Annotated in this window: 47 protein-coding genes and 1 pseudogene (1 of these 48 running past the window's edge); 24 read left to right on the top strand and 24 right to left on the bottom strand. The window is 72.9% G+C overall.

The annotated features are described in order from the left end of the window. Window positions 1-249, bottom strand: the 5' portion of a protein-coding gene (locus IF37_RS0108475) for a maleylpyruvate isomerase family mycothiol-dependent enzyme (RefSeq protein WP_030738651.1). 576 nt of this gene lie to the left of the window's left edge; the window shows 249 of its 825 coding nt (coding positions 1-249); the start codon lies at window positions 247-249; its stop codon lies beyond the left edge, outside the window. Between the two features lie 184 nt (window positions 250-433). Here IF37_RS0108475 and IF37_RS0108470 point away from each other — a divergent pair, with 184 nt between their 5' ends. After that, window positions 434-1,258, top strand: a complete 825-nt coding sequence (locus IF37_RS0108470) for a carbon-nitrogen family hydrolase (protein WP_030738648.1) — start codon at window positions 434-436, stop codon at window positions 1,256-1,258. A 40-nt stretch (window positions 1,259-1,298) separates the two neighbouring features. Here the strand turns inward: IF37_RS0108470 and IF37_RS0108465 are convergent, their stop codons facing one another. Continuing rightward, window positions 1,299-1,793, bottom strand: coding sequence for an LURP-one-related/scramblase family protein (locus IF37_RS0108465; RefSeq protein WP_030738645.1), 495 nt, complete (start codon window positions 1,791-1,793; stop codon window positions 1,299-1,301). 204 nt (window positions 1,794-1,997) lie between these two features. Here IF37_RS0108465 and IF37_RS0108460 point away from each other — a divergent pair, with 204 nt between their 5' ends. Together IF37_RS0108460 and IF37_RS0108455 are read left to right on the top strand one after the other, a co-directional pair. After that, window positions 1,998-2,858 carry a calcium-binding protein gene (locus IF37_RS0108460; RefSeq protein ID WP_030738643.1) on the top strand — a complete coding sequence of 287 codons (861 nt, stop codon included), beginning with the start codon at window positions 1,998-2,000 and terminating at the stop codon, window positions 2,856-2,858. A 169-nt stretch (window positions 2,859-3,027) separates the two neighbouring features. Continuing rightward, window positions 3,028-4,899 (top strand): NHL domain-containing thioredoxin family protein, encoded by a 1,872-nt coding sequence (locus IF37_RS0108455; RefSeq protein ID WP_030738640.1) that lies wholly within the window; start codon window positions 3,028-3,030, stop codon window positions 4,897-4,899. On the opposite strand, the gene IF37_RS0108450 is transcribed toward IF37_RS0108455, so the two are convergent. The 3 genes from IF37_RS0108450 to IF37_RS0108440 all read right to left on the bottom strand — a co-directional run bounded on the left by IF37_RS0108450 (window position 4,887) and on the right by IF37_RS0108440 (window position 8,443). After that, the gene (locus IF37_RS0108450; RefSeq protein ID WP_030738638.1) at window positions 4,887-5,141 is read right to left on the bottom strand and encodes a DUF6458 family protein; all 255 of its coding nucleotides are present in this window, start codon (window positions 5,139-5,141) and stop codon (window positions 4,887-4,889) included. The genes IF37_RS0108455 and IF37_RS0108450 overlap by 13 nt on opposite strands. Before the next feature lie 66 nt (window positions 5,142-5,207). Then, window positions 5,208-6,506 (bottom strand): M18 family aminopeptidase, encoded by a 1,299-nt coding sequence (locus tag IF37_RS0108445; RefSeq protein ID WP_030738635.1) that lies wholly within the window; start codon window positions 6,504-6,506, stop codon window positions 5,208-5,210. A 110-nt stretch (window positions 6,507-6,616) separates the two neighbouring features. Beyond that, entirely contained in the window at window positions 6,617-8,443 is a 1,827-nt protein-coding gene (locus IF37_RS0108440) for an acyl-CoA dehydrogenase (protein WP_030738632.1), read from the bottom strand. Window positions 8,444-8,685: 242 nt separating this feature from the next. Here IF37_RS0108440 and IF37_RS0108435 point away from each other — a divergent pair, with 242 nt between their 5' ends. Continuing rightward, a complete protein-coding gene (locus tag IF37_RS0108435) occupies window positions 8,686-9,162 on the top strand; it encodes an SseB family protein (RefSeq protein ID WP_030738629.1) in 477 nt (158 codons plus the stop codon). 111 nt (window positions 9,163-9,273) lie between these two features. Then, window positions 9,274-10,245: a pirin family protein gene (locus tag IF37_RS0108430; RefSeq protein ID WP_030738626.1), complete on the top strand. Its 972-nt coding sequence runs from the start codon at window positions 9,274-9,276 to the stop codon at window positions 10,243-10,245. A 19-nt stretch (window positions 10,246-10,264) separates the two neighbouring features. On the opposite strand, the gene IF37_RS0108425 is transcribed toward IF37_RS0108430, so the two are convergent. Continuing rightward, complete coding sequence (locus IF37_RS0108425) at window positions 10,265-10,846, bottom strand: GNAT family N-acetyltransferase (RefSeq protein WP_052845043.1); 582 nt, start codon at window positions 10,844-10,846, stop codon at window positions 10,265-10,267. 107 nt (window positions 10,847-10,953) lie between these two features. Between IF37_RS0108425 and IF37_RS0108420 the strand changes: the two genes are divergently transcribed. Next, the gene (locus IF37_RS0108420; RefSeq protein ID WP_030738620.1) at window positions 10,954-12,030 is read left to right on the top strand and encodes an AI-2E family transporter; all 1,077 of its coding nucleotides are present in this window, start codon (window positions 10,954-10,956) and stop codon (window positions 12,028-12,030) included. Between the two features lie 58 nt (window positions 12,031-12,088). Here the strand turns inward: IF37_RS0108420 and IF37_RS0108415 are convergent, their stop codons facing one another. Next, window positions 12,089-14,251: a SpoIIE family protein phosphatase gene (locus IF37_RS0108415; protein ID WP_030738618.1), complete on the bottom strand. Its 2,163-nt coding sequence runs from the start codon at window positions 14,249-14,251 to the stop codon at window positions 12,089-12,091. A 173-nt stretch (window positions 14,252-14,424) separates the two neighbouring features. Here IF37_RS0108415 and aspS point away from each other — a divergent pair, with 173 nt between their 5' ends. Next, window positions 14,425-16,188, top strand: coding sequence for an aspartate--tRNA ligase (gene aspS, locus IF37_RS0108410; RefSeq protein WP_030738615.1), 1,764 nt, complete (start codon window positions 14,425-14,427; stop codon window positions 16,186-16,188). A gap of 81 nt (window positions 16,189-16,269) precedes the next feature. On the opposite strand, the gene IF37_RS0108405 is transcribed toward aspS, so the two are convergent. The 5 genes from IF37_RS0108405 to IF37_RS0108385 all read right to left on the bottom strand — a co-directional run bounded on the left by IF37_RS0108405 (window position 16,270) and on the right by IF37_RS0108385 (window position 23,571). Further along, a complete protein-coding gene (locus IF37_RS0108405; RefSeq protein ID WP_030738612.1) occupies window positions 16,270-16,962 on the bottom strand; it encodes a hypothetical protein in 693 nt (230 codons plus the stop codon). 18 nt (window positions 16,963-16,980) lie between these two features. Next, entirely contained in the window at window positions 16,981-18,705 is a 1,725-nt protein-coding gene (metG, locus tag IF37_RS0108400) for a methionine--tRNA ligase (RefSeq protein WP_030738609.1), read from the bottom strand. Window positions 18,706-18,826: 121 nt separating this feature from the next. After that, window positions 18,827-20,647 carry a VWA domain-containing protein gene (locus IF37_RS0108395; protein WP_030738606.1) on the bottom strand — a complete coding sequence of 607 codons (1,821 nt, stop codon included), beginning with the start codon at window positions 20,645-20,647 and terminating at the stop codon, window positions 18,827-18,829. A gap of 89 nt (window positions 20,648-20,736) precedes the next feature. Next, complete coding sequence (locus tag IF37_RS0108390; RefSeq protein WP_030738604.1) at window positions 20,737-22,680, bottom strand: FUSC family protein; 1,944 nt, start codon at window positions 22,678-22,680, stop codon at window positions 20,737-20,739. A 33-nt stretch (window positions 22,681-22,713) separates the two neighbouring features. After that, window positions 22,714-23,571, bottom strand: coding sequence for an alpha/beta fold hydrolase (locus tag IF37_RS0108385; protein WP_079165620.1), 858 nt, complete (start codon window positions 23,569-23,571; stop codon window positions 22,714-22,716). Window positions 23,572-23,659: 88 nt separating this feature from the next. Between IF37_RS0108385 and IF37_RS0108380 the strand changes: the two genes are divergently transcribed. After that, on the top strand, window positions 23,660-25,006 hold the full coding sequence (locus IF37_RS0108380) for a PLP-dependent aminotransferase family protein (RefSeq protein ID WP_030738599.1): 1,347 nt from the start codon (window positions 23,660-23,662) through the stop codon (window positions 25,004-25,006). Here the strand turns inward: IF37_RS0108380 and IF37_RS0108375 are convergent. Then, window positions 24,906-25,832 carry a hypothetical protein gene (locus IF37_RS0108375; protein WP_030738596.1) on the bottom strand — a complete coding sequence of 309 codons (927 nt, stop codon included), beginning with the start codon at window positions 25,830-25,832 and terminating at the stop codon, window positions 24,906-24,908. The two genes, IF37_RS0108380 and IF37_RS0108375, sit on opposite strands and share 101 nt — an antisense overlap. 278 nt (window positions 25,833-26,110) lie before the next feature. Next, complete coding sequence (locus tag IF37_RS0108370; protein WP_030738594.1) at window positions 26,111-26,593, bottom strand: hypothetical protein; 483 nt, start codon at window positions 26,591-26,593, stop codon at window positions 26,111-26,113. A gap of 164 nt (window positions 26,594-26,757) precedes the next feature. On the opposite strand from IF37_RS0108370, the gene IF37_RS0108365 reads away from it, so the two are divergent. After that, complete coding sequence (locus IF37_RS0108365) at window positions 26,758-27,930, top strand: PP2C family protein-serine/threonine phosphatase (protein ID WP_037856010.1); 1,173 nt, start codon at window positions 26,758-26,760, stop codon at window positions 27,928-27,930. 108 nt (window positions 27,931-28,038) lie between these two features. Continuing rightward, window positions 28,039-29,334 (top strand): hypothetical protein, encoded by a 1,296-nt coding sequence (locus IF37_RS0108360; protein ID WP_030738588.1) that lies wholly within the window; start codon window positions 28,039-28,041, stop codon window positions 29,332-29,334. 3 nt (window positions 29,335-29,337) lie between these two features. Here the strand turns inward: IF37_RS0108360 and IF37_RS0108355 are convergent, their stop codons facing one another. Further along, window positions 29,338-31,299: a YncE family protein gene (locus IF37_RS0108355; RefSeq protein WP_030738585.1), complete on the bottom strand. Its 1,962-nt coding sequence runs from the start codon at window positions 31,297-31,299 to the stop codon at window positions 29,338-29,340. Between the two features lie 136 nt (window positions 31,300-31,435). Continuing rightward, window positions 31,436-31,630, bottom strand: a pseudogene (locus IF37_RS41745) (amidohydrolase); the annotation flags it as partial. A gap of 556 nt (window positions 31,631-32,186) precedes the next feature. Between IF37_RS41745 and IF37_RS0108340 the strand changes: the two are divergent. Beyond that, a complete protein-coding gene (locus tag IF37_RS0108340) occupies window positions 32,187-33,530 on the top strand; it encodes a helix-turn-helix domain-containing protein (RefSeq protein WP_030738581.1) in 1,344 nt (447 codons plus the stop codon). 3 nt (window positions 33,531-33,533) lie between these two features. Here IF37_RS0108340 and IF37_RS0108335 read toward each other — a convergent pair whose 3' ends face one another. Continuing rightward, window positions 33,534-34,334, bottom strand: coding sequence for a hypothetical protein (locus IF37_RS0108335; protein WP_030738578.1), 801 nt, complete (start codon window positions 34,332-34,334; stop codon window positions 33,534-33,536). A 182-nt stretch (window positions 34,335-34,516) separates the two neighbouring features. Here IF37_RS0108335 and IF37_RS0108330 point away from each other — a divergent pair, with 182 nt between their 5' ends. Together IF37_RS0108330 and IF37_RS0108325 are read left to right on the top strand one after the other, a co-directional pair. Beyond that, a complete protein-coding gene (locus tag IF37_RS0108330; RefSeq protein WP_030738575.1) occupies window positions 34,517-35,482 on the top strand; it encodes a nucleoside hydrolase in 966 nt (321 codons plus the stop codon). A 123-nt stretch (window positions 35,483-35,605) separates the two neighbouring features. Next, window positions 35,606-37,276: an alpha-amylase family glycosyl hydrolase gene (locus IF37_RS0108325; protein WP_030738572.1), complete on the top strand. Its 1,671-nt coding sequence runs from the start codon at window positions 35,606-35,608 to the stop codon at window positions 37,274-37,276. 242 nt (window positions 37,277-37,518) lie between these two features. On the opposite strand, the gene IF37_RS41740 is transcribed toward IF37_RS0108325, so the two are convergent. Continuing rightward, window positions 37,519-38,247 (bottom strand): 5-formyltetrahydrofolate cyclo-ligase, encoded by a 729-nt coding sequence (locus IF37_RS41740; RefSeq protein ID WP_079165619.1) that lies wholly within the window; start codon window positions 38,245-38,247, stop codon window positions 37,519-37,521. Window positions 38,248-38,266: 19 nt separating this feature from the next. Continuing rightward, window positions 38,267-39,583 carry a transcriptional regulator gene (locus IF37_RS41735; protein ID WP_253915695.1) on the bottom strand — a complete coding sequence of 439 codons (1,317 nt, stop codon included), beginning with the start codon at window positions 39,581-39,583 and terminating at the stop codon, window positions 38,267-38,269. A 503-nt stretch (window positions 39,584-40,086) separates the two neighbouring features. On the opposite strand from IF37_RS41735, the gene IF37_RS45210 reads away from it, so the two are divergent. Then, window positions 40,087-40,806: an ATP-binding protein gene (locus IF37_RS45210; RefSeq protein WP_216725833.1), complete on the top strand. Its 720-nt coding sequence runs from the start codon at window positions 40,087-40,089 to the stop codon at window positions 40,804-40,806. On the opposite strand, the gene IF37_RS0108315 is transcribed toward IF37_RS45210, so the two are convergent. Further along, a complete protein-coding gene (locus tag IF37_RS0108315) occupies window positions 40,803-41,573 on the bottom strand; it encodes a DUF4142 domain-containing protein (RefSeq protein WP_253915694.1) in 771 nt (256 codons plus the stop codon). The genes IF37_RS45210 and IF37_RS0108315 overlap by 4 nt on opposite strands. A gap of 147 nt (window positions 41,574-41,720) precedes the next feature. On the opposite strand from IF37_RS0108315, the gene IF37_RS0108310 reads away from it, so the two are divergent. From IF37_RS0108310 to IF37_RS44395, 4 genes are all read left to right on the top strand, one after another. Beyond that, entirely contained in the window at window positions 41,721-42,386 is a 666-nt protein-coding gene (locus tag IF37_RS0108310) for an SDR family NAD(P)-dependent oxidoreductase (RefSeq protein ID WP_030738562.1), read from the top strand. A gap of 113 nt (window positions 42,387-42,499) precedes the next feature. After that, the gene (locus IF37_RS0108305; protein ID WP_030738559.1) at window positions 42,500-43,447 is read left to right on the top strand and encodes an MIP/aquaporin family protein; all 948 of its coding nucleotides are present in this window, start codon (window positions 42,500-42,502) and stop codon (window positions 43,445-43,447) included. 90 nt (window positions 43,448-43,537) lie between these two features. Further along, entirely contained in the window at window positions 43,538-43,888 is a 351-nt protein-coding gene (locus tag IF37_RS39135; protein ID WP_158727311.1) for a hypothetical protein, read from the top strand. 12 nt (window positions 43,889-43,900) lie between these two features. After that, window positions 43,901-44,680, top strand: a complete 780-nt coding sequence (locus IF37_RS44395; RefSeq protein ID WP_030738556.1) for a hypothetical protein — start codon at window positions 43,901-43,903, stop codon at window positions 44,678-44,680. Between the two features lie 54 nt (window positions 44,681-44,734). On the opposite strand, the gene IF37_RS0108290 is transcribed toward IF37_RS44395, so the two are convergent. Next, window positions 44,735-45,085, bottom strand: a complete 351-nt coding sequence (locus IF37_RS0108290) for a hypothetical protein (protein ID WP_030738553.1) — start codon at window positions 45,083-45,085, stop codon at window positions 44,735-44,737. Then, the gene (gene ctaD / locus IF37_RS0108285) at window positions 45,082-46,806 is read right to left on the bottom strand and encodes a cytochrome c oxidase subunit I (RefSeq protein WP_030738550.1); all 1,725 of its coding nucleotides are present in this window, start codon (window positions 46,804-46,806) and stop codon (window positions 45,082-45,084) included. The genes IF37_RS0108290 and ctaD overlap by 4 nt, the downstream gene beginning before the upstream one ends. 243 nt (window positions 46,807-47,049) lie before the next feature. Between ctaD and IF37_RS0108280 the strand changes: the two genes are divergently transcribed. Next, window positions 47,050-47,547 (top strand): SigE family RNA polymerase sigma factor, encoded by a 498-nt coding sequence (locus IF37_RS0108280; protein ID WP_037855999.1) that lies wholly within the window; start codon window positions 47,050-47,052, stop codon window positions 47,545-47,547. A gap of 56 nt (window positions 47,548-47,603) precedes the next feature. Continuing rightward, window positions 47,604-48,875, top strand: a complete 1,272-nt coding sequence (locus tag IF37_RS0108275) for a hypothetical protein (protein ID WP_030738544.1) — start codon at window positions 47,604-47,606, stop codon at window positions 48,873-48,875. A 65-nt stretch (window positions 48,876-48,940) separates the two neighbouring features. Here the strand turns inward: IF37_RS0108275 and IF37_RS0108270 are convergent, their stop codons facing one another. Then, window positions 48,941-49,960, bottom strand: coding sequence for an RNA polymerase sigma factor RpoD/SigA (locus IF37_RS0108270; RefSeq protein WP_030738542.1), 1,020 nt, complete (start codon window positions 49,958-49,960; stop codon window positions 48,941-48,943). 326 nt (window positions 49,961-50,286) lie between these two features. On the opposite strand from IF37_RS0108270, the gene IF37_RS0108260 reads away from it, so the two are divergent. Beyond that, window positions 50,287-50,514 carry a DUF5133 domain-containing protein gene (locus IF37_RS0108260; protein WP_030738538.1) on the top strand — a complete coding sequence of 76 codons (228 nt, stop codon included), beginning with the start codon at window positions 50,287-50,289 and terminating at the stop codon, window positions 50,512-50,514. A 310-nt stretch (window positions 50,515-50,824) separates the two neighbouring features. Beyond that, on the top strand, window positions 50,825-52,579 hold the full coding sequence (locus IF37_RS0108250; protein ID WP_030738536.1) for a SpoIIE family protein phosphatase: 1,755 nt from the start codon (window positions 50,825-50,827) through the stop codon (window positions 52,577-52,579). A gap of 160 nt (window positions 52,580-52,739) precedes the next feature. Here IF37_RS0108250 and IF37_RS0108245 read toward each other — a convergent pair whose 3' ends face one another. Then, window positions 52,740-54,065 carry a hypothetical protein gene (locus tag IF37_RS0108245; protein ID WP_030738533.1) on the bottom strand — a complete coding sequence of 442 codons (1,326 nt, stop codon included), beginning with the start codon at window positions 54,063-54,065 and terminating at the stop codon, window positions 52,740-52,742. Window positions 54,066-54,323: 258 nt separating this feature from the next. On the opposite strand from IF37_RS0108245, the gene IF37_RS0108240 reads away from it, so the two are divergent. Together IF37_RS0108240 and IF37_RS0108235 are read left to right on the top strand one after the other, a co-directional pair. Next, window positions 54,324-55,064, top strand: a complete 741-nt coding sequence (locus tag IF37_RS0108240; RefSeq protein WP_079165618.1) for a LuxR C-terminal-related transcriptional regulator — start codon at window positions 54,324-54,326, stop codon at window positions 55,062-55,064. A gap of 157 nt (window positions 55,065-55,221) precedes the next feature. Next, the coding region (locus IF37_RS0108235; protein WP_216725832.1) for a DUF11 domain-containing protein at window positions 55,222-57,671 on the top strand (2,450 nt) is incomplete at its 3' end.

Raw genomic sequence — 57,671 nt, 5'->3', positions numbered from 1 at the left:
CATGTAGCGCTGGTGCTCGGTGGTGACGTGGAAGAGGTCGCGCGGCAGGGCGTGGATGGGGCGCGGGTCGCCGAGCATCTCGCTGTCCATGCCGATGACATGGGACACGACGTCCCGCACCGACCAGCCGGGGCACGGGGTCCGCCGGTTCCACTCGCCCTCGACGAGCGACTGCACCATCTCGGATATCGCTTCGATGGAGTGCGTCCAGGCGTCGGCGTAGGGCTGGAGGGTGGGATGCAGACTCACGGAACGGGACCCCTCGGCGGTCGGTACACGGGCAGGTGGTGGCGGCGTTGCCTGGCGGACGGCGGCTGCACTGCGGCGGGTGTCTTGAGAGGCTAAGTTACGCTGCTGAAAGGCACCCCGGCAGTGCTTTCGTGTGACGATCGTAGGCCCGTGTGGACGACTTCAATGCCAGGACGGTGGTAGTGTGCGCGCCTCGCTGATCCAGATCGCCGTGGACGAGGACGAACCGGTCGGCTCCCGGCGGCGCCGCGTGGCCGCGCTGGTGCGGGAGCAGCGCGGGGCCGACCTCGTCGTCCTGCCCGAGCTGTGGACCACCGGTGCCTTCGCCTACGAGCGGTTCGGTCCCGAGGCCGAGCCGCTCCGCGGACCGACGTACGAGGCGATGGCCGAGGCGGCGAGCGACGCGGGCGTGTGGCTGCACGCAGGCTCCATCCCCGAGAGGGCGCCCTCCGGCAACGGCTCCGCCACGCAGGACGGCCCGCTCTACAACACGTCTCTCATCTTCTCCCCCTCCGGTGAACTGGCCGCTGCCTACCGCAAGATCCACCGCTTCGGCTTCGACAAGGGCGAGGCCGTGCTGATGGGCGCCGGCCGGGACCTGGTGACGGTCCGGCTGCCCGGTACCACGCTCGGCGTGGCCACCTGCTACGACCTCCGTTTCCCCGAACTCTTCCGCGCGCTGGTCGACGCCGGCGCCGAGACGCTGGTGATCCCGGCGGGCTGGCCCGAGCGGCGACGGGCGCACTGGACGCTGCTGGCCCAGGCACGGGCGGTGGAGAACCAGGCGTTCGTGCTCGCCTGTGGAACGGCCGGGACCCACGCCGGAGTTCCGCAGGCGGGTCACTCGATCGTGGTGGATCCGTGGGGCGAGGTGCTCGGGCAGGCCGGCGCCGGCGAGGAAGTCCTCACGGTCGACCTCGACCCGGCGAAGACGGCCGCGACCCGCGAACAGTTCCCGGCGCTGAAGGACCGGGTCCTGGGCCTGGGGACGCCCCGGCGCCGCGGCTGAGACCTCCGCGCGGCCGGCCCGGCGGGTCCTTCCGGCCCGGTCAGTCCTCCTCGCCCTCCTTCTCGGCGAGGTGGATCACGCACACCGCCACGGCGATCAGCAGCGCCGGGTCGGCGTCCTCCCGTACGACGTCCACGCCGTAGGTGTCGCGCAGGGTCAGCCAGCGCCGGGAGATCACCGCGAGGAGTTCGCCGTCGTACTCAACGGCGAACTCGCGGTCCAGAATCCTGCCGCTGACGTCGAGTCCGGTCCCGTCCACCAGCGAGACCCGGTAGTGGTTGCGCAGCAGGGACAGCCGCTTGCGCTTGATCCTGGCCAGGGCCTCGCCGTCCCGTTCGATCACCATGGTGTCGCGCAGGGCGAACATCTTCTGGTGGATGTCGATCAGCACCCGCCCCTGGGCGTCCTTCAGCTCGAAGGTGTCCCGCAGGCGCATCGCCTTGCCGTCGACGAGGAAGACCTTCCGGCCGTGCTCGTCCTCGATCCACCAGTCGTCACCGATACCGAGGATCCGGTCGCGTACGAGGAATCTCATACGGACCATGCTTCCCCGGCGCCGGCCGAACGTCACGGAGCGGCGGCCGGGACCTGACCGGACACCGCAGTCCACGGGACGCCGGGGTGTCGCGCGGGTGAACTTCGCGCGGGGGCGGGCGAATCGCCCAACCAAACGGGCGGGCGCCGGGTCGGACGTGACGCAAGACGTACGACTTCGCACGTCCTCCCGGAGGTTTCGTCCATGCTTCCTCGTCCCGTCCGCCGCCGCACGACCCGCGCCGTCTCGGCCGCGACGCTGGTCCTCGGCACGGTCCTGGCCGCACCGCTCACCCTGGCCGGTACGGCCGGCGCCGCCACCGCGCCGGCCACCGCCGAGGTCAACGGCTACGACTGGCAGCTCACCTACCAGGCCGCTCCCGGCCAGACCAACAAGGCCGCCGTCACCGCGTCGCTGACCGCGGACCGCGCGGGCATCACCTATGTGATCGACGACGTCGTGCCGGTCAGGGCGGGGCACGACTGCGGCCACCCCGTCGCCGCCGACCACACGAAGGTCTCCTGCACGGTGACCCGCGTGGACAGCCAGGACCCCTACGCCGCCCTGGTCGTGAACCTCGGCGACCGCGACGACACGGTCACCTACAAGAACGCCACCGACCAGGTGTACTCCTACGCACAAATGTCGCTCGGCGCCGGCAACGACAAGGCGACCGACTCCGGCCGCCTCGACGGCGCCTACGTGTCGGGTGACGCGGGCAACGACACCATCACCGTCGGCAGGCTGGGCCTGGCCTGGGGCGGCGACGGCGACGACACGATCAACGCGAGCGGCGGCGACAACATCGTGCGGGGCGGCAAGGGCGACGACACGCTGCACGGCGGTGCCGGCTCCCAGGACCTGTCCGGCGACGACGGCAAGGACACGATCACCGGCGGCGCCGGCGCCGACGTCCTGTACGGCGGCAAGGGCAACGACGTCCTGTACGGCAACAGCGGCGACGACACGCTGTACGGCAACAGCGGCGACGACCGGCTCTACGGCGGTCCGGGCCGCGACACCCTCTCCGGCGGCCCCGGCCGGAACGTGGTCCACCAGGACTGACGCCTCCACCACAGGGGCCACCGGTGCCGGCCGCCGCGGAGCCCCGGCCCGGGCTGTCCACGGCCCGGAGGCGTGCACGGCCCGGGTCGCCGACGGCCCGGGTTGTCCACAGGTCCGGGGTTGTCCACAGGCCCCTCCGGCCGCCGGCACCCGGTGGCACCCTTGAGCCATGACCGACTCCGCACCCCGACGACGTGTTCGCGTACGCGCCCCCGAGCTGACCGGCAAGGGCGGCTGGCTGAACACGGGAGATGAGCAGTACACCCTCGCCGACCTGCGCGGACGCATCGTGCTGCTGGATTTCTGGACCTTCTGCTGTATCAACTGCCTGCACGTCCTGGACGAGCTGCGTGAGCTGGAGGAGAGACACCGGGACACGCTCGTGGTGATCGGGGTGCACTCGCCGAAGTTCGCGCACGAGGCCGAGCACCGGGCGGTCGTGGACGCCGTCGAGCGCTACGGCGTCGCGCACCCGGTGCTGGACGACCCGGAGCTGGCCACCTGGAAGCAGTACGCGGTGCGGGCCTGGCCGACGGTCGTGGTGATCGACCCCGAGGGGTATGTGGTCGCGCAGCACTCGGGCGAGGGGCACGCGCACACCCTCGAGCGGCTGGTGACGGAGCTGGAGGCGGAGCACGAGACGAAGGGGACCCTGCGCCGCGGCGACGGCCCGTACGTGCCGCCGGAGCCCGAGCCGACCAGCTTGCGCTTCCCCGGCAAGGTGCTGCCGCTGCCGTCGGGGAACCTCCTGGTCAGCGACACCACCCGGCACCAGCTGGTGGAGCTGGAGGGGGACGGGGAGACGGTCGTGCGGCGGATCGGCTCGGGTGCGCGGGGGTTCGCCGACGGCGGCCGGCGGGAGGCGTCCTTCAACGAGCCGCAGGGTCTGGCGCTCCTCGACGACGGCTCGGTGGTGGTCGCCGACACGGTGAACCACGCGCTGCGCCGCCTGGACCCGGCCACCGGCGAGGTGACGACCCTGGCCGGCACCGGCAGACAGTGGTGGCGGGGTGCGGCGACCTCCGGTCCGGCCCGGGCGGTGGACCTTTCCTCGCCGTGGGACGTGGCGGTCTTCGGCGGCAAGGTGTGGATCGCCATGGCCGGCGTCCACCAGCTGTGGACGTACGACCCGGTGGCGCGGACCGTGGCCGTGGCGGCCGGCACCGCCGACGAGGGTCTGGTGGACGGGCCCGCCGCCGAGGCGTGGTTCGCCCAGCCGTCAGGGCTGGCGGCCACCGCCGACCGGTTGTGGCTCGCCGACTCCGAGACGAGCGCCCTGCGCTGGGTGGACCCGGACGGCTACGTGCACACCGCCGTCGGGACCGGGCTGTTCGACTTCGGGCACCGGGACGGCGCCGCGGGCCAGGCGCTCCTCCAGCACCCGCTGGGCGTCACCGCGCTGCCGGACGGCTCGGTCGCCGTCGCCGACACCTACAACCACGCCTTGCGCCGCTACGATCCGGCCACCGGCGAGGTCACCACGCTCGCCACCGATCTGCGCGAGCCCAGTGACGCCGTCCTGGTCGGCGGGGACCTCGTGGTCGTGGAGTCGGCCCGGCACCGGCTGACCCGGCTGCGGCTGCCCGAGGAGGCGCTGCGGGTGGAGCCGGTCGCCCACCGCACCGGACGCGCCGCGACGGAGGTCGCCCCCGGCCGTCTCCGCCTGGACGTGGTCTTCCGGGCGCCCGCGGGTCGGATACCGGACACGCGGTACGGTCCCTCGACCCGTCTGCTGGTCTCCTCCACCCCGCCGGAACTGCTGCTCAAGGGGGAGGGCGCGGACACGGAGCTGTCGCGCGAGCTGGAACTGAACCCGGACGTCACCGAGGGTGTCCTGCACGTCTCGGCGATGGCGGCGAGCTGTGACGACGGCCGGGCTGGGGGCACCTCCCGGCCGGAGACCGGGGAAGGCCACCCGGCCTGCCATGTGCACCGGCAGGACTGGGGTGTCCCGCTCCGCCTGGCGGAGGGCGGGACGGACCGCCTGCCGCTCGTCCTCGCGGGCATGGACGAGCAGGAGGCGGTGGCTCAGACGCCGTAGCCGTCCGAGTAGCCGTCGACGCGGTGGTGGTGGCGCGGTTCCTCCTCGACGACCTGGGTCGTCGGGGGGACCACCACGCGGCGGCGGCGGGCGATCCCGCTGAACGTCGCGACGCCGATCAGGCCGACGGCCATCAGGATCAGGCCGACGACGGTGAGGTTGACGCCGTGCATGTGCCAGTCGGTCGCGAACGTGAGGATGGCCCCCACGGCGATGAGGATGATGCATCCGCCGAGCCCCATGAGAACTCGCCTCCCCTTCCGGTTCCGGAGTTTCCGGTGCCGTTCGGGTACCCGGCGGTGGCCCGACTAGCCCTCCAGGAAGGCCGCCAGGGCATTGGCGAGGAGGAACGGGTCGTCGGCGCCGCAGAGTTCGCGGACGCTGTGCATGGAGAGGATCGCCACGCCGATGTCGACCGTGCGGATGCCGTGCCGGGCCGCGGTGATCGGGCCGATGGTGGTGCCGCACGGCATGGAGTTGTTCGACACGAAGGTCTGGAAGGGGACGCCGGCCTTCTCGCAGGCGGCGGCGAACACCGCGCGGCCCGCGCCGTCCGTGGCGTAGCGGTTGTTGACGTTGACCTTGAGGATCGGGCCGCCGTTGACCCGCGGGTGGTGCGTCGGGTCGTGCCGCTCGGCGTAGTTGGGGTGCACGGCGTGGCCGGTGTCGGAGGAGAGGCAGACCGTGCCGGCGAGGGCGCGGGCCCGGTCCTCGAGCGTCCCGCCCCGTGCGAGGACCGAGCGTTCCAGCACGGTGCCGAGCAGGGGGCCGTCGGCTCCGGTGTCCGACTGGGAGCCGTTCTCCTCGTGGTCGAAGGCGGCCAGCACCGGGATGTGGGTGAGGGGGGCGCCGGAGGTCGCGACGGCGGCGAGGGCTGCGACGCCGGCGTGCACGGACAGCAGGTTGTCCATGCGCGGTCCGACGACCAGTTCGCGGTCCCGGCCCAGGTAGGCCGGCGGCTCCACCGGGTGCGTCATCAGGTCCCAGCCGGTGACCGAGCCGGCCGGCAGGGCGGCCTCCTGCTCCAGGAAGGCGATGAGGTCGCCCTCCGTCACATCGTCGCCGAGGCCCCACACCGGCTGGAGGTGCCGCTGCTTGTCGAGCTTGAGCCCCTCGGTGCCGACCGACCGGTCCAGGTGGATGGCGAGCTGGGGCACCCGCAGCAGCGGCCGGTCCACGTTTACCAGGACCGAGGAGCCGTCGCGCAGGGTCAGCCGGCCGGCCAGGCCCAGGTCCCGGTCGAGCCAGGAGTTGAGCAGCGGGCCGCCGTAGATCTCCACGGCGACCTGGCGCCAGCCGTGCGCCCCGCTGTCCGGGCGCGGCTTGACCCGCAGGTTCGGAGAGTCGGTGTGCGCGCCGATGATGTGGAACGGCGTGTGCGGCTCGGCGCCCTCGGGGACGTACCAGGCCACGATGGCGCCGCCGCGCAGCACGTACCGGCCGCCGTACGTCCCGTCCCAGGCGTCCGTCTCGGCCACCTGCCGGAAGCCCGCCTTCTCCAGCCGCTCGGCGGTGTTCGCCACGGCGTGGTACGGCGACGCTCCGGCCGCCAGGAAGGACATCAGGTCGTCGGTGTGGCCGCGGTCGAAGCGGGCTGGTGCGCTCATGGATTCACCTTAACGACGTGCACGGGCCCGCTCTCCGGAAAGAGAGCGGGCCCGTGCGAGGAATCGACGGAGACGTCCGGGATGTCCGGAGCGTCCAGGGCGGGGGCGTTCTAGAACGCGGCCTCGTCCAGCTCCATCAGGTCGAGCTCGACGTTGCCCGCGACCTTGCGGGCGAGGGTGACGCCCGGCAGGACGTTCGCCGCGAAGAACTTCGCCGCGGCTATCTTGCCGGTGTAGAAGGCCTTGTCCTTGGCCGAGGCCGTGGCGAGCTTCTCGGCGGCGACGGCGGCGCCCTTGAGGAGCAGGTAGCCGACGACCACGTCACCGGAGGCCAGGAGCAGGCGGGTGGTGTTGAGACCGACCTTGTAGATGTTCTTGGTGTCCTGCTCGGTGGCGGCGAGGTCGGTGAGCATCACGCCGACGATCGCCTCCAGCTCCACGGCGGCCTTGGCCAGGTGCTCGCGGGCGGCGGCCAGCTCCTCGCCGCCGGTGCCGAGGGCGAGGAACTTCTTGATGTCCTCGGCGAGGGAGTTCAGCGCGGCGCCCTGGTTGCGGACGATCTTCCGGAAGAAGAAGTCCTGGCCCTGGATCGCGGTGGTGCCCTCGTACAGGGTGTCGATCTTGGAGTCCCGGATGTACTGCTCGATCGGGTACTCCTGGAGGAAGCCGGAGCCGCCGAAGGTCTGGAGCGACTGGGCGAGCTGCTCGTAGCCCTTCTCGGAGCCGTAGCCCTTGACGATCGGCAGCAGCAGGTCGTTCAGGGCGTGCTCGGCGGAGGCGTCCTCGCCGTTCGTCTCCTTGATCTGGATGGCGTCCTGCACCGAGGCGGTGTAGAGCACCAGGGCGCGCATGCCCTCCGCGTACGCCTTCTGCGTGATCAGCGAGCGGCGCACGTCGGGGTGGTGGGTGATGGTGACCTTGGGCGCGGACTTGTCCATGAAGTTGGCCAGGTCCGGGCCCTGGACGCGCTCCTTGGCGTACTCCAGCGCGTTCAGGTAGCCGGTGGAGAGCGTGGAGATCGCCTTCGTGCCGACCATCATGCGGGCGAACTCGATGATGCGGAACATCTGGCGGATGCCGTCGTGCTTGTCGCCGATCAGCCAGCCCTTGGCGGGGTGCTTGTCGCCGAAGGTCATCTCGCACGTGTTGGAGGCCTTCAGGCCCATCTTGTGCTCGACGTTGGTGGCGTAGGCGCCGTTGCGCTCGCCCAGCTCGCCGGTCTCGAAGTCGAAGAGGTACTTCGGGACGAGGAAGAGGGACAGGCCCTTGGTGCCGGGGCCGGCGCCCTCGGGGCGCGCGAGCACGTAGTGGAGGATGTTCTCGGACATGTCGTGCTCACCGGAGGTGATGAAGCGCTTCACGCCCTCGATGTGCCAGGAGCCGTCCTCCTGCCGGACCGCCTTCGTGCGGCCGGCGCCCACGTCCGAGCCCGCGTCGGGCTCGGTGAGGACCATGGTGGAGCCCCACTGCTTCTCGGTGGCGATCTTGGCGATGTGCTTCTGGACCTCGTTGCCCTCCTCGAAGAGGATGCCGGCGAACGCGGGGCCGGAGGAGTACATCCACACGGCCGGGTTGGCGCCCAGGATCAGCTCGGCGTAGGCCCAGATCAGGGAGCGGGGCGAGGTGGTGCCGCCGATCTCCTCGGGCAGGCCGAGCCGCCAGTACTCGGAGTCCATGAAGGCCTGGTAGCTCTTCTTGAAGGACGCCGGGACCGGCGCGGTGTTGGTCGCGGGGTCGAAGACGGGCGGGTTGCGGTCGGCGTCGGCGAAGGACTCGGCCAGCTCGTTCTCGGAGAGGCGGGTCAGCTCCTCCAGGACGCTCTTGGCGGTGTCGACGTCCATCTCCTCGAACGGGCCGGTGCCGTACACCTTGTCGCGCCCGAGTACTTCGAAGAGGTTGAACTCGATGTCGCGCAGATTCGACTTGTAGTGCCCCATGGCGACGGCTCCGTTGAGGGATCGGCGAGGCACTGGCTCCTCGCAACTGCTTCACGTACCAACAAGTGGCTACGATGATGCTACCCGTCGGTAATAAGAAGCAACCCCCGTCGGTCCAAGTGTGAGAAGGGTCTACTCCGCCGCGCCCACCGGCCGGCCCGCCTTCCGGAACACCGGGCGGACACCGCGCGAATGTCTCCGGCCCCCCGCCCGGGCCCCCCGCGCTCGGTACGCTTGCGCCCATGTACGGCTACGACCAGAACGTGGGCGCCCAGCAGCAGTACGCCTCGTCGCAGCAGCAGATGCCGGGCGGTGCCGGGTACGGCCAGCAGGCGCCGCTCTATCCGGAGCCGTCCCCGCCGTCCCTCGCGGACGCGGTGCGCGCCTTCACCACCGGCCAGATGGCCGCCGAGGACTTCCAGCAGATCTTCGCCACCTCGAAGGTGTACTGCCCGCGCGGCGACACGCCCGGCTTCCTCGCCCTGCACAACACCCAGCAGCCGGTGATCCCGATGTTCACCTCGCTCAAGGAGCTGCGCCGGTACGCGGGCAAGGAGTCCAAGTACTTCGTCATCACCGGTGCGGAGGTGATCGACCTGCTGCCGACCGGCTACGGCTTCGTCCTGGACATGGAGGGCGAGCACCGGATGGTGTTCGACGCGAAGGCGGTCGAGCAGATGGTCGACTTCGCGATGCGCCGGATGTACGGCGGCGGCTGAGTCGTGCGCGCACCGTACGGGCCCGGGGGAATTTCCTCCGGGCCCGCTCCGTTAGGGGTGGCAGAAAGTTCAACGCTCAACTAAAGTGGGCGTACCAAGGAGGTACCCACCATGCCCGCAGTGACCGTCGAGAACCCGTTGACGCTGCCCCGTGTGACCGCTCCCGCCGACGCCGTGGCCCGCCCCGTGCTCACCGTCACGACCGCTCCCAGCGGTTTCGAGGGCGAGGGCTTCCCGGTGCGCCGGGCGTTCGCGGGGATCAACTACCGCCACCTCGACCCGTTCATCATGATGGACCAGATGGGTGAGGTGGAGTACGCGCCGGGCGAGCCCAAGGGCACCCCCTGGCACCCGCACCGCGGCTTCGAGACCGTCACCTACATCATCGACGGGATCTTCGACCACCAGGACTCCCAGGGTGGCGGCGGCACCATCACCAACGGCGACACCCAGTGGATGACGGCCGGTTCGGGCCTGCTGCACATCGAGGCCCCGCCGGAGTCCCTCGTCATGTCCGGCGGTCTCTTCCACGGCCTCCAGCTGTGGGTGAACCTCCCCGCCAAGGACAAGATGATGGCACCGCGCTACCAGGACATCCGCGGCGGCAACGTCCAGCTGCTCACCTCCCCCGACGGCGGCGCGCTGCTGCGCGTCATCGCCGGCGAGCTGGACGGCCACCAGGGCCCCGGTATCACGCACACGCCGATCACCATGATCCACGCGACCCTCGCCCCGGGCGCGGAGGTCACCCTGCCGTGGCGGGAGGACTTCAACGGCCTGGCGTACGTCCTCGCGGGCCGCGGCAGCGTCGGCACCCAGCGCCGCCCGGTCCACAAGGGCCAGACGGCGGTGTTCGGCGCCGGGTCCTCGCTGACCGTCCGCGCGGACGAGAAGCAAGACTCGAACACCCCGGACCTGGAGGTCGTGCTCCTCGGCGGGCAGCCGATCCGTGAGCCGATGGCCCACTACGGCCCGTTCGTGATGAACACCCGCGAGGAGCTCCAGCAGGCCTTCGAGGACTTCCAGAAGGGCCGGCTCGGCACGATCCCGGCGGTGCACGGGATGACGGAAGGCGGCATCTGACCCTTCGGGGCCCGGCCGGTCAGCGCACCGGCCGGGCCATGAAGAGGGCCTGTTCGCCGGCCGACCCGGTACCGGCGTAGAGCGAGGTGTCCAGGCCGCAGAAGGCGAAGCCCATGCGGTGGTAGGCGTGGATGGCGGGTGCGTTGACGTTGCTCACCTCCAGCCAGACGTGCGCCGCCCCGCGCTCGCGCGCGAAGGCGACGACGTGCCCCATCAGCGCCCGGCCCACCCCCCTGCCCCGCCGGGCCGGGGCGACCTCGATGTCGTGGACGGTCACGCGTTCGTTCCACGGGGCGAAGGACGCCGTCACGAACCCGCACAGCTCGTTCCCGTCGAGGGCGACCACCGTACGGCGGTCCGGGTCACCGGCGTCCGTGTCGGGTCCGGCGTCCTCGTCGGGGAAGACCTTGCGCAGGGGCGGCCGTACCGGGACCTCGCGGAGGCCGAAACCGTGGTCCGTCGCGGTCACCTCGAAGACCGTGTCGGTCGTGAACGATCCGTCGAGCGCGGCGATGGCCTCGGCGTCCCCGGGCCGTGCCGGGCGGAGGACGATCGTCCGCGGCCCGTCGGCGGCCGTCGTTTCCCGTGCGGTTCGCTCCATGCGCCGACCGTACGCCCGCCGCCGGCTGTCCCGCGGCGCGCGGCCGGATCCCCCCGTCCGGCCGCGCACCAGGGGACAGCCGGCGGCGGGCGTGATCGGCTTGGGCCGTGCGTCTGCTGCCCGATCCCGTCCGCCGGCTCGCCGCCTGGTGCGCCGTGCTGCTGCTGGTCGCCGGGGTGGGCTGGATCGGGGTACGGCTGTGCGGGGAACTGCGTACGGCCGTCACGCCGGTGCTGCTGGCCCTGCTCGGCACCGCGCTGCTCGGCCCGCTGTACCGGAAGCTGGTGCGGGCCGGGGTGCGGCCGTCGGTGGCGGCCGGGCTCACCTGTGTCGCCGTGGTGGCCGTCGTCGGCGGTGCCGTGTACATCGTCGTCGCCGCGCTGGTCGACAGCGGCGCGCAGATCCTCGACTCGCTGCGGAACGCCGCCAAGGGGGTCTCGCGGCACTTCGGGTCCGTCGGCACCGGGCTGGACGACCTCGCCGGCAACGCGCGCCGGCTGCTGGGGGAGTTCGGCGGGACGGCCGCCTCCAACGTCATCAGCGGTGTCAGCGTGGTCGCCGAGAGCATCGCCATGGCCGTGCTCGCGCTGCTGCTCGTCTTCTTCTTCCTGCGTGACTCCCACCGGGCGGTGGCGGCCCTGCGCGCCCTCGCGCCCGGGGGCACCGCCGACACCCTGGAGGCCGTCGCCCGGCGGGCCTTCGCCGCGGTGGAGGGGTTCATGCGCGGGACGACCTTCATCGCGCTGATCGACGCCCTGTGCATCACCGTCGGCCTGCTGATCCTGCGGGTGCCCGGCGCGCTCGGGCTGGGCGCGCTCGTCTTCGTGGGTGCCTACATCCCCTACCTGGGCGCGTTCCTCTCCGGCGCGGTGGCCGTGCTGGTGGCCCTCGCCGACCGGGGTTTCGTGATCGCGCTGTGGGTGCTCGGGGTGGTGCTCGCGGTGCAGGTGCTGGAGGGGCATGTGCTGCAACCGGTGATCCAGAGCCGGACCGTGCAGATGCACCCGGCGGTGGTGATGGTGGCGATCACCGCGGGCGCCTCCGTCGCGGGCATCCTCGGCATGCTCCTCGCGGTCCCGCTGACCGCGGCGGCCTTCGGTGTCGGCGCGGAGCTGCGCGACCGCGGCGCGGGCCCGGCCGGGCCGTCCGACGGCGCCGCCCGCGGCACACCGGGCGGCACCTGACGCGCCGTTCCCGGTACGCCGGTACTCCGGGCGGCACCTGACGCGCCGCTCCCGGGTCTCAGGGCGCCCCTTCCGGTGTCCCGAGCGGTGTCCCCGCCGGTTCGCGGAGTTCGAACCAGATGCACTTGCCCTCGCCCCGCGGGTCCACGCCCCAGGCGTCCGCGAGGAGCTCGATCAGCATCAGACCGCGGCCCGAGGAGGCCAGTTCGCCGGGGCGGCGCCGGTGCGGGAGGTCGTCGCCGGTGTCGAAGACCTCCACCCGCAGCCGCCGCCCGGACCCGTCGTCGCAGACCTCGGCCAGCAGCAGCGCGTCGGCGTCGGTGTGCACCAGGACGTTGGTGACCATCTCCGAGACCAGCAGCACCGCCGAGTCGACCTGCTCGGCCGAGCTCCAGTCGTGCAGCAGCTCGCGCAGGTACTGGCGGGCCTCGGCGATGCGGTCCGGCTCGTCCTGCCCCACCGACAGCAGGGTGCGCCGCACCGTGCGCCGTGCCGTGACGGTGGTGTCGCCGCACCCGGAGCCGTCGCCCGGACGGCAGAGCAGCAGCAGCGCGATGTCGTCCTCGCGGCGGTCGGTCAGCGGACCGGTGGTGTGGTGCGAGGACGGCCCGTGCACCGCCTGCACCAGGGCGTCGGCCAGTGACTCCAGGTCGCCCCCGCCGTCTTCCCCGTGGGTCTCCAGGACCGCGCGCAGCCGGCGCCAGCCGCTCTCCATGTCGTGCCCGCCGGTCTCGATCAGGCCGTCGGTGCACAGCATCAGCGTCTCGTCGGGTTCGAGGGTGAACCGGGTCGTCGGGTAGTCGGCGTCCGGATCGATGCCCAGCGGCAGCCCGCCCGCCGTCGGCCGCAGCATCACCGTGCCGTCCGCCATCCGGATCACCGGGTCCGGGTGCCCGGCGCGGGCGATCTCCAGCGCGCCGGTCGCCGGGTCGGCCTCCACGTAGAGGCAGGTCGCGAAGCGCGGGTCGGCCAGGGCGTCGTCGGCGGCGGGTGCGACGCCGTGCAGGAAGCGGGAGGCGCGGGAGAGGACGGCGTCCGGCCGGTGTCCCTCGGCGGCGTACGCGCGCAGGGCGATCCGCAGCTGGCCCATGAGCCCGGCCGCGCGGACGTCATGGCCCTGGACGTCCCCGATGACCAGCGCGAACCGGCCGGAGGGCAGCGGGATCATGTCGTACCAGTCGCCGCCGACCTGGAGTCCGCCGCCGGTCGGGATGTACCGGGCGGCCACCCGCAGCCCCGGCACCTCCGGGCCCAGCGACGGCAGCATGGTGCGCTGGAGGCCCTCCGCCAGCTCCCGCTCGGTCTCGGCGGCGCCGGCCCGGGACAGCGCCTGGGCGAGCATCCGGGCGACCGTGGTCAGCACCGCGCGCTCGTCCGGGGTGAACGCCACCGGATAGGTGAACGCGGCCATCCAGGCACCCATGGTGCGCCCGGCGACCGTCAGCGGGAGGAACGCCCACGAACGGCGGCCGAAGACCTGGGCGAGCGGCCAGGTGGCCGGGTAGCGGGCCCGGTACTCCTCCGGGGAGGACAGGTAGACGGCCTGCCCGGTGCGGACGACCTGGGCGGCGGGGTAGTCGGTGTCCAGCGGCATGTGGGAGAAGGGGCTCATGTCGGCGGCCTGGTGGCCGTGCTGGCCGGTGATCGTCAGCCGGTCGCCCTCCACCCCGAACACCACGAGTCCGTCCGGGGAGAACCCCGGCATCGACAGGCCGCCCGCCACCCGCAGCACCTCGGCCGTGGACCGCGCCTCCGCCAGCGCCCGGCCCGCGTCCAGCAGGAACGCCTCCCGGGAGCGTCGCCAGTCGCCGGTGACCGTGCTGCGGCCGACGGCGGTGCCCGGGGCCGGCTCGGTCACCTCCTGGAGGGTGCCGATCAGCTCGTAGGCACGTCGTTCGGGGTCGAAGGACGGCTTCGACCGGCTGCGGACGACCCGCAGGATGCTGCCGTCCCCGTCCATGATCCGGATGCGGACCTCGGCGAGGGTGCCCTCGGCGACCGCCAGCCGGACCACACCGGTGATCTCGTTCCAGTCGACCGGGTGCAGCCGGGCCCGGGCCTGGGCCTCGGTGAGGGTGGCCGGCTCCGCGGGCAGCCCGAGCAGCCGCGCCGCCTCCGCGTCCACGGTGACCAGCCCGGTGGCCGTGTCCCAGTGCCACAACCCGGTGGCGAGGGCGGCGAGGACGTCCCCGACGGACGGCAGAGGCTCCCCTGTGCGCATTGCCCCACTTTAGGAAGATGTGGCCGCAGGCTGCCACCCTGGCCGCGGCGGACGGCAACGAGGGGGATCCGATCTTGGGGTGCCCGGTACCCTTGATGGGTCCGGGCCCCGCGCCCGTTCCCGCCGGGGGAGAGCACCTCCGGCAACTCCCGAACGAAGGACGATGAACGACGATGCATCGGTACAGGTCCCACACCTGCGGCCAGCTCCGCGCCTCTGACGTCGGCGCCGACGTCCGGCTGAGTGGCTGGCTGCACAACAGGCGCGACCTGGGCGGCATCCTCTTCATCGATCTGCGCGACCACTACGGCATCACCCAGCTGGTCGCCCGCCCCGGCACCCCCGCGTACGAGGCCCTGGACAAGATCTCCAAGGAGTCCACGGTCCGCGTCGACGGCCGCGTTGTTTCACGTGGAACCGAGAACGTGAATCCCGACCTGCCGACCGGTGAGATCGAGGTCGAGGTCGGCGAGGTGGAGCTGCTCGGCGCGGCCCAGCCCCTGCCCTTCACCATCAACACCGAGGACGGGGTCAACGAGGAGCGGCGCCTGGAGTACCGCTTCCTGGACCTGCGCCGCGAGCGCATGCACCGCAACATCATGCTGCGTACGGCGGTCATCTCGGCGATCCGGCACAAGATGACGGCGCTGGGCTTCAACGAGATGGCGACGCCGATCCTCTCCGCCACCTCGCCCGAGGGCGCCCGCGACTTCGTGGTCCCCTCCCGGCTGAACCCGGGCAAGTTCTACGCGCTGCCGCAGGCCCCGCAGCAGTTCAAGCAGCTGCTGATGATCTCCGGCTTCGACCGCTACTTCCAGATCGCGCCCTGTTTCCGCGACGAGGACGCTCGCGCCGACCGCTCGCCGGGCGAGTTCTACCAGCTCGACGTCGAGATGAGCTTCGTCGAGCAGGAGGACGTCTTCCAGCCGATCGAGCGGCTGATGACCGAGCTGTTCGAGGAGTTCGGCAACGGCCGTCACGTGACGTCCCCCTTCCCGCGGATCCCGTTCCGCGAGGCGATGCTCAAGTACGGCTCCGACAAGCCGGACCTGCGCGCCAAGCTGGAGCTGGTGGACATCACCGACGTCTTCGAGGGCTCGGAGTTCAAGGCGTTCGCCGGCAAGCACGTGCGGGCCCTGCCCGTCCCGGCCGTCCAGGACCAGCCGCGCAAGTTCTTCGACCAGCTCGGCGACTTCGCCGTGTCGCTGGGCGCCAAGGGCCTGGCCTGGGTGCGCGTCGGCGAGGACGGCGCGCTGTCCGGCCCGATCGCCAAGTTCCTCACCGAGGAGAACGTCGCCGAGCTGACCAAGCGGCTCTCCCTCGCCCCCGGCCACGCGGTCTTCTTCGGCGCGGGCGAGTTCGACGAGGTCTCCAAGGTCATGGGCGCGGTCCGGGTCGAGGCCGCCAAGCGTGCCGGCCAGTTCGAGGAGGACGTCTTCCGCTTCTGCTGGATCGTCGACTTCCCGATGTACGAGAAGGACGAGGAGACGGGCGCGATCGACTTCTCGCACAACCCCTTCTCCATGCCGCAGGGCGGTCTGGAGGCCCTGGAGACCCAGGACCCGCTGGACATCCTCGGCTGGCAGTACGACATCGTCTGCAACGGCGTCGAGCTGTCCTCCGGCGCGATCCGGAACCACGAGCCGGACATCATGCTCAAGGCCTTCGAGATCGCGGGCTACGACCGTGAGACCGTCGAGGAGAAGTTCGCGGGCATGCTGCGCGCCTTCCGCTTCGGCGCCCCGCCGCACGGCGGCATCGCCCCGGGCGTGGACCGCATCGTCATGCTCCTCGCGGACGAGCCCAACATCCGCGAGACGATCTCCTTCCCGCTCAACGGCAACGCCCAGGACCTGATGATGGGCGCCCCGACCGAGCTGGAGGAGTCCCGTCTGCGCGAGCTGCACCTGGAGGTCAGGAAGCCGCAGCCGAAGTAGCCGGAGCGGTGCACCACCCGTGCGCGCCGATCGTGTCCTGACTCGCTCTTGACGATCGGCGCGCACAGCCGTCTCCGGGGCTCAGTCGCCCTGCTCGTCGGTCCCGGCGTCCGGGGAGGCGCCGTCCTCCAGCAGCCGCTCGGCGATGTCGTCGGACCAGCGCTGGGCCCAGGCGCGCAGGGCGGCCACCGCGGCCTCGTCCAGGCCGTACCGGAGGAAGTCCCGGTCGGAGTAGAAGTCCGTGCCGGTCAGCCGGGACTGGAGGGTGGGCAGGTCGAACGGGTCGTGGGCGTGCCGGCGGCCCAGCTCCTCCAGTCCCGGCAGGGAGAACCGGGCCGCGCAGGCGTGCGCGTCGATGAGGTCGACGGCCGCGCCCCGGTCGTACAGGGCCCGGATCTTCGTACCGACGGCGTCCGCCGGGCAGAGCGCCGGACCGTACCCGGTCAGTTCCGGCGGCTGCCAGAAGACCTCTTTGTGCAGGGCGAGCGCGCACGGCTCGCCGGTCGGCGGGTCGGTGACCGTCAGCTGCGCGGTGAGCGCGGTGACCGCGCCGGTCCGCACCCGCCGGCCCCGCGCCTCCAGGGCCGCGCCGACGGCACCGGCGACCCGCTCCATCGCCTCGGCGCTCTCGGTGGCGAGATCGAGGCCGGAGTGCGGGCGCCGGACCAGCCCGTGCGCCTGGAGGGCGTAGCCGCCGGCCAGTACCAGGCCGTACGGGCCGCCCGCCCGGACGGCGTCCGCGAGGAGCCGGCGATGGGGTTCGGGGATGTCCACGGCGGACAGGCCGGGTGCTCAGCCCTCGTCGCCGCCGAAGCGCTCCTTGTACGTCGCCAGGTCCTCGTCGGTCAGCTTGGCGAAGAGGACCGGCGGGACCGTGAAGGGGGTGCCGGCGGGAACCGCGTCCAGGGCCCTGGCCTCGTCCGGGGAGACCCAGGCCGCGGTGTCGTCCGGAAGGGTGAAGGCCCGTCGCATGGCGGCGGAGCTGGCCGGGATCAGCGGCTCGGAGACCACCGCGTACAGGCGGATGAGGTTCATCGCCGTCCGCAGGGTGAGGGCCGCGCCCTCCTTGTCCGTCTTGATCTCCAGCCAGGGGGCCTTCTCCTCCAGGTAGGAGTTGCCGGCCGACCACAGGGCGCGCAGCGCCGCGGCGGCCTTGCGGAACTGGAGGGCCTCCATGTGCTCCTCGTACTCGGCGAGCAGGCGGGCGATCTCCTCGCCGAGCCTCGTCTCCGCCTCGCCGGGCTCACCGCCGGCCGGGACCTCCTCGCCGAAGCGCTTCTTGCTGAAGGACAGCACGCGGTTGACGAAGTTGCCGAGGGTGTCGGCCAGGTCCTTGTTCACCGTGGCGGTGAAGTGCTCCCAGGTGAACGACGAGTCGTCCGACTCCGGGGCGTTGGCGATCAGGAAGTAGCGCCAGTAGTCGGCGGGCAGGACCTCCAGGGCCTGGTCGGTGAAGACGCCCCGCTTCTGGGAGGTGGAGAACTTGCCGCCGTAGTACGTCAGCCAGTTGAACGCCTTGACGTAGTCGACCTTCTTCCACGGCTCGCGCACGCCCAGCTCGGTGGCCGGGAACATGACCGTGTGGAACGGGACGTTGTCCTTGGCCATGAACTCGGTGTAGCGGACCGGGTTCTCGCCGGAGTCCGCGTCGTACCACCAGGACTTCCAGTCCCGGTTCTCCGGGTCCTGGTCGGCCCACTCCTTCGTCGCGCCGATGTACTCGATCGGGGCGTCGAACCAGACGTAGAAGACCTTGCCCTCGGCCGCCAGCTCCGGCCAGGTGTCGGCCGGGACGGGGACGCCCCAGTCCAGGTCACGGGTGATGGCGCGGTCGTGCAGGCCCTCGGTCAGCCACTTGTGGGCGATGGAGGAGGCGAGCTGCGGCCAGTCCTTGTCGTGCCGGGCGACCCACTCGCGGACCTTGTTCTCCAGCTTGGACTGGAGCAGGAAGAGGTGCTTGGTCTCGCGGACCTCCAGGTCGGTGGAGCCGGAGATCGCCGAGCGCGGGTTGATCAGGTCGGTCGGGTCCAGTACGCGGGTGCAGTTCTCGCACTGGTCGCCGCGGGCCTTGTCGTAGCCGCAGTGCGGGCAGGTGCCCTCGACGTAGCGGTCGGGCAGGAAGCGCTCGTCGGCCGGGCTGTAGACCTGGCGGATCGCCCGCTCCTCGATGAAGCCGTTCTCGTTCAGCCTGCGGGCGAAGTGCTGGGTGATCTCGACGTTCTGCCGGCTGGAGCTGCGGCCGAAGTAGTCGAAGGCGAGCGCGAAGCCGTCGTAGACCGCCTTCTGGGCGTCGTGCGCCTGCGCGCAGAACTCGGCGACGGGCAGGCCCTGCTCCTTGGCGGCCAGCTCGGCGGGGGTGCCGTGCTCGTCCGTCGCGCAGATGTAGAGGACGTCGTGACCGCGCTGGCGCAGGTAGCGGGAGTAGACGTCGGCCGGGAGCATGGACCCCACCATGTTGCCCAGGTGCTTGATCCCGTTGATGTACGGAAGGGCGCTGGTGATGAGGTGTCGAGCCATCGTGGCTGCTCCCAGGTCGCGTTTTCTGCGGTTTCGAACCTTGAAATCGTAGCCGACAGGGGTGGGCCGCCCGCTTCCCGTTTCGCAGGGTGGGAAGGGGCGGCCGGATGACGACGGGCGGTTACGGGCGCCAGGTGGCGAGTACGCCCGCGTACACCTCCGCGTCAGTCAGTTCGCGGGGGGTGGGGCCGGCGTGGAAGAAGGACGCGTTGCCGGTCTTCAGCTTGCGGAGGTAGTCGAAGGCCTTGTTGTCGTGGTCGCCGAAGGCGACGAAGGAGAAGAAGAGGCCGGGGTGGCTCTCGGCGGCGTCGGTGAGGGCCTGGGTGGCGGGGGTCTTCGCGTCGGGGGCGCCGTCGGTCTGGAAGACCACGAGGGCGGGGGTGCGGGGGGTGTCGGGAGCGTCGGGGGTCGTGACGTGCTTGTCGTAGTGGGCGAGTACGGCTTCGACTGCGGCGTGGTAGCTGGTGCGGCCCATGCGGCCGAGGCCGGCGTGGACGTCGTCGATCTTCGACTCGTGGTCGGGGGCGAGGGTGAGGTCGGTGGTGCCGTCGACCTCCGTGGAGAAGAAGACGACGTGGACCGTGGCCTCGGGGTCGAGGTGGGCGGCGAGGGCGAGGGTCTGGTCGGCGAGGGCCTGGGCGGAGCCGTCCTTGTAGTACGGGCGCATGCTCGCGGAGCGGTCCAGCACGAGGTAGAGCTTGGCTCGGGTGCCGGTGAGGTCGGTCTTCCTGAGGGTGGTTGCGGCGGCCTTGTAGGCGGCGACGAGGTTGGGGGTGCGGGAGCGGAGCCTTGCCAGGGGGGTGGCGGATGTGGGCTTTTCGGTGGGAGGTGTTCCTGCGGGGGTGTCCGCCTCGGCTTCGCCTTCGGCGGGGGTGTCCGTCTCGGCTTCGCCTTCGGCGGGGGTGTTCCCACCCGCACCACCCGTGCGGGTTTCGTCGTCGGGTGCGGGTGGCCCCTGTGGGGCGTCCTCTCCGTCGGCGGCCTGCGGGGCGGTGGGCTCGGCGGGCGGAGCCGCCTCCTCGGCCACCGGCTCGGCCGCCGTCCGGTCCGCCTCCGCCGGCTTCTCCTCCGCCGCGCTCACGTCCTGACCGGGAGCCGTCGCCTCGGGCTTCTCCTCGGCCACCGGCTCGGTGGTCGCGGGGGCCGTCGCCTCGGGCTCGTCCCCGTCCGCAGGTTCGGCCGTTGCCGGGGCCGTCGCCTCTGGCTTCTCCCCGGTCTCCGGTTCGGCGTCCGGGGGTGTCACAGCCGTCGGCTTCTCCTCGGCCTGGTCCTCGGCCGTCGGTTCGGCCGCCGTCGGGGCCGTTGCCTCGGGCTTGTCCTCGGTCGTCGGTTCGGCCGTTGCCGGGGCCGTTGTCTCGGGCTCTTCCCCGGTCTCCGGTTCGGCGTCCGGGGGTGTCACAGCCGTCGGCTTCTCCTCGGCCTGGTCCTCGACCGCCGGTTCGGCCGCCGTCGGGGCCGTCGCCTCGGGCTTCTCCTCGGTCTCCGGTTCGGCGTCCGGGGGTGTCACAGCCGTCGGCTTCTCCTCGGGCTCGCCCTCAGCCGCCGGTTCGGCCGTTGCGGGGGCCGTCGTCTCGGGCCTGTCCCCGTCCGTCGGTTCGGCCGCCGTCGGGGCCGTCGCCTCGGGCTTGTCCTCGGTCGCCGGCTCGGTGGTCGTGGGAGCCGTTGCCTCCGGCTTCTCCTCAGCCGTCTGCTCAGGCTCCTTTTCGGCCGTCGTCGGCTCGGATTCCGTCGGAGCCGGAGCGGGGACCTGGACGTTGTCGAAGGCCGCCGCCACCAGTTCGTGCTCCGCCGAGGTGTGCTCCTCGGCGGGTGCCCGGCGGGGTTCGGGGAGGGAAGGGGAAGCCGTGGGCGGGGTCTGCGTCCGGTCCGCACCCTCCGCCTCGGTGGCTCGTGTCTTGCGTGAGCGGCCGAACGCATTTCGCAGGAGAGTGAGAATGCCCATGTGCGCAACCCTTCGCGTGAGGTTGTAACCCGTCAATCGCTGGCCAGGACGGACACGTAAGGTTAGCGGCCCCGCGTTGCGGGACCGCGTCAGCGCGGGGACGCGATCGCGCGGGCCGCCGCCACCTCCTGGCGCAGGGGTTCCAGCACGCTGCCCGCCGGTCCGGTGAGGTCGGTGCGGACGGCGACCAGGGTCTCCTGGCTCCGTACGCCCTCGGACAGTTCCCGCAGTTGCAGCGTCACCTGCGCGACCTCGGCGGTGGACGGGGGCGCGGCCCCGTGGCGGACCCGGACGCGGGCCGCCGTCGTGGCGTCCACGATGCGTTCCACGGCGACGACCAGCGGCCACCACGCGGCGGCGCGCCGGCCGGTCGGCGGCGGCTCGGTCAGGGCCCGCTGGAACTCGGTACGGATGACGGACAGGTCGCGGTACAGGCGGCGGCGCATGCGGTGCCGGGCTGACGCGTCCGGCGCGGGGCCGAAGGCCGCTTCGACGTAGGCCGCCGTGTCCGCCACCGCGTCGGCCAGCCGGTCGCCGACCCGGGTGCGCCAGCTCTCGGGCCACAGCAGGTAGCCGGCGGTCAGGCTGATCGCGCAGCCCAGCAGGGAGTCGTTCAGCCGGGGCAGCAGCAGGGCGGTGCCCTGGTGGTTGAGGATGTCGGAGAGGAGCAGGATCACCGGGGTGATGGCGGCGGTCTGGTAGCCGTAGCCCCGGGGGGTGAGGGCCGGGATCAGCGGGGCCAGCAGGAGGAGCGCGGGCACGTCCCACCAGCCCAGGGGGACCTCGGCCAGGACCACCGCCGCCACCACCAGGCCGGCCACCGTGCCGAGCGCGCGCAGCAGGGCGCGGGAGAAGACCGAGCCGAAGTCCGGCTTGAGTACGAAGGTGACGGTCAGGGCGACCCAGTAGGAGCGGGGCACGGGGACCAGGGAGACCAGGGCCTGGGCGGCGCCGATGCAGACCGCGAGGCGGACGCCGTAGCGCCAGGAGTTGGCGGACAGCACGACGTTGCGCGTGGCGCGGGCCGTGCGGATGCGGAGCGTGGCGGGCCGGCCGAGGCGGTCGTCGATGCCCCGGGGGTCCACGTCGGGCGCGGTGACGACCTCGGCCGTGTGGCGCAGGGCGTGGTCCACCGCGCGGGCCGTCTCCGTGGTGGGGTCGGGCAGGCGCAGCGGGGGGAGAGCGGTGTGGTCCGACGCCACCGCGTCGGCCAGCAGGCGGAGCGCACCGGGGATCTCCGGGGGGAGGGGACGGGCCGCCAGGTGGGCGGCGGGGGCCGCCTCGATCACCGGGGTGATCGCGTTCAACTGGGCGAGCATCCGCGTTAGTTCGGGGCTGCGGCCGTGGTGGCGGGCGCGTCGGGCGAGGATCAGGTCGTACGACTGGTTCAGGGACTGGGTGACGACGCGCCTGGCTTCCTCGTACTCCTCGACGCGGTCGGTGCCGGCGACGGCGAGGAGGTCGGCGACCGTGCGGTAGGTGCCGGCCACCGCGGTCCGCTCGGGGATGCCCGCGCGCAGCGGCCAGGCCAGCAGGGCCAGCAGGAGGACGAGGAGGCCGCCGCTGGTCATCAGGACGGGGGCCAGCCACCAGGGGGAGGGCAGCGGGAGGCCCGCGCCCACCACGCAGTTGAGGAGCAGCAGGAGGCCGGAGACGGAGGCGACCGCGCCGATCGTCGAGATCATGCCGGAGAGCAGCGCGACGGCGGTGACGGCGGCCACCGCGTACCAGCCGTGACCGTAGGCCAGGGTGCCCAGGGTCACGCCGACCGCGCCGAAGAGCTGCGGGACGGCGATGTTGATGATGCGCATGCGGTAGGCGTCGGCGGTGTCGCCGATGACGCCGGACAGGGCGCCCATCGCGGCGAGGGCGCCGTAGGCCGGGCGGCCGGCGGCGAGGCCGAGTGCCAGGGGCAGGGCCATGCCGACGGCGGCACGGGCCACCGCGGCCCGGTTGACGGGCGCCTGCTGGGGTTTGAGGTTCCGGACCAGCCAGTCGGGAGGGGTGAGGCCGATGGGGAACTCTCGGGACATGGGCCCATTATGGAAGCTTCGACCGGATTCGGTTCATGCCTGTCGGCGCACGGTTCGGTCCCGTCCGTGCACGGAAGCGGGTCCGCCGTCCCGCGGCCCGCCGTCGAGCTTGCCGTCGAGCCGTGCCAGGAACTCCCCGAGGGCCCGGTTGAACTCCGCGGGCCGCTCCAGGTTGGGCAGGTGGGCGGCGCCCTCGATGACGCACAGCACGGAGTCGGGCAGCGCCGCGTGCATCGCCTCGGCGTCGGCGACGGGGGTGTAGGTGTCGTCGGCGCCGACCACGACCAGCGCGGGCACGGCCAGCCGGGTCAGCAGCGCGCGGTAGTCGGGGCGTTCGGCCCGGCCGCGCAGGGCCGCCGCGGCGCCCTCGGGGGAGGTGGCCGTCATCATGCGGTGCACATGGGCCTTGACCCCGGGGTCGGCGCTGGGGGCGACCATCCTCTCCAGCACCTCGTCGGCGTAGCCGCGCATGCCCTCGGCGAGCAGCCGGTCGGCCATGGCCGCGCGGCTCCGCCTGCCCTCGGGGGTCTCGGCGGCGGGGAAGGTGTCGGCGAGGACCAGGCCCCGGACGCGCTCGCCGAAGCGGGCGGCGCACTCCATGACGATCTGGCCGCCCATGGACAGCCCGGCGAGGACGCAGCCGTCCACCTCCAGGCGGTCCAGGAGGGCGGCGATGTCCTGGGCGTGGCGGGCCAGCGGGACGGTGCCGGGGGTGACCGGTGAGGCGCCGTAGCCGCGCAGATCGGGGGCGATCACCCGGCGGCCGGCGGGGAACTCCGCCAGTTGCGGCTGCCACATCGTGCGGTCGAAGGGGTGGCCGTGGACGAGGACGAGGGGGACCCGGGAGGGGATACCGGGGTCTTTGTCCTCGAATGCGAGGAAGGAGGGCATGGCAAGGACCCTAGGGCGCCCCGTCACTCGGTGCAATAAAATCTTTGCTCTCGGTGCAATCCAACGCACCGCAGGACGAGGGGGATTCGTGGACGACTACCGGGGCATCGCCGACCGGATCGCGGCCGACATCACCGGCGGCCGGCTCCGGCCCGGCCAACGGCTGCCGCCGCAGCGGGCGTTCGCCCGCCGGCACGGCATCGCGCCGTCGACGGCCGGGCGGGTGTACGCCGAACTCGTGCGCCGCGGGCTGGTGGTGGGCGAGGTCGGGCGCGGCACGTTCGTACGGGCCGCCGCGCCCGACGGGCAGCCGGGGCACGCCCTCGTCGAGGCGGCCGGCACCCCGCTGGTGAACCTGGAGCTGAACTACCCGACCGCGCCGGGCCAGGCGGAGCTGCTGGCACCCGCCCTCGCCTCCCTGCTGCGGCCGGACGCCCTCGGCCAGGCGCTGCGGCCGGCCGCCGCCGCGGGCACCCCGGCGGCCCGGGAGGCGGTCGCGGACCTGCTGGCGCGGAGCGGGCCGCGGACCGGCCCGGAGCGCGTCCTGTTCACCGGCAACGGCCGCCAGGCCATCGCCGCCGCCCTCGCCTCGCTGGTCCGGCCCGGCGGCCGGGTCGGGGTGGAACCGCTGACGTACCCGCTGGTCAAGGAGATCGCGGCACGGCTCGGCCTGGTCCTCGTGCCGCTCGCCACGGACGCGGAGGGGCTGGTGCCGGAGTCGGTCGTCGAGGCCCACCGCGCCACGCCGCTGTCCGCCCTCTACCTCCAGCCGACCCTGCACAATCCGACCTCGCTGACGACGGGCGCCGGGCGGCTGGGGCAGCTCGCCGACTGTGTCCACAGGCTGGGGACACCGGTCGTCGAGGACCGGATCTGGGCCTTCCTGCACCCGGCCGGGCCGCCCCCGCTCGCCGCGCTCGCGCCCGGGCTGACCCACCTCGTCGACAGCCTGTCCAAGCGGGTGGCGCCCGGCCTCACCGCCGGTTTCGTCGTCGCGCCGCCCGGCCGCGTCGAGGCGGTGGCCCGCGCCGTGCGGTCCGGCGGGTGGAGCGCGGGCGCCTTCGCGCTGGAGGCGGCCGTGCGCTGGCTCGGCGACGGCACCGTGGACCGGCTGGTGGCGGCCAAGCGGCAGGACGCGCGGCGGCGGCAGCGGCTGGTCGCCGAGCGGCTGGCCGGGTTCACCGTACGGTCCGACCCGGCCGCCTGTTTCGCCTGGTGGGAGCTGCCCGCGCCGTGGCGGGCGGACACCTTCACGGCCGCCGCGCGGGCGCACGGCATCGCGGTGACCCCGGGTACGGCCTTCGCCGTCGGCACCGGCCGGGCCCCGGACGCGGTCAGGCTCGGGCTCGGGTCGGTGCCGGAGCCGCGGCTGGCGCGGGCGCTGGCGACGCTCGCCGGCGTCGCGCGGGACGGGGCGGCCGCGGATATCGGGTGAGCCACGCGGTGAGGGCCACCGCGAGCCCCAGGCCCAGCAGCAGCCAGCCGGTGGTGCGCAGGGTGCCGGTGAGGGCGTCGTAGACCGCGCCCGCGGCCGGGTGGGACACGTCGGCGGGCAGGTCGGCCAGGGTGAGGCCGCGGCCGAGGGCGAGGGCGAGGACGAGCAGGGCGCCGCCCAGGGCGGTGCCCAGGGCGGTGGCGGCGACGGCCCGGCGCCGGCGGACGGCGAGCGCGATCCCGCCGACGGCGAAGGCGACGGACGCCACCGGCAGCCAGAAACCGGCGACTTCGAGCACGTGGAACCCCTTCCGGAGCGTGGTCAGCCGGCCCGCCGGGAGCACGGCGACCGCGGTGTGCTCCACCGGGATGCGCGCGGCGAGCGGCACGTGGTCGTGGGTGAGCTGGCGTTTGACCTGGGCGGTGACCGGGGCCAGGTCGACGGTGACGGCGCGCTCGTCCGCCGCGCGCAGGGCGTGCAGGACGGCGTCGTGGGTGATCCGGTTGCCGGTGTCCCAGGCCAGCCGGAAGGCCCGGGTCTGGGTGAAGGAGCGCACCGCGTCGTGTACGAACGGGCGGACCGAGCCGCGGGTCGGATGGACGCCCAGCTGCCGGTCCACCGCGCGCAGCAGGCCGTCACCGACCGTGTCCACGACGGCCTCCCGCACGGCCGGGTCGGTGGCGAGCGGCGCCATGGCGGTGACGTACCGGCCCGTGTCGGCCAGCCCGTACGCCGCCCAGGCCGCCAGCGCGCCGAACGGCGTGAGCAGGCAGGACAGGATGATCAGTACGGCCGACAGGGCGCTCCTGAGACGTCGTGGGGGCACGTCCCAAGCCAAGTCGGGCGGGAGCCCGCGCGCGAGCGGGAGGACTGCATCCGGGCGGCGGGACAACCCTGTCGGCCCCGTCCGGGTGTCCGCCCTCCGGTGGAGGGTTCACCCGGACGGGTGTTTCCTGGTGCTGAGTGGTTCCGGCGCGTCCGGCTCGTCCGGGTCGTGGAGCCGGCCCGTGCCCGGAATCCCTCCGTGAGGAGGAGGGGCACACAGGGGAGCGCGTGGGTTCCGGCCGCTCGGCCGGGACCCACGCGCGCGCCGGGCGCGGACGCTCAGCGGATCCGGTGCCCGGCCGCGTCCTCCCGCGTGTAGTAGCGGTAGAAGAGCGTGCCGAAGGTGCCCGCCGCGATCAGCAGCGAGATCACCACGGTTCCCCAGACCGGCGGGGTGGACTGGATGTAGAGGAACCCGAAGGCGGCGCCCGCGAACGCCGACCAGGCCAGCGCGTGCACCTCCCGCCGCAGCCGCGGGGCCAGCGCCAGCAGGGCCGCGCACACCACCGCGAACACCAGGGCGGTGAGGAAGCCGAACAGCACGTTCCCGCCGGTGATGGGGCCGCCGAAGCGCCGGTTGGCCGCGGCCCAGTAGCCGTAGACCAGTCCCAGTACGACGGGGCCGGCGATCCTGGCCAGCCGGTGGGCGCGGGCGTCGAAGACGTCGGGCGGCCGGGCGCGCGTCCCGGCCGGCCGGCCCGTCACCTCGGGCGTGCGGCCGGGCCGGGACATGCCGCCGGGCGCGGGTGCCGCTTGAGCCATGGGAGCACTCCTTCCTCTCCTCGCCCCCGATCCGCCCCCGCTACCAGGGCACACCGGGGCACCCGGCCCGGCAAGTCGGCCGGAGGGCGGGAGGGGCCGGACCGGGGCCCGGATGCGTCCGGTGGCCTCCCGTGATTCGCTGGGGGCATGGAGGGCTGCCGACCGTGACACAGGTGGAGTACGGGCGGCGGAGCCCGCTGCTGCGGGTCCACGGGCGGAGCGTCGCCTGGCTGCCGCCGCTGCTGCTGCTGGTCGGGGTCACCCTGCTGGACTTCACCACCGGCGAGCGGTTCCGGATCGTCTCCTGGATCGTCCTCGTCCCGGGCATCGCCGCCGCGATCTGCGGGGTGTGGACGACGGCCGCGTACAGCGTGGTGTCGCTGGTGACGTACTTCGTCGTGGACAGAGCCTGGCCCGACCAGTACCAGGCGGGGCTCGGCGACTTCATCCTGGTCGCGCTGGGCGGCACCCTGGCCACCCTCGCCTCCGTCGTACGGGTGCGCCAGGAACGGCAGATGCTGCACATCAGGGACATCGCCGAGACCACCCGGCGCACCGTGCTGCGCCCGCTGCCGCCGCGCTGGGCCGGGCTGGAGCACGCCGGGGTGTACCTGGCCGCCGACGTCGACGCCCGGGTCGGCGGCGACTTCTACGACATCCAGCCCAGCCCGTACGGCGCCCGGGTCCTCGTCGGCGACGTGCAGGGCAAGGGCCTCGGCGCGGTGGAGGCCGCCGCCGTGCTGCTGGGCACCTTCCGCGAGGCCGGTTACCACGAGCGGGACCTCGCGACCGTCGCCGCGCGCCTGGAGACCCGGATGCTGCGGCACCGCTGCCACACCACCGCGCTCGGCCGGGACGACGGCGACCGCTTCGCCACGGCCGTCCTGATCGCCTTCCCGGCGGGCACGCGGGAGACGGTGGAGGTGGTGAACTTCGGACATGAGCCGCCGCTCGCGGTCGGTCCCCGCGGGGTCCGCGAACTGCCCAGCGGCGACGGGGTGCCACTCGGTCTCTGCGCCCTGGCGGACGGCCTGCCGCCGGTGCGCCGGGTGCCGCTGGCCGCGGACGAGACGCTGCTGCTGGTCACCGACGGGGTCACCGAGGCCCGCGACCGGCCCGGGGAGTTCTACCCGCTGGCCCGGGAGGTCGACCGCGCCGTCCGCGCCGACCCGCCGCGCGCCGAGCCGCACGACCTGGTCCGCCTGGTCCGGGACGGCGTGCTGCGGCACAGCGCGGGCCGGCTGGAGGACGACACCACGATCTTCGCGGTGCGGCGGGTGGCGGACGCCGGCGGCACGCCGGGCGAAGACCTCGAACAGGGACGTTTGCGGTCCTGAGGCGCCGGTTCGCGGCGCCAGCGGTTACGGTGCTGGCTGGAGAGCGGATCAACGGGGTCCTCGGGACCGGAGGGTCCCGGGGTCCCCAGGGTGACAGGGGGAAGCGCGATGCCCGGAACCGTGCTGCTGATCGCGGCCGCGCCGCTGGGCCGGGGACGCCTGGTGGACGCGGCCGGCGTCCTGCCGGTGCTGGCCGCCGTCGCCCCCGCCGTGCTGTCCGGCACCGACACCGCGAACGTCGTGGAGCTGGCCGACCCGCTGGAACCGCAGGCCGTCCTCACCCGGCTGCGGGCCGCGGCGGCGGCCCCCGGGCCGCTCACCGTCTACCTCACCGGCCAGCTGCACCTGGACCGCCGCCAGCACCGGCTCCACCTGGCCCTGGCCCGCACCACCCCCGCGACCCTGCGCTACACCGGGCTCCCCTGGCACTGGGTCCGGGAGGAGCTGCGGCTGCGGTCCGCGGCGGACACCGCGCTCGTCGTCGACCTGCACGCGGACGCCGAGGCATGGCGGCACGTGTCCGAACACGGCCTCGACTGTGGCCCGCGGATCCCCGTCCACGGCCGGGTCGCCCCGCCCCCCGGGCGGCGGGGGCCGGCGGAGCCGGTGTACATGAAGACGGTGGCGACCCTGCTGCGGAGCGGACACCGGCCGCCCCTGCACACCCTGCACCAGCAGACCCTGGCCCGCCTCCAGGCGGAGACGGCGGACAACCTGCTGCTGGACGGTGCCGGGGGGCGGCCCGCGGGGTTCCCCGCGGACGCGCCCGCCCCCGCCCCGGCAGCGGGCGGTCCGGTACCCGGGGCCCGGTCACCGGAGGCGGTTTCCGGACCCGTGCCGGACCCCGTGCCGGACCCCGGGCCGGGCGGCGGGTTCGTCCCGGGCCCCCGGCCGAGCGCCGCCGCCTCCGGCACGCCGTCCGCCGCTCCCGCACCCGCCCCCGGCGGGCACTCGGACGACCCCCTCCCCGCGGCCCGGCCCGGTGATCCGCACGCCGCGATCAGCGCCGCGGTGCGCGATGGCCGGCACGGCGAGGCCGAGGGGATCGCCGCCCGGTACCAGGAGGAGGCCGAACGGGAGCACGGGGCCGGCTCGGAGCAGGCACTGCACTGGCGCGAGGTCCGGGCCGATCTGGCGATGTTCGCGGGGGACCCGGAGCGCAGTTGCCGGGCCTGGCTGGCGGTGGCCGAGGCGCGGCTGGCCGCGGGGCAACCGGTGGACGCGCCCGCCGTGGAGGCGGCCGTGGACCGTGCCCACCACCAGTGGGGCCGTATCGAGGACACGGCGCGGGCCCGTGAACTCGGGCCCGCGCTCGCTCGGTTGCGGCTCAGGGTGCCGGGGCGCCGCAGCGGCGCGCTGGAGAACGTCCAGCGGCAGCTGGGCCGCCTCGAGGCCGCGCCGTAGTGCTCACTTGGTGAAGGTGAAGTACTTCCAGGCGCCGTGCGTCGTGGAGTTCACGGTGTCACCGGAGGCGCTGTTGATGTACGACGAGCGGACCCGGAAGCGCCAGCCGACGTCCTCGCCGTGGTCGCCGTTGATGCGGACCTTGGAGACGCCGTCGGAGCCCAGCTTGAAGTACGCCGGGTCGCCCGGGTACCAGCGGCCCTGGTAGTACACCTCGAACTCGAACTTCTGCGCGCGGCCCGGGAAGTACGACATCTTCGTCGTGATCAGCGGGTCCTTGCTCTTGTGGAAGAAGTAGTACGTGTGGCCCCACGTCGACTTCGACTTGTAGTGGCCCGAGACCGACGTGGACACGCTCACCCGGGCGCCGACCGTGCTGGAGGCGGAGGCGGAGGTGTATCGGGAGTCGCCCGTGAACTTCGCGGTGACCTTGGTGTCCCGCTTCAGGTCCAGGGTGACCGACAGGTTGCCGTCGGAGTTGACCTTGCCGGACTTCACCTTCCTGTTCGGCTTGTCGGAGCCGAACGGGTCGGCCCAGATCTCCACCGTGCGGTTCTTGTACGTCTTGCCGAGGTGCGCGGTGAACGTGACGTCCTTGCCGTACGCGTACACCTTGCCGTTGTTGTTCACGGTCAGGGCCGGCTTGGCGCGGGAGACGTCGACGGAGTCGGCGGCCTTGGCGGGCGTGTGCGCGGTGTCGCCCTCGAACGTCACCGTGTAGGTGACCTTGCCGCCGGAGGGAGGCGTGTCGGTGAAGGCGAACGCGCCGCCGGTGCCGAGGGACTTGGTGCCGAGGGACTTGCCGTTCGGCGACTCCATGTCGGTGCGGGTCACCTTCAGCGGGGTGCCCGCGGGCAGCGCGAGTCCGGAGGTGAGCTTGCCGGTGACCTTGAGGGACTTGGCGCGGTCCGCCTTCGTCGGGGCGTCGACCGTCAGGGTCGCCTGGTACTTGCGGGGCTCGTCGATCCGGTGCAGCTGGGTGGACCCGCCGGAGCCCGTCTGCACGAAGAGCTTCGCGCCGTCCGCCGACCAGCTGATCGCGTGCGCGCCCCACGGCATCCAGCTGTGGGAGACGTTGCGGACGCTGGGCTTGTCCGGGCCGCCCGTGAAGACGTAGGTGTCACCGATGTCGTCGGTGTCCAGGACGGTGGCCGCGACGGTCCCGTCCGGGGCGACGGCGACCGTCTCCGGCTGGTCCTTGACCGGGTACGTGCGCACCTGGGCGAGGTCCGAGAGCCGGTACTCGGTGAGGGCGCGGGTGCCGGGACCGGCGACCACGATGTCGTGGCCGTCCGGGGTGAGGGCCGCGTCCTTGTAGAAGCCGCCCTTGTCCTCGGTGACGCGGATGACGGGCGTGCCGGAGGAGACGTCGTAGACGACGATCGGGCCGGAGCTGATGCCCGCGTCCAGGGCGACCAGCGTGCCGGGGTTGTCCGGGTCGGCGTACAGCTTGGGCGGGCTGGCGAAGTCGTGGCCGGCGGCGAGGTCGAGGGTGACCGTCGGCGTCTCGGCGGTCAGGTCGACCACACCGAGGCCGGAGTCCCACTGGTCGCCGTAGCCGAACCAGAGCCTGCCGTCGGCGTAGGAGACGCTGGACGGGATGGTGCCCGGGCCGGTCGGGTACTCGGCGGTCTGCTTGAGCTGCGCGGTGTCGATCGCGACGATCTTGTCGGCGCCGTACAGGGCCGCGTACAGCGTGCCGCTGTCCGGGCTCAGTTCGAGGTCCCTGACCTGCGGCAGGCCGGTGATGGTGCCGGTCACCTTGCCGGTGGCGTCGGTGACGACGATCCGGTTGTTGTACCGGTCGGCGAGGAAGATGTGCTGGTGGACGCCGTCCACCACGGTGTCGCCGGCGTCCGAGAGCGGGATGGGCCGGTCGGTGTCGGCGTACGACGGCGCGGCGAGCGCCATCGAGCCGATGAGTGCCGCCAGGGTGGCGGCGGCGGTGAGAGAGCGCTTGCGCACGCTGATTCGAACCCCCCGGAACGAAGGAAAGACACGAACGAAGGAAAGACCTGGTCGCCGCCGGGCAGGGCGAGGTGTGTGCCCGCTGTGCGTGAACCGTGAGTGCCTCGTGCGGCGAGTGTGCGCAAAGACTAGGTCATGCCACCGACAATTGCGTCAGGGCCCCCGGGACGAGGGTGCGGACACCGGGGGCGACCGTGGACAGGTCGGGCGCGAAGCGGGGGCTGTGGTTGCTCGGCACCGCCGAGAACTTCTCCGGGACCGTGTCGCCGGGCGCCTGCTCCCACACCTCGGCGGGGGTCGTGGTGACGAACCAGCAGGCGTACGGGACCGAGCCGCGGCGGTCTCGAACCCGGCCTGTCGGAGCTGTCCGGCCAGCTTGCCTGCGGTGCGGTGTTCGCGCGGGGACAGCTCGGGGTGCCGGTGCAGGTCCCGGTAGAAGTCCTCCAGGTCGGCGACCGGCAGGTCGGCGGTCAGTTCCAGGGCGGTCCGGGCCGCGGGAGAGGTCACGGGGCCACGGTAGGACCGCCGGGCGGCGGCCGGGGAGGGCCCGGCGGCGTCGTCAGGGGTGTGTCTGTGTCCGCTGGACCGTGACCGGTGCCGGCGGGGTGTCGGACGCCCGGGCCGGGCCCGCGTTGCCCGCCAGCAGCAGGGTCGTCGTCGCGATCACGGCCGCCACCACGCCCCGGGCGGCGGAGGTCCGTCCGGCGGGTCTGGGCCGCGAGCCGGGGAGGGCACGGGAAGGCGGCGCGTAGGGAGCGGATGTACGTCCGGGCACGGCGACCTCGCAACACAAGCGACGTGTCAAGCAGGCTTAATCCGCCGTTTAACCTAGGGGCTGCCGTAGTCAACGGCAAGGGGCACCAGGGGAGTTGGGGGAACCGGGCATGCCTGAACGGGACGAGCCCGAGGTCATCGGGCGGCGGGTGCAGCGGCTGCGCGCCCAACGCGGGCTGACCCAGCGGCAGCTGGCGGAGCCGGCCTACACACCCGCCTACATCTCCACCGTGGAGGCGGGGCGGGTGCGGGCCTCAGAGGAGGCGCTGCGGCACATCGCGGACCGGCTCGGGGTGGCCTTCGAGGAACTCGCCGTCGGCCGCCCCGCCCACCTCGCCACCACCCTGCGGCTGCGGCTCACCGAGGCCCAGCGCGTCCTCGCCGACGGCCGGGCCGAGGAGGCCGCCGCCCAGTACGCCGGCTTGCGCGCCGAGGCGGAGGCCCACGGGCTGGCGTGCGAGCAGGCCGCCGCGCTGCTCGGACTCGGCGAATGCGCCCTGGAGACGGGGCGGCTGGACGAGGCGCGCGGGCACTTCGAGCAGGCCGAGGAGCGGCTGGCCGGCCGGCCGCTGCCGATCCGGGTCCCCGCCCTGCGCGGCCGGGCCGTCGCCCACTACCTCGCCGGTGAACTCCGGTACGCCGTCTACCTCCTGGAGACCGCCCTCGACGAGCTGAACCGCGGCGGACTGCACGACCCCGACGCCCTGCTCCTGCTCTACGCCAGCGTCATCGGCCCCTACATGGACATGGGCGCCCACGCCCGGGCCGCCCAGGCCGCCGAGTTCGCCCTCGCGCTCGCCCCGCAGGCCGGCGACCCCGCGCTGATCGCCCGAATGCACCGCGCGGTGGCCCGCACCCTGCTCGCCGAGGGCCGGGCCGCCGAGGCCGACGCCTCCCTGGCCAAGGCCGCCGAGCTGTACCGCCGGCTGCGGCTGCGCACCGAGCTGGCCAACTGCCACTGGATGCGCGGCTACGTCTGCGCCCAGAACGGCGAACTGGAGCGCGCCGAGGACGAGCTGCGCCAGGCGCACACCATGCTGGCCCGGACCCGGGCCGACCTGTACCGCAGCCAGGCCGCCGTCGAACTCGCCGACGTCCTGCACCGCCGGGGCAAGTCCGAGGAGGCCGCCGCCCTGCTCAGGGACGTCCTCGGGGGCTTCTCCTCCGAGCGCGGCGCCGTGCACGCGGCCGGCGCGCACCGGCTCCTCGGCATCATCGCCGAGGACGCCCGGGACACCGAGGCGGCGGAGGAGCACTACGTCCGCGCCCTGAGCCTGCTGGAACGCGCGGGCGCCGCCGGTGACCTGGCCGACCTGTGCCGCCTCCTCGGCGACCTGCTCCGCCGCACGGGCCGCGTCGAGGCCGCGCTGGACGCCTACCGCACCGGCCTGGGGCACCGCACCGCCCCGGGCACCACCACCCTGGGCGCGGCCCCGGCCCAGCCGCCGCTGTGAGCCTCACACCTGCGCCCGGCCCTGTCTGCGGATGTCGGCCAGGCGGAGGGCGCCGATCTGGACGGCGGCCTGGGTGGCGTCGTTCGGTACGTCACCCAGGCCGCCGTTGGTGAGCGCGAAGGCGTCCTCGCCGACCCGGACGGCGGCCACGTCGATGGTGAGCAGATACCGCTGCCCGTCCGGCGTGACGCTGGCGACGGTGACGCGCAGGCCCTGGCGCACGTCCCCGACCTCCGGCAGCGGGGCGTCCACGACCTGTACGTCCTCCGGGAGCCCCAGCTCCGTGGTGGCGGTGAACCGCGCGCACCGCACCGGCAGCGTCCTCAGCCAGGCCAGCGTGGCGTCGACGTCCGCCGGGCGGCGGGCGGCGATCTGGTAGCGGAGCTGGGCCTCGGTGTCGGCGTCGTCGAGGCCGACGGCGATCCGCGCCGGGGCGCCGAGCAGTTCGTCGCCGTAGAGGGCGTCCAGCAGCCGCTGGCACTCCGCGGCCGTGGTGCGGCTCTTCAGCAGCCCGTCCCGCCAGGTGGCCGCGCCGCGCGTGGCGGTCCAGGGGGCGCCGAGGTCCGTCTGGGTGATCAGCGCGGCCCGCGCCTGCTCGTCGGTGAGCGTCGAGCCGTCGGCCCGCCGGGGCGCCCCGGACGTCGGCGCCGGCCGGTCCACCGTGGGCAGCGGGTAGGGCGCGCTCGCCGGGTGGTGCAGACCGAGGGCCGCGCAGCCGCCGCCGACGAGGAGACCGGTGGCGAGGAGCGGCAGCCGGACGGCACGGGGTATCCGGGGTATCCGGGGGCGTATCGCGGGGGACATCGATGCCTCCTTGCGCTGCGTGCGGCCGGCGGGGTGCCTGCTCTCACGGCACCACCGGCCCGACCCGCCCACCAGCGCTCCGGGCCGTACGGGTGAGGCCGGGGCGGGGGCGTCGGGAGCCCGCGGCCCCGCTCCCCGCGCCCGGACCTGATCTAAGGTCGGCACGACGGAAGGAGTCCGCCGTGACCGGTCAGCCCATACCTGTGATCATCGACTGCGACACCGGCGTCGACGACGCCCTGGCCCTGCTGTTCGCCGTGCGCCACCCGGGACTCGATCTCCGGGCGGTGACCTGCGTGGCCGGGAACACCGACGTCGACGGGGTGGTCCGCAACACGCTCACCGTGCTGGAGCGGGCGGGCGCCCCCGCCATCCCGGTCGGGCGGGGTGCCGAGCGCCCGCTGCTGGAACCCGCCCGCTCGGCCCGGCACGTGCACGGCGCCGACGGCATGGGCGACCTGGGGCTGCCCGCGCCCGCCCGGACGGCGGCCGACACCGACGCGGTCACCCTGCTGCGCCGGGAGATCCTCGCCTCGCCGCGTCCGGTCACCCTGATCCCGACCGCGCCGCTGACCAACATCGCGCTGCTGCTGCGCACCCACCCCGAGGTGACCCGGAACATCGAGCGGATCGTGTTCATGGGCGGGTCCGTGACCACCGGCAACGCCACCCCGGTCGCGGAGTTCAACGTCTGGCACGACCCGGAGGCGGCGGCGATCCTGCTCACCGCGGGGGTGCCGATCACCATGTACGGCCTGGACGTCTTCATGCGGGTCGTGGTCCCCGCCGGCGAGGTGCACCGGCTGCGCGCCAGCGACGAACCCGGTACCCGGCTGGCCGGGGACCTCCTCGCGCACCGGCCGACCACCCAGGGCGAGGAGCCGGCGGCGGAGGAGGCGGGCGGCCTCGGCGACGCGGGCGCGGTGTGCGCGGTCGCCGACCCGCCGGGCCTGACCACCCGGTCGCTGCCGGTGGAGGTCTCCCTGGCCCCCGGTCCGGCCCGCGGCCAGACCGTGGTGGACCGCCGCCCCCGCCCCGGTGAGTCCGAGATCCACGAGGGCGGACGCGAACGGGCGCTGGTGGACGTGGCGTTGGACGTGGACGTGGACCGGTACGTGAAGCTGTACCTGGAGACGGTCGAACGCTAGGGGGTCTCGTTCGGGTCGGCGGGGCGCTCGTTCGGCCCTGTTCCTCTTCCGGGCGAGGTGGACAGATTCTGTACTGTCGACCGAACGGCACAGCGACCGTCGTACCGCCCGAACGGAGCCCGTATGACCGACCTCTCGCCGGACCCCTCGCCGGACCTGTCGTCCAGGAACCCCGACTGGTGGCGCCAGGCCGTCGTCTACCAGGTCTATCCGCGCAGCTTCGCCGACGCCGACGGTGACGGCCTCGGCGACCTGCGGGGCGTCACCGAACGGCTGAACCACCTCGCCACGCTGGGTGTGGACGCCCTGTGGCTGAGCCCCTTCTACCCCTCCGAACTCGCCGACGGCGGCTACGACGTCATCGACCCGCGCGGTGTCGACGAGCGCCTCGGCACCCTGGACGACTTCGACGCCCTGGTCGCCGAGGCGCACCGGCTCGGCCTCAAGGTCGTCGTGGACATCGTCCCCAACCACACCTCCCATCTGCACCCCTGGTTCCAGGAGGCGCTGCGGGCCGGCCCCGGCTCGCCCGCCCGGGACCGCTACGTCTTCCGGCCGGGCCGGGGCGCGCGGGGCGAGGCCCCGCCGACCGACTGGCGGTCGGTGTTCGGCGGCAGCGCCTGGCGGCGGGTGCCCGACGGCGAGTGGTACCTCCACCTCTTCGCCCCCGAACAGCCCGATCTGGACTGGGGGAACGAGGAGGTCCGCGCGGACTTCCGGACCACCCTGCGCTTCTGGTCCGACCGGGGCGTCGACGGTTTCCGCGTCGACGTCGCCCACGGCCTGGCCAAGGACCTCGCCGAGCCGCTGCGGGACGTCGGCGACATCGGCGCGACCGGGGAGGAGGCCCTGCTGCGGGTGGCGCCGGGCAGCCACCCGTACTGGGACCGCGACGAGGTGCACGAGATCTACCGCGACTGGCGCAAGGTCTTCGACGCCTACGTCCCGCCGCGCACCGCCGTCGCCGAGGCATGGGTGCCCGCCGCCCGCCGCGCCCTGTACGCCCGCCCCGACGAACTCGGGCAGGCGTTCAACTTCGAGTACCTGGAGGCGCGCTGGGACGCGGCGGAGCTGCGGGAGGTCATCGTCGGCTCACTGGACACCGCCCGGGCCGCCGGGGCCTCCGCCACCTGGGTGCTCTCCAACCACGACGTCGTCCGGCACGCCTCCCGGCTGATGCTGCCGCCCGGCACCGACCCGGCCGCCTGGCTGCTGTCCGGCGGCACGGCGCCCGCGGTCGACCCGGTGGCCGGAGTGCGCCGGGCCCGGGCGGCGACCCTGCTGATGCTGGCGCTGCCCGGCTCCGCCTACCTCTACCAGGGCGAGGAACTCGGCCTGCCCGAGGTCGCCGACCTGCCCACGGAGGTGCTCCAGGACCCGATCTGGACGCAGACCGGGCATGTCCGCAAGGGCCGCGACGGCTGCCGGGTGCCGCTGCCGTGGACGGCGACCGGCGTGTCGTACGGCTTCGGTCCGGGGGCCGGCTGGCTGCCGCAGCCGCCGGTCTTCGCGTCGTACGCCGTCGAGACGCAGACCGGCGTCGAGGGCTCCACCCTGGAGCTGTACCGCACGGCCCTGCGGCTGCGCCGCAAGCTGCTGGACGGCGAGACGCTGACCTGGACCCCGGGCGTGCCCGCCGGCGTGCTGGACTTCACCCGCACCGAGACCTGGCGCAGCGTCACCAACCTGGGCACCGCGCCGGTTCCGCTCCCGGCCGGCGAGGTCCACTTGAGCAGCGCCCCCCTGCCGGACGACGGCACGCTGCCCCCGGACACCACCGTGTGGCTCGGCTAGGGGGATTCGTTCGATCAGCCCGGGGTCGCGGTGCCCGGCACGGCACTCCTCAGCCTTCGGCGGGGGTGCTCCCACGCCGCGTTGTCGGACCACCCGAGTACGCCCGGTACGCGGGTGGCCCGGCGGGTAGCCCGCCCCATCGCCCGGGAAGTCGATCCCGTGTTCCTCGGTGCACTGCTGTGTTCCGCTCCGCACGGATTGGCGAAACTGACCGGAATATCGGCGGTCACGGCTTGAAGGCCTCACCGGTCGCCTGGGTTGCGATGGGCCAACGTGGGGATTGCGGCGATGGAGTCGGGGGAAAGGTGCTCCCACATGATGCCGGAAGGACGCGGATGGGGTGGGCAATCGATAGTTCCATCTGGCGTGACAATAAGGCCTACTCGAAAATCGTGTTCGGACTCGGGTATCACTTCTTCCACGACTTGGAGAGGGTGAACTGTGGTAGCAATAAGTGTGTGCGAGTCAATAAGTCCAGCTTCTTGCAGTAGAGCCACTTCGATATCGGAGTATCCGGCGCCTTTTCCTAGTCGTACACCTTGGGGGTTAACGGCGACACTTCCGCACACGACCAGGTCAATGGGCGGCATTTCATTCACATCCACCGGCTGTGCATACTTTGCCGCTGCGCGATGGGCGGCAGCCTCGTGCGGGGGTACGGCAAGATTTTCCGGATCCAGATAGTAGAACGGATTCTCAGTAGCGAGCTTCGGAGAGGCCATATACAGTCGTTTGCCATCTTTGAGTGCCCGGATGCGGACAGGAAGCTGGGCCAAATCTGGAACGGCCTTGATGACGGGCGCAGCTTGCCAGGCGGGATGCTCGGCCAGGCGGGCGGCGGCGGCGTCTGCACCAAAAAAGTCCGGGATATGGCCCGCTACGCCTGTAGGGGCCGCACGCTTGCGCTCGAGCAGAGTCCAAATTCGCTCGCGAATTGCTTGTTTGGCAATTTGGACTTGTGTACCGTTCACCCGACACTCCTACCTTGATTCATCCGGCTATCATGAGATTCATAAGGCGATCGTATAGGTCATGTACCGCCGGCACGTCCCGCCACGGTCTCAGTTCACGTCCGGCTTGAAACACAAGATTTAGCCCGCCGCCGCCTCGGTGGCGCTCCACAGTGCCAATCGCGGAATGGAGCATGGCAATAGCGTCGTCCAGCTTGCGCTGCCTGATATAGGCCAGTGCTAGATTGGCCAGCGTGATTGCCTGAGCTTTCGATCCGTCTCGCAACACCTTGACTGAATCCGTTAGAAACATCTCGGCGCGAGATGTGTTGTTCAGGAAAAGGAAGCACGACCCAGCCAGTCGGCCGAACTGACTGGGCGAGAAAAGGGGTGCGGCGGCGTCAGCTTCAGACACTTGGTCAAAGTGGCGTTCGGCATTGATCAGGCTCCTTTGGCAGTCCGTGTGCTGTTGCAGCATGGCATGGGCTTCGGCCGCATGCAGTACAGCCAGACCGCCGAGCACATGGCTGGACCCTTGAACGGTGGATGCCGCACGCTGAGCCAAGTCGAGACCGGCGCGAGGATCTTTCTCACCGTACAGGGCGACAAATGTGGTGCGCAGCAGGGCCAGACCTCCTGCAACCGGGTCGCGCAACTCGCGGGCTGCTTCCTCCGCCTGTGCAAAGTAAGTACGCGCAGTGGCGTGATCAGTTCTCCCCGAAGCGTCCCACACTAATTGCCCCATTAGTGTCGACGCCTCAGCTTGTGCGGCGAATAGATCGCGGCGGACGATATATTTGGTGGTGTAGGTCTGCCAGTGGGCTAGCTGCCCCAAGTGCTGGCCTGTCTCGGCGATAAGGGCCGTGGACGGCTCGCTGACGTAGCGCGCATCCAGATTCTGTACCCGCTGCCTGAGTCCAGCCACGGTCAATAGATCGAGATTTCTGGGATTGTCAGTTGCGTCCTGCGCCCGCGCTTTGAACTCGGAGTCATTCGAAGTTGCTGGATCAGGGCCTTGATTGTCAGCAGCATCAATAATGTTCGGGGAATCCTCCCAGGGGCGTGTCGGCACACCGAGCATTTCAGCGGGGATGCCGAAGCCGTCGGCTACGCGTTCGATGACCTGCTGTCCTCGGATGCCTCGCACGCCTCGGATGATGTCGCTGACGCGGGTGCTGGTCATCTTCCCGATGGCGGCCGCCATCACTGAATGACTTGTACCTGTACGCCTGTTGACGAGGCGGAAGATCTCCTGGAAGTTCCGTTCGGCGCAGGCGCGCTGCATGGCATCGCTGCGGAGCAGCGTGTCGGGGATCGTCAGCGGGTAGCCGGTACGCCGGGTCTCGCGTTCGTCCATGGGTCACCTTGCGGGGACGGAGGGTGATCTATCCCAGAGTAGACCGGGGTTGTTGAACGGGGTTCCCCGAACGGTCCGATACGGGGTACCCCAAAGACGCTTGCGGGGTTGCCCGCTGGCTGTTCCGTCCGGTGCTGGGCCGGCGTAAGGATTCCTGTCCCGGGACGACATCCGTGCCGGATAGCCCGGACCCCGGCGCCGCTGTCACGGCCCGGGGCGTGGACCACTCGAACGGAGCGAGCAGCCATGGGCAGTATCCATCAACGAGTCGAACGCTTGGCGTTCATCTGGTCGGGACCGCCGTGGCGCGATAGGCCGAAGCGCTGGTACTCGATCGGCTCACCTGGGTTTCGGAGCGGCCGACCGGATGGTGCGGGGGTGGTGCTGTGATGCGGTTGCTTCCGTGGACTGGTGAGGGCGGTCAGCCCGCGTACCTCACTCCGAAGGACGAGGACTCATTCGTGTCCCGGTTTGCGGACGGGCTTGAGTCGGTGCAGCTCGGAATGGCTGAACGGCTGCTGCACAGCACCGAGTCGGCATGGGCGGACCGGGCTCCGGGCGCGGACATGACGAGTGTGATTCCCCACCTGTGTCATGCGCTGCGCGACGCGGTGCGGGTGGCCAAGAGCAGGGGTTACCGGTTGCCGGACCCAGAGGAGGATGACCGGTCGGCGCTGGCGGATGCCGCACTGGCACGGGAAGTCTCCTCGCACTGCACGGACGGGACGCCCGTGAAGGGGATCCCGCTGACCATGCCGGTCGGCCCGTGGAGCGTGGCCTACCGGTGGCCCGCCGACCCGGTCTGTGTCGGCATGGCACGGCGGTTGCTGCTGCGGCACCTGGGCCAGTGGGACATGACCGCGCTGGCGGACACCGCCGCACTCGTCCTCTCCGAGCTGGCTACCAACAGCGTGCGGCACGCCGCCGGCCCGGGCGACCGCCTCATCGAGACCCGGTTCCAGCGGCTGTCGGACGGCTCGCTGCGCATCGAGGTGCACGATGCCGACGAGACCAGGCCCGAGCGCCGGGAACCGTCTGCCGAGGCTGATTCCGGGAGGGGGCTGCTGCTGGTGGAGGCGCTGACCGGCGGGCGGTGGGGGGTCAGCGACCGCGAAGGGGTCGGCAAGCTGATCTGGGCCGAGTGCGCCGCCGACAGCGGTGTCCGGGTGCTCGACCGGGCCCGGTGTCACCCAGGCCTGATCCAGACGAAGCCCCTGGACTAGGAACCACCCCCGGCACCGCCCCCGCTCCTCCCGCCGCCCGCGATGCCGTCGATGTCCACCGGGGTGGAGGTGGCCGTCGGCGGCGGGGTGAGCACCACCTCCGGCTGGCCCGGCGGCGGGGGTGGCGGGGTCAGGTCGGAGGCGGGCAGCTTGGGCGGGGTGGTCTGCTGGAAGAGGGTCCGGTCGAAGTCGACCAGACCCGTCTTCTCCATCACCGCGATGTGGTCCAGCACGGTGTCGTTGGCCTGGTCGGCGAGGGCGCGCACCAGCGAGTTCCTGGTGGTGGAGCGGATCTTCGCCACCGTGTTGAAGATGGAGCCGTGCGTCATCCGCAGGATGTTGGCGAAGTCGGTGTCGAACCGCCTGCCGCTCTCGCCCTCCAACCGGTCGACGAAGCCCTGCTGCTGGGGGCTGGCCGCGTTGGGCAGGGTGATGTGCAGCATCGGGGCGATTCTGCGGCAGGTGGTGTCCAGCGCCGCGTGTCCGTCGATCAGGTGCCGGCTGGCCGTGAGCACCGGCCGGGAGTCGCCCTTGCGGAGTCCGATCCGCCCCACCGGGTACTCCCACAGCCCGGCCGCCCGCACCTTCACCACGAAGTCCCGGTCCTGCTCGGTCAGCGGTCCCCACCGGGTGTCGGCGATCACGCGGTCCGGTGCGCCGGAGACCTTGCTCAGGCCGAGCAGGCCCGGGTAGGCGAGCGCCGCGAGGGTCAGGGCCATGGCGCCGCCCACGAAGAGAGTTCCCGTCGCGTTCCGCGAAAAGCGCACCGTGCCTCCTGCCGCAGGGACCGTCCGTGGTCCGGACGCACAGCAGTACGGACGCGGCGGCGATCCGTTTCAGCACCTGCGGGTAAAGAGTCACCCGCACCCGGCGGCCGGTGTGAGCCGGTGGCCGGTGCGGTACGGATGGTGGGTATGAGCAGTGTCGCCATCGTGGGAGCCGGGCCGGGACTCGGAGCCGCCGTCGCGCGGCGCTTCGGGCGGGAGGGGTTCCGCGTCGGGCTCGTCGCCCGGGACCGCGAGAGGCTGGACGCGCTCGCCGGCGCCCTCGTGGCCGAGGGGATCACCGCGGGCGGGTGCGCCGCCGACGTGCGCCGGCCGGAGGAACTGGCCGCGGCGCTGGGGGAGCTGGCGGAGGCGCTCGGCACCATCGAGGTGCTCCAGTACAGCCCGGTGCCGCACCGCGACTTCATGCGGCCCGTGCTGGACACCGGGCACCGGGACCTGGTGGGGCCGATCGAGTTCTCCGTGTACGGGCCGGTGGCCGCCGTGCAGCGGGTGCTGCCGGGCATGCGGCGGCTCGGGCGCGGGACGATCCTGTTCGTCAACGGCGGGACCGCCGCCGTACCGCACCCCGAGCGGGCCGGGACCTCGGTCGCCTTCGCCGCGGAGAGCGCGTACGGCCACCTGCTGCACGAGCGGCTCGCCGCGGAGGGCATCCACGTGGCGCAGCTGGTGATCCCGGGCGCGATCACCCCGGGCCACGCGCGCAAGGACCCGGACGCGCTCGCCGAGACCCTGTGGTCCCTGCACCGGGACCGGCACGGGTTCCGGCACTACGCCGACGACCTCGACAGCTGAGCCCGTCCCCGGGGCCGCCGCGGGAGGGGCGGGCGGCGGTCACCCTGCGGGGAGTGGCTTTGTGAGCCAATATGGGGACATTGGCCGTATCGCTCTCTGAAGAGGGGGCCTCCATGGCTGTCGGCATCCCCCCGCTCGTCAAGCCGTCCCGTCTCCGCAGCCGGGGCGGACTGCTGGGCGAGTGCCTGGCGGAGTTCCTCGGGACCTTCGTCCTCATCTCCTTCGGCTGCGGTGTGGTCGCGATGGCGGTCGCCGCGCTGCCCGGGTCGGGCCGGGCCGCCACGCCCACCACGATCTTCCTCGCGGCCGGCGACTGGCTGCTCATCGCCTGGGGCTGGGGCCTGGCCGTCACGTTCGGCGTCTACGTGGCCGGCGGCGTCAGCGGCGCCCATCTGAACCCGGCGGTGACCCTGGCGATGGCCCTGCGCCGGGGGTTCTCCTGGGCCAAGGTCCTGCCCTACTGGTTCGCGCAGGTCGTCGGCGCCCTCACCGGCGCGGCCCTGGTCTACCTCGTCTACCACGACGCGATCGACACCTTCGACCGCACGGTGGCGGGACCGAAGGTGAACGGGCACACGAACACCACCTTCTCCATCTTCGCCACCTTTCCGGCCGCCTACTTCCACGGCGGCGTCTGGGGCCCGCTGATCGACCAGATCGTCGGCACGGCCTTCCTGCTCATGCTGATCGCCGCCGTCATCGACCTGCGCAACCAGGCGGTGAAGGCCAACCTCGGCCCGCTGGTCATCGGGTTCGTCGTCGTCGCGATCGGCATGTCCTACGGCGCCAACGCCGGCTACGCGATCAACCCGGCCCGCGACCTCGGGCCCCGGCTGCTCACCTACGCCGAGGGCTGGGGCAGCCTGGCGTTCCCCGGCAGCGTGTCCGGCGCCTTCAGCGGCTACTGGTGGATCCCGATCGTCGGGCCGCTGATCGGCGGTGCGGTCGGCATCCTCGTCTACGACCTCTTCATCGGCGATGTGCTGATCACCCGGGCCGAGGCGGCCGAGCTGCCCCCGCCGGGCCGGTCGACTCCGGTGCGCACCAGCGACGAGGAGTGACATTCCGGCCAACCGGCTTGACTTAAACCGGCTTTCACGGATCTCCCCGTCGGTTAACCTGCTGCCCCACCGTGCGGACCAGGAGACAGCGTGAGTGTGTTCGACCAGCGGGGCCAGCACGTCACCACCCAGTACAACGTGTCGTTCGGCGCCGACTACGGCGACACGGCGAGCCGGGAGGAGCTGCTGACCCGGCTCCAGGCCCTCGCCGAGGAGATCGGCCGCGCCGAGGAGCAGGGCGCCCTCGACGCGGAGAGCGCCGCCGACGTCCGGCACGAGATCGGCCAGGCCGCGCAGGCCGCCCGGCGCCCCGACGCCACCGCGGACGCGGTGGGCCGCAGACTCGGCCGCGGCCAGGCGATCCTCGCCGGCATCAGCTCCGCGACCGGCCTCGCGGCGGCGCTGGGTTCGCTCATCGCGGCCCTGCCCGGGCTCTTCTGAGAAGCGGTCACCGTGTCCGACTTCGACCAGCGGAGCCAGCGCATCCGCACCCAGACGAACAACTACTACTCGGTGCCGCCGCCCCCGTCGGTCCCGCCGAAGCCGCCGGGCGGCAACCGGCGCACGTGGATGATCGTCGCGGCGGCGGTGGCCGTCGTGGCCACGGCCGCCGTCTCGGTCTACGTGGTGACGAACGGGAAGGAGGAGACCTCCGGCGCCGCGCACGGCGGTACGCGGACCCCGGCGCCCCGCCACTCCGCGCCCGCGGTGACCACGCCCGGTCCGGCGGCGGTCTCCACCCCGCCCTCCGACGCCTCCCCGTCCGCCGCCACGCAGTACACGCAGGAACGCACCGGAAGGCTGCGGCTCGCCCAGCCCGACAACTACTTCGTCATCGACTTCGACGCCCGGCAGTGGGTGACCCGGCTCACGGACGAGCGGTACGCCGAGCTGACGGAGGAGGAGAAGGGGCACTACGAGCTGCTCTACTGGAACTCGTTGTGGGGCGACCTGGAACCCGGCGGTGAGCGCACCACGGGCCTCCTGGCCCCGGGGGAGAAGGCGACCACCGCGTCCTGTCTGGACGCCGCGGGCTCGGTGCCGCTGTCGACCACGCAGCTGGAGAACGCCGGCGAGTCCAAGGCGAACGGGGTGGTCGAGGGGGCGACCCTGTGCACCGTCACGGACGAGGGACGCGTGGTGGCCTCAAGGATCACGGGCATCGAACGGGTGGAGTCCGTGCGGGCGCCCGTGGTCAGCATGGACGTCACGGTGTGGAAGCCCGCCGGCTGACCGGCCGGCTTCTTCGACCACTGTTGACCCGGTGACGTCCGGCCGGCGGCGGCGTCAGAGCGCCAGCAGCAGCGCGGTCAGCGCGGTGCAGCAGGCGCACACCGCCAGGACCACGGCCAGGCAGCGCCGCCGCAGCACCTGGTAGCGGCGCTCGTACTCGGCCCGCAGCGACACGCAGCGGGCCGCGACGCGCTCCAGGTCCGCCCGGGCCCGGCGCAGGCCGTCGGCGGTGTGGCGCCGCTCGACCTCCTCGCGCTGGGCCGTCGTCAGCCAGTCCAGGGTGTCCGCGAACTCCCGCGCGCGCCGCTCCGCCTCCGCGATCCTGGCCTGCCACAGCAGGTAGCCCTCCACCTCGTTGCCGAGGTCCCCGCCCGCCTCCGTGCCCTGTTTCGGCAGGCCGCTCATCCGTGCCCTCGGCCGCTCGGGGCCGTGATCGCGGGGCCCTCGTGCTCATGTGCCGCGATGTCCGGGTGGTGCAGGTCGAACGCGGGGGACTCGCTGCGGATGCGCGGCAGGGTGAGGAAGTTGTGCCGGGGCGGCGGGCAGGAGGTCGCCCACTCCAGGGAACGGCCGTAGCCCCAGGGGTCGTCGAGGGTGACGGGCCGGCCGTACTTCGCCGTCTTCCACACGTTGTAGAGGAACGGCAGCATGGACAGGCCGAGCAGGAAGGAACTGATCGTCGACACCGTGTTCAGCGCGGTGAAGCCGTCGGACGCCAGGTAGTCGGCGTACCGGCGGGGCATGCCCTCGGCGCCCAGCCAGTGCTGGACCAGGAAGGTGCCGTGGAAGCCGGCGAACAGGGTCCAGAAGGTCATCTTCCCGAGGCGTTCGTCGAGCATCTTGCCGGTGAACTTGGGCCACCAGTAGTGGAAGCCGGCGAACATCGCGAAGACGACCGTGCCGAAGACCACGTAGTGGAAGTGGGCGACCACGAAGTACGAGTCGGAGACGTGGAAGTCCATCGGCGGCGAGGCGAGGATGACGCCGGTCAGGCCGCCGAAGAGGAACGTGACGAGGAAGCCGAACACCCACAGCATCGGTGTCTCGAAGGACAGCGAGCCCTTCCACATCGTGCCGATCCAGTTGAAGAACTTCACGCCCGTCGGCACCGCGATCAGGAACGACATGAAGGAGAAGAACGGCAGCAGCACGGCACCGGTGACGAACATGTGGTGCGCCCACACCGTGATGGACAGACCGGTGATCGCGATGGTCGCCGCCACCAGCCCCATGTAACCGAAGATCGGCTTGCGGGCGAAGACCGGGATGATCTCGGTGACGATGCCGAAGAACGGCAACGCGATGATGTACACCTCCGGATGGCCGAAGAACCAGAAGAGGTGCTGCCACAGGATCGGCCCGCCGTTGGCCGCGTCGAACACATGGGCGCCGAAGACGCGGTCGGCGGCGAGCGCGAACAGCGCGGCGGCCAGCACCGGGAAGGCGAACAGGACCAGCACGCTGGTCAGGAACACGTTCCAGGTGAAGATCGGCATGCGGAACATGGTCATGCCGGGGGCGCGCATGCAGACGACCGTGGTGATGAAGTTGACGGCACCGAGGATGGTGCCGAAGCCGGAGAACGCCAGGCCCAGGATCCACATGTTCGCGCCGAGCCCCGGGGTGCGGACGGCGTCGGACAGCGGCGCGTAGGCGAACCAGCCGAAGTCGGCCGCGCCCTGCGGGGTGAGGAAGCCGCCGACCGCGATGAGCGATCCGAACGAGTACAGCCAGTAGGCGAGCATGTTCAGCCGGGGGAAGGCCACGTCGGGCGCGCCGATCTGGAGCGGCATGATCCAGTTGGTGAAGCCGGCGAACAGCGGGGTGGCGAACATCAGCAGCATCACGGTGCCGTGCATCGTGAACAGCTGGTTGTACTGCTCGTTCGAGACGATCTGGAGGCCCGGCCGGGCCAGCTCGGCCCGGACGAGCAGCGCCAGCACGCCGCCGAACAGGAAGAACATGAACGACGTCGACAGGTAGAGCGTGCCGATCGTCTTGTGGTCGGTGGTCGTCAGCCACTTCACCACGACGTTGCCGGGCTGCTTGCGCCGGACCGGCAGCTCGCTCTCGTACGAGTCCTCAAGCGCCTCGGAACCGCCCTGGGGTTCGTTCAGGATGCTCACAAGTGGTCCGTCTCCCGATGCTCGCGTCCGCCCACGACATGGCGTCAGTCACCCGCCATCCTCACCGCACGGGAGCGGCCCCGGGGCCCTGGGCGGCCGACGCGCCGCCGTCCGGGTGAGGGATACACCCGGACGCAGCAATGGCGCGCCGGCGGCCGGTCCGCGATCGGTGTGCCCCGGGCTGTGACGCGCGGGCGGTCCCACCGCGTGTAAGAGATGACGCCGGCCATGGGAGGACACACGGTGAGGGAAGCACCCGCGGACTATCTGGAGTTCGCAGCGGCCCGCAGCGGCCCCCTGTTCCGGACCGCCTGCCTGCTCACGGGCGACTGGCACCTCGCCGAGGACCTGGTCCAGGAGACCCTCGCCAAGATGTACCGCTCCTGGCGGCGCATCAACCGCGCGCAGTCCCCGGTCGCCTATGCCGACACCGTCCTGGTGCGCACCTTCGTCTCCCAGCGCCGGCGCCGCAGCTCCACCGAGCGACCCAGCGACCGGATGCCCGACACGGCCGGTCCGGAGCCGGACGCGGAGCTGCGGATGGCCCTGCTGGACGGTCTGGCACGGCTGACCTCCCGGGACCGCGCGGTGCTGGTGCTGCGCTACTGGGAGGACCGGTCCGTGGAGGAGACGGCACAGGCGCTCAGGCTGTCGCCGGGCGCCGTCCGGACCCGGAGCATGCGCGCCCTGCAACGGCTGCGCGATGTGCTCGGCGCCGAGCTGGCCGACCTGATCGCATGACGAACCCGGCCCGGCGGCGCCTCGCGCCCCGGCCGACGGGAAGAAGGAGACCCAGCATGTCCCCCGACGAGGACTTCGAGAAGCGGCTGGCCGGTGCCCTGCGCGGCGCCACCGGCGCGTTCCCGCCGCACTCCGCCGACCTGGTGCGGCGCTCCGTCGGCCGGGGCCGCCGGATGCGGCTGTTCGCCGCCGCCCGGACCGCCGCCGCGGCCGTCGCGGTGGTCGCCGCGGGCGGCGGCCTGGTGGCCCTGGGCGCCCTCGGCGGCCAGGACGACGGCACCCCCGGCCGGCTCCCGGCGGGCAGCCCGGCGGTCGCCGCCGGACAGCCGTCCGCCCGGACGCCCGCCCCGGTCGGCGGCGCGGAGATGGTCCGCATCCTCAAGGGGCTGCTGCCACCCGGCGGCACCGTCTTTGATGCCTCGGGGCGGGGACCCGGGGAGGGCGAGGGCGCCGGGTCGCCGATGGCGCGGCTCACCTACTCCACCGCGCGGGGCTCCACCGGTGTCGACGTCACCCTCACCCGGCTGGATCCGTCCGTCCCGGCCGACCGGCAGGGGCAGGGCGGCTGCCTGCCGGTGGAGGTGCGCCCCTACGACCGGTGCACCACGCGGAAGCTGCCCGGCGGGGCGGAGCTGACCACCACCAAGTCGTACACGTACCCCGATTCCGATAGCGGCCAGCGGCGTTGGTACGCCGTGTTCACCACGGCCGGCGGCGCCCAGGTGGCGGTGCAGGAGTTCGGCGGCGGCGGCGAGAAGGAGGCGTCCGGCGGAGCCGACCCGCTGCTCTCCATGGACCGGCTGACCTCGATCGCGCGCAGCCCGCGCTGGAACGCGGCGCTCGCCGCGCTGCCGGCCCCGCCGAGCGCCCCCGCCACCGGGGGCGGGCGGACGTCCGGCGCCGCCCTGACCCGGGTGCTGAAGGCGCACCTGCCCCGGGGCGGCACCGTCTCCGATCTGAACGCCGGGGACGGCCTGGTCCAGCTGGTCTACGACGACGGGCACGGCCGGTCCATGGTGGAGGCGGACGTGCAGTACGACATGACCGCCGTGCTGGCCGGGCACATGGGCTGCGCCGGTGTCCCGGGCGACTGCGCGGCCAGGACGCTGGCCGACGGCACCCGGGTCAAGGAGGTCCGGGGGCGGTCGGAGAAGGGCGGCCCGGCCGAGGTGTGGCTGGTCGACGTGCTGTACCCGGACGGCCGTCGGGTCGCGGTCCGCTCGGTCGACTCCTACGCCGAGAGCGGCCCGGTCACCCGCCCCCGGCCGGTGCTGGACCTGGACGGACTGCGGGCCACCGCGCTCGACCGGCGGTTCTTCACACGGTGACCCGGCGGCCGGCCGGTCCACGTGCCCCCGGCCGGCCGGCCGCGGGGCCCGGCCGGCCGGGGGCCTCAGCCCGCCCAGTCCAGCAGGCGTTCGCCGGTCTCGGGCGCCCGCAGCCGGCCGAGCGACTCCTTCTCCAGCTGGCGCACCCGCTCCCGGGTCAGCCCGATCCGGTCGGCCACCTGTTGCAGCGTGCGCGGGTGCCCGTCGTGCAGCCCGTACCGCAGGCTGAGGATCATGGCTTCGCGGGGGGCCAGCACGCCCAGCGCGTCCCTGAGGTCCTCGGCGAGCGCCCGGTACTCGGCGACCTGCGGCGCCTGGAGCACGTCGGTGGCGGGGATGAGGTCGCCGACCACGGTCTCTCCGGTGTCGTCCACGGGCGTGTCCAGACTGAGCGTGTGCCGCCCGACCCGGCGCAGCCAGACGACCCGGTCCTCGGCGAACCCGCTCTCCCGGGCCACCTCGGCGTCCGTCGGCTCGCGGTCGAGGTCCAGCTGGAGCCGCCGTTCGACCTTCGCCAGTTTCTGCAACTGCTCCACCACGTGCATCGGCAGCCGGACGGTACGGGCGTGCTGGGCCAGGCCCCGCTCGATCGCCTGGCGGATCCACCAGGTCGCGTACGTGGAGAACTTGAAGCCCTTGGTGTGGTCGAACTTCTCCACGGCCCGCATCAGCCCCAGGTTGCCCTCCTGGATCAGGTCGAGCAGGGGGGCGCCCCGGTGGGCGTGCCGTTTGGCGATCGACACCACCAGCCGCAGGTTGGCCCGGATCATGTGGTCCTTGGCGTGCCGTCCGTCGCGCGCGGCCTCCTCCAGCGCGTCGCGCCGGTCCGGCGGGAGGACCGGTCCGCCCTGCCCGGCCCGCTCCAGTTCCCCGAGGGCGCGTACCCCGGCCTCGATGCGCCGGGCCAGCCGTACCTCCTCCTCGGCGTCGAGCAGCGGGGTCGCGGCGATCTGGGTCAGGTACTGGCCGAGCAGGTCGGCCTCGTCGCCGGGTTCGGGCACCCGGCTCCGCGGGCGCGCGGCCCGGGCGGCGGTACGGCGGCGCTCTCGGGGGTCCGCGACGGCGGACCGTGCCGGGGCAGGCATCGTTCCGGCCTCCGACTCCTCGTCGTGACGGTGCTTCGGGACGGTGACGAGTACCCGCCCGGCGCACGGCGATGCGCAGGACTCCGCGCGGACGGCCGCGCCGACGTGTGGGACCGCGGCCACCGGGGGACTCGCCGGGTGCGGACCGTCGTGGGGAACCGGGCGGTCCGGCCGGCCGGTGCCCGGGCCGGTCCGAAGGACGCGGAGCCGCCCTTCCACGGCCGTCGGGACCGGCAGGGGGTTGACGAGAACAGCCCCCGGGTTCCTCCGGAGCACGGTTTCGGCAACCGTGTTCCGGCACTCCGCCACCGCGAGGAGTGGCTGTGATGTCGCTGGCGAACCCCGCGGTCCTGCGGAACCTGGTGGAGCAGTACGAGGCGCTGGCGGCCCTGCGCGCCGAGGACGGCGGCGCCGCCGCGCGGCAGCGGTTGCGGGACGTGGCCCACACCCTGTGCGTGTCGACGGACACCCGGGACATCGACAGCGCCCTGGCGGCGGCCCGGCGGCTGCTGTCCCGCCCCGGTCCGGTCGCGGCCGGACGCCCGTCCGGCTGAGGACGCGCGGTGTCCGGCGCCTCGGACGGCGAACGCGTCCTGCCGCGGCTGACGCCGCGCCGGCTCATCCGGGCGTGGTCGCCGGCCACACCGCCGGCCGCGTCGACGGCGCCACCGTCCTGCTGGTCGAGTGGCGCGGCGACGCCCGGGCGAACCCCGGGACCTGAGGGCGGCACCGCCGGGGCCCGTGGGGGGAGGGTGGCTGTCTTTTCCCGTCGGCGGGGCATACGGAAGACAGGAGTGCGGTACATCCCCGCGTCCGCGTGAGCGGCGCCGAGGGCCGCGGCCCGATCCCAGGAAAGGCGAGGACATGACGGGACCGGACAGTCCGCGAGGGACGGAGACCGGGGCGGAGCAGCCGTCGCGGACACCGCTCCCGCCCGGGTTCCGGGCGGCCCTGGAGGCCATCGGGACCGGGGTGTACGTCGTGGACGAGCAGGGCTGCGTCGTCGCCGCCAACTCCCGCGCGGAAGAGCTGCTCGCCCGCCCCGCCGCCGCGCTCGTCGGGCAGGACGCCCACGACCTGCTGCACCGCGGACCGCAGGGCCAGCGGCTGTCCACGACGCAGTGCGGCATGCGGAAGGCGTTCCTCGCGGGCAGCCCGGCCCAGGGCGCCGACGATTACTTCGAACGCGGCGACGGCTCGCTGCTGCCCGTCTCCTGGACGATCACGCCCTACGACATCGGCGACCGGCGCGCCGGCACCCTCGTCGCCTTCCACCCGTCCGAGCGGGCCGCCGCCGGCGGGCCGCGCCCGCAGCGGGGCATCGAGTCCCTGACCGACTACGAGCGGCTGGCCCTGCTCGCCGAGACCACCACCCAGCTGACCTCCACCCTCGACGTCGACGAGGCACTGAGCCGTCTGCTGTCCCTGGTCCTGCCGCGCCTGGCGGACTGGGCCGTCATCGATCTGATCACCGAGCGCGACGAGGTGTGGCGCACGGCCGTCGTCGAGGCGGACGGCGACACCCTGATCCGCCACGAGGACCTCGAAGGGCCGATGCCACCGGTGTCGGAGGAGTCGCAGATGCCCCTGTCCCGGGCGCTGCGCGGTGTCGCCTCCACCCTGGCCGGCCCCGACACGTACCGGGGCGCCCCGGACTCCGGCATCGCGGTCGAACAGCGCCGCCTGTTCGAGAGCACCGGCATCCACTCGGCGGCCATCGCGCCCCTGCGCAGCACCCGTGACGTCCTGGGCGCCCTCACGCTCGGCCGCACCGGGACGCCGGGCGACTTCACGGTCGCCGATCTTCCCCTGCTGGAGGACATCGCGCGCCGGGCCGGCCTGGCCCTGGACAACGCCCGCCTCTACCAGCGCCAGCGCAAGGTCGCCGAGACCATGCAGAACCACCTGCTGCCGCAGATGCCGCGGGTGCCCGGCCTGGAGATGACCGTCCGCTACCTGCCCGCCCCGGACGCCTCCCAGGTCGGCGGCGACTGGTACGACGCCTTCACCCTGGCCGACGGCGCCACCGCGCTCGCCGTCGGCGACGTCGTCGGCCACGATCTGGAGGCCGCCTCCGGCATGGCCCAGCTGCGCAACATGCTCCGCGCCTACGGCTGGGCGCAGCAGGAACCCCCCAGCCGGGTCGTCGAACGCCTGGACGAGGCGATCATGCCGATCACCGACGTCGCCATGGCCACCGTCGTCTTCGGCCGGGTGACGGAGACCGGCGACGGCCACTGGCAGCTGTCCTGGACCAACGCCGGCCACCCCCCGCCCCTGCTCGTCACCCGGGACGGCCTGGCCCACTACCTCACCGACGGCCATGGCCTCCTGCTGGGCACCGGGGTGCGCACCCGACGCACCGACGCCACCGCCCTGCTGCCGCCGGGCTGCACCCTCCTGCTGTACACCGACGGTCTGGTCGAAGCCCCCGGCCACACCCTGGACGAGGGGCTGAACCGGCTGCGCCAGCACGCCGCCGCCCTCGCCCACCGCCCGCTGCCGTCCTTCACCGACCAGCTCCTGCGCCGCGTCCACCCGCCCGGTCTGGACGACGTCGCCCTCCTCGCCCTGCGCGTGCCCGTACGGGAACACCGGGAGGAGGTCGCGGTCTCGTAGGCGGGGCCGGCCGGATCGTCCCGGCCGCCGCTCCGTCGTCAAGTGCGGGGCCGGGTACCGCTTTTCGGCCCCATCGTGGTGTTTTCCGGACGGAGCGGGAGTGCGCCCCTGGCAGATACACCCAACGCCGATCGACAATGCTGGGACCGTGGGTCCGGATTCACCGAGAGATACGGCTGAGCACACCACTCACGTTCAGGACCTCGTGGCACCCCTGCGCACGACGGCCGGTCGCCGGGGTGCCGGGCTTCTCGCAGGTCACCTCGACGGTCACGGTGTCGTTCTCGGGGATCTTGATGGGGGTCACCCAGTGGTAGTCCTGGTTGCGGAAGGTCTCCAGCGCGATCGTCGTGATCTTGCGGTCGCCGAAGCTGAACGTCAGCAGCCCCTCGTCACCCTGGAAGTTGGCGACGACGACATCCGTGACCTGGAAGACACTGTCCTTGGGCACCTGGTAGGTGCCCGACTTGGTCTCCCCGCCGGACGTCTGCACATCGATGGTCTGCGAACTCTGCTGGCCACCGCCGGCCGAGGTGCCACCGCCGGGGGCCCCGTCGTTCCCGTCGGCGCCCCCGCCGGAGCCGCCGCCGGAGCCGGCGGTCGATCCCTGCGGAGCGCCCGTGGCCTTGCCGTCGGGTCCGATGCTCGGACCGGACCCGGAGCCCGGGCCCTGCCCCGTCTCGCCCCGCTCCCCGGCGGGCGTGGGACGCGGCTGGACCGCCTCGTTGGCCGCTTCCTTGGCCGCGCTGCGCACCGCCGGACGGACCAGCATGAACCAGGCGAGCAACAGCGCCAGCAGTGCCGCGAGCAGCGCCAGCAGCCACTTGGGGAAGACCGGGATCTGCACGAACTCGGCGTCCAGCGGAGCCCGGACGGCGGGCTCCTCGCGCCGGGCCCGCTCCGGGTCGACGGTCTCGGTGGCGTCCACCGTGAACGGCCACACCACCGGGGCCCCGAACCACACCGGCTTGCCCGTGCGCACCCGCAGGCCGATCTCCGCCGACTCGCCGGGCTCCAGCGCGTGCTCCGCCGGGCTGAAGGCGAACCGCAGCTCCTCGCCGGCCTGTCCGGCGGTGAAGCCCGCCTTCACCGGCGAGTTGCCCTGGTTGCGCACCGCCAGCCGGTAGCGCCCGCGCAGCCAGCCGCGCCGCCGGCGCGGGGACAGCTCGGTGTGCAGCTCGTGGAACTCCCCGATGTGCACGGTGGTCTCGGCGACCCGCACCGACTCGGGGTGTTCGGCCGGCAGGATCCGCACCCCGAGGGGCACCTCCCCGGCCCGGACGTCCGGCGAGCGCGGTGGCTCCAGCCGGATCGTCACCGTCTCGGAGGTACCGGGATAGAGGGAGACCCGTGCAGGTTCCACGGTGGTCCAGGAGGCGCAGTCCCCGACGACCTCCAGGCTGTACGCCTCGACGATGTCGCTGTCGTTGCGGACGGTCAGACTGGTCGTGGCGATGTCCCCCGGCGCCACGGTCACTTCCGGCATGTCGAGGCCGGTCGCACCGGAACTGGAAGAGGCTGCGGAAGGCGTCACGCCACCACGTTAGGACCCCGCCCGAGACCGCGACGAGAAGCGCGGGGGCAACGTCCGGGCAGTCGGTGTGCCCTGGCGGTCACTTACAACTCCCCCGACATAACCAGCCGTTGAGACGGGCTCCCTCTCGGGGGCACAGCCGCGGCGGCGCCCGCCCGCCCGCCCCCGCTTTCCGACTTCCGCCATCCGACTCTCCGAGAGGCACGTCCCATGCCCAACCCCTTGCCCGGTGAGGACACGGCCGGTCCCGCCGCGCCGGCCACCACGACACGGGTGCCCCCTTCCGCCTGGACCATGCGGCCGACCTCCCGGTCCGACCGTCCCGTCCGGGTGACCCTGGCCGTCTACGCCGCCGACACCGTCCTGCGCCTCGGCGTCGTCCAGCAGTTACGCCAGCGTCCCGAGGTCGAACTGCTCGCCGACGCCGACGCCGAGCGGGCGGAGGTCTCGCTGGTCGTCGTGGACCAGGTCGACGACGACGTGGCGTCCCTGCTGCACCGGCTGCGGCACAACACCGCGACCCGCACCGGCCTGGTGGTCGCCACCCTGGGCTCCGGCACGCTGCAACGCGTCATCGAGTGCGGTGTGGCCGCGGTGCTGCGGCGCGCCGAGGCCGACCAGGACCAACTGCTGCGGCTGGTCCTCGCCATCGCCAACGGCGAGGGCGTGCTCCCCGGCGACCTGCTCGGCAAGCTGCTCAGCCACGTGGGCAGCCTCCAGCGTTCGGCGCTCGACCCGGGCAGCCTGTCCCTGTCCCTGTCCACGCTGACCACGCGCGAGGCGGACATGCTGCGCATGGTGTCGGAGGGCCTGGACACCGCGGAGATCGCCCGCAAGACCGCGTACTCCGAACGGACCGTCAAGAACGTGCTGCACGAGGTCATCACCCGCCTCCAGCTGCGCAACCGGGCGCACGCGGTCGGCTACGCGCTGCGCAACGGACTGATCTGACGGGCCGGCCCGGCCGCGGGCGGGAACGGGGACTGCCCGAAAGCACACGGCGTGCTTCCCCCGGACAGGGCCCCGCGGCCCTGCCGTGCCGCGCGCGGCCGGCGCACAGTGGCGGGGGCACATGTGGATGCCGGACCAGACTGCGAGGGGGACCGTGATGGGAACCGCTGGCCCCGGCGGGCGGTACCGCCTGGGACGGCTCGGCGCGTCCGCGCTGCTGCTGGTCCCGCTGCTCGGGGCGACCGCGGCCTCCGGGCAGGACGGCGCGTCGGCCGCGCCGCGGGCGGCCGACGCCGCGGACACCCGGATCGCCTACGCCGGTACCCGGCACCGCAGTCTCGGCGGGGTCGAGTCCACCGACTCCAGCACACCGCTGTTCGGTACCGGCCCGGCCCACTTCGACGTCCAGCCGGCCGCCCTGGGCGACCAGCTGGTCTTCGCCAGCCGCCGCGACGAGGCGAAGCCCCAGATCTACCTGCGGGCCGCCGACGGTTCCGTACACCGCCTCACCCGCGGCATGGACGCGGCGCACCCCCGGCTGACACCGAAGGGCGATTCGGTGGTCTTCGACGCGGCCGGGCCCGGCGGCCCGGACGGCAGGACGCAGCGCGACCTGTGGCAGGTGCGGACCGACGGCACCGGCCTGACCCGGCTGACCGACACGGCCGCCGACGAGGACTGCCCGACGGTCTCCCCGGACGGGCAGCGCCTCGCGTACTCCAGCGACAACGACCCGGCGGCCGGGCGGCAGGTCTACGTCCGCCCGCTGGCCGGCGGCACCCCTGTCCGGGTCACCGACCCCGCCAACGGCGCCGCCACGGAACCGGTGTGGAACCCGGTCGACGACGACGCCCACCGGGACCTCATCGCGTACACCGCCACCGGGCAGAACGGCCCCCGGCTGCGGCTGACGGACGGGTCCGGCGGGAGCACCGACGGGCCGCTGTTCGCGGGCGCGCGGGCCGAGTGGCGTGCCCACGGGGCGGCGTGGCTGCCCGGCGGGGACGAGGTGCTGTTCCTCAGCCCCGAGATCACCTGTCAGTGCGAGGGGAACTGGGACCACGTCTTCCGCACCCGCGCGCACTCCGACGCGGTTCCCTGGCTGGTGCTGAACGAGGACCGGGAGGTCCTCTCGCCGACCTGGCTCGGCCCGCTCACCGGCGGCCGTCCGGTGGTGGAGCGCACCTCGGCGGACGGCCCGCACGTCGCGACGCTCCAGGACATCCGGACGGACGGGTCCGACCCCCGCGACCTCGGGGTGGAGATCCTGAAGGAGGACCCGGAGGCCGACACCAACACCGACCCGGCGAAGGACCCGCTGTTCAGGCCCCGGCCCGGCTACGACCCGTGGACCGAGCGGCAGACCTACACGCCGGACGGCCGCCGGATCGTGCTGACCCGCTTCGAGGACGGCGGCCCCGGCGGCCGGATCGAGCGGATCTGGACGACGGACGCGGAAGGCCGGCACGAGGTCGCCCTTCCGCTCGCGGGACGCGGCCCGGGGGACTGGGACACCGATCCGGCGCTCTCCCCGGACGGCAGGTACCTCGCCTTCACCCGGATCTCGCCGGGTGGCGTGGGCGAGGCCGCGGGGCCCAGCCGCATCCTCGTCGCGGACTTCGCCACCGGCGCGATCACCGGCGAGATCACCCCGCCGGCCGGGCAGCTCCAGGGCCAGGACGCCCAGCCCACCTGGTCCGCCGACGGCACCACCCTGGCCTTCACCCGCAACCAGGTGATCGGCGGGGGCGGCGGCAACAAGCACATCTGGACCGTGCCCGTGCGCGACCTGGGCCGGCAGCGCGACCTGAGCGCGCGGATCTGCCCCGGTGACTGCCGGGTCATCGACGACAGCCCGGCGTTCTCCCCGGACGGGCGGAGCATCGCCTTCAACCGCAAGAACGGCGGCGGCCGGATCGACGAACGCGCCGGCATCCTCCTGACCTCCGTGTCCGGTGGCGACTGCCGGGTGTTGCTACCCGGCTCCGCCCGCGACGTCCCCGGCGCCTGCCGCCTGGAGCTGCCGGAGAACCCCGGACCCTTCCAGCCGCGCGACGCCGCCTGGACGGCCGACGGCAAGGCGCTGGTGATCAGCGCCCGCCCCGGCCGCGCGCCCGACAGCCCGGAGAAGCTGAAGGTGCTGGACGTCGCGTCCGGCAAGCTCACCAAGATCACCAGCGATCTCCCGGGCCGGCACAAGGAACCCAGCGTCCGGCAGCCCGTGGACCTCGCCGTCCGGGCGCCCGCCACCGTACCGGCCGTGACCGTCGGCGACTCGGTCACGGTCCGCGTCGACGTCGTGAACAACGGCCCCGCGGCCTCCCCCGGCACCCGGCTCACCATCGCCCCGCCGACCGGCGTGCGCGTCACCCGGATCACCCGGCCCGGGGGCACCTGCGACGCCACCGCCCTCCAGTGCGACGTCGGAGTGGTGCCGCCCGGCACGACCGTGCCCGTGGACGTCACCCTCACCGGAGACGTCCCCGGCGACGCGCCGGTCGACTGGTCGGTCACCGGTACCGTCCTGGACCCGCGGCCCACCGACAACGCGGGCCGCACCGTGGTGCCGGTGCGCACGGCCCCGCCGCCCCCGACCCCCACCCCGAC

This window comes from Streptomyces sp. NRRL S-31, assembly GCF_000718775.1.
Lineage (GTDB): Bacteria > Actinomycetota > Actinomycetes > Streptomycetales > Streptomycetaceae > Streptomyces.
This window is presented reverse-complemented; position numbering and strand designations above follow the sequence as displayed.

Coding starts and splice junctions, on each gene's coding strand:
- IF37_RS0108465 (WP_030738645.1), bottom strand. CDS start 1,793: ATGAGATTCCTCGTACGCGACCGGATCCTCGGTATCGGTGACGACTGG.
- IF37_RS0108460 (WP_030738643.1), top strand. CDS start 1,998: ATGCTTCCTCGTCCCGTCCGCCGCCGCACGACCCGCGCCGTCTCGGCC.
- IF37_RS0108455 (WP_030738640.1), top strand. CDS start 3,028: ATGACCGACTCCGCACCCCGACGACGTGTTCGCGTACGCGCCCCCGAG.
- IF37_RS0108450 (WP_030738638.1), bottom strand. CDS start 5,141: ATGGGGCTCGGCGGATGCATCATCCTCATCGCCGTGGGGGCCATCCTC.
- IF37_RS0108445 (WP_030738635.1), bottom strand. CDS start 6,506: ATGAGCGCACCAGCCCGCTTCGACCGCGGCCACACCGACGACCTGATG.
- IF37_RS0108440 (WP_030738632.1), bottom strand. CDS start 8,443: ATGGGGCACTACAAGTCGAATCTGCGCGACATCGAGTTCAACCTCTTC.
- IF37_RS0108435 (WP_030738629.1), top strand. CDS start 8,686: ATGTACGGCTACGACCAGAACGTGGGCGCCCAGCAGCAGTACGCCTCG.
- IF37_RS0108430 (WP_030738626.1), top strand. CDS start 9,274: ATGCCCGCAGTGACCGTCGAGAACCCGTTGACGCTGCCCCGTGTGACC.
- IF37_RS0108425 (WP_052845043.1), bottom strand. CDS start 10,846: ATGGAGCGAACCGCACGGGAAACGACGGCCGCCGACGGGCCGCGGACG.
- IF37_RS0108415 (WP_030738618.1), bottom strand. CDS start 14,251: ATGCGCACAGGGGAGCCTCTGCCGTCCGTCGGGGACGTCCTCGCCGCC.
- aspS (WP_030738615.1), top strand. CDS start 14,425: ATGCATCGGTACAGGTCCCACACCTGCGGCCAGCTCCGCGCCTCTGAC.
- metG (WP_030738609.1), bottom strand. CDS start 18,705: ATGGCTCGACACCTCATCACCAGCGCCCTTCCGTACATCAACGGGATC.
- IF37_RS0108395 (WP_030738606.1), bottom strand. CDS start 20,647: ATGGGCATTCTCACTCTCCTGCGAAATGCGTTCGGCCGCTCACGCAAG.
- IF37_RS0108390 (WP_030738604.1), bottom strand. CDS start 22,680: ATGTCCCGAGAGTTCCCCATCGGCCTCACCCCTCCCGACTGGCTGGTC.
- IF37_RS0108385 (WP_079165620.1), bottom strand. CDS start 23,571: ATGCCCTCCTTCCTCGCATTCGAGGACAAAGACCCCGGTATCCCCTCC.
- IF37_RS0108370 (WP_030738594.1), bottom strand. CDS start 26,593: ATGGCTCAAGCGGCACCCGCGCCCGGCGGCATGTCCCGGCCCGGCCGC.
- IF37_RS0108360 (WP_030738588.1), top strand. CDS start 28,039: ATGCCCGGAACCGTGCTGCTGATCGCGGCCGCGCCGCTGGGCCGGGGA.
- IF37_RS0108340 (WP_030738581.1), top strand. CDS start 32,187: ATGCCTGAACGGGACGAGCCCGAGGTCATCGGGCGGCGGGTGCAGCGG.
- IF37_RS0108335 (WP_030738578.1), bottom strand. CDS start 34,334: ATGTCCCCCGCGATACGCCCCCGGATACCCCGGATACCCCGTGCCGTC.
- IF37_RS0108325 (WP_030738572.1), top strand. CDS start 35,606: ATGACCGACCTCTCGCCGGACCCCTCGCCGGACCTGTCGTCCAGGAAC.
- IF37_RS41735 (WP_253915695.1), bottom strand. CDS start 39,583: ATGGACGAACGCGAGACCCGGCGTACCGGCTACCCGCTGACGATCCCC.
- IF37_RS45210 (WP_216725833.1), top strand. CDS start 40,087: ATGGCTGAACGGCTGCTGCACAGCACCGAGTCGGCATGGGCGGACCGG.
- IF37_RS0108310 (WP_030738562.1), top strand. CDS start 41,721: ATGAGCAGTGTCGCCATCGTGGGAGCCGGGCCGGGACTCGGAGCCGCC.
- IF37_RS0108305 (WP_030738559.1), top strand. CDS start 42,500: ATGGCTGTCGGCATCCCCCCGCTCGTCAAGCCGTCCCGTCTCCGCAGC.
- IF37_RS0108290 (WP_030738553.1), bottom strand. CDS start 45,085: ATGAGCGGCCTGCCGAAACAGGGCACGGAGGCGGGCGGGGACCTCGGC.
- IF37_RS0108275 (WP_030738544.1), top strand. CDS start 47,604: ATGTCCCCCGACGAGGACTTCGAGAAGCGGCTGGCCGGTGCCCTGCGC.
- IF37_RS0108270 (WP_030738542.1), bottom strand. CDS start 49,960: ATGCCTGCCCCGGCACGGTCCGCCGTCGCGGACCCCCGAGAGCGCCGC.
- IF37_RS0108260 (WP_030738538.1), top strand. CDS start 50,287: ATGTCGCTGGCGAACCCCGCGGTCCTGCGGAACCTGGTGGAGCAGTAC.
- IF37_RS0108250 (WP_030738536.1), top strand. CDS start 50,825: ATGACGGGACCGGACAGTCCGCGAGGGACGGAGACCGGGGCGGAGCAG.
- IF37_RS0108245 (WP_030738533.1), bottom strand. CDS start 54,065: ATGCCGGAAGTGACCGTGGCGCCGGGGGACATCGCCACGACCAGTCTG.
- IF37_RS0108240 (WP_079165618.1), top strand. CDS start 54,324: ATGCCCAACCCCTTGCCCGGTGAGGACACGGCCGGTCCCGCCGCGCCG.